Source organism: Mesorhizobium sp. STM 4661, from assembly GCF_000359125.1.
Classification (GTDB): Bacteria; Pseudomonadota; Alphaproteobacteria; order Rhizobiales; family Rhizobiaceae; genus Mesorhizobium.
Genome location: NZ_CAAF010000082.1, coordinates 282068 through 339738 on the forward strand (window position 1 = coordinate 282068; position 57671 = coordinate 339738).

A 57671-nucleotide genomic window follows, 5' to 3' on the forward strand; every position below is an offset into this window, starting at 1 on the left:
TTGCCTTGCTGATGCCCGCCGGGTCTGCTTTTGCCGACGCCGGTTTCCGCCAATGGGTCGCCAGCTTCCGCGCCACCGCGGTGCAGAATGGCGTTTCTGGCGCTGTCTACGACCAGGCATTCAGGGGCATCAAGGATGCCGACCCGGAGGTGCTGGAGAAAGCGCGCTTTCAGCCCGAGTTCACGGCGCCTGCCTGGGACTATTTCGACAATCGCGTCCATGATCAGTCGATCGCCGTCGGCCAGCAGATGGCCAGGAAGTGGAAGCCGTGGCTGGACAGGATCGAGGCAAAATACGGCGTTGACCGCAACATCCTGCTGGCCATCTGGTCGATGGAATCGAACTATGGCGAAACCCTCAAGCGCGACGACATCATCCGCAGTGTCGTGCGTTCGCTGGCAACGCTTGGCTATGCCGATCCCCGACGTTCGAAATTTGCCCGCACCCAGTTGATCGCGGCCCTGAAGATCCTGCAGAGGGGCGACATCGACGAAAGTCACCTGGTCGGCTCATGGGCGGGCGCCATGGGCCATACCCAGTTCATCCCGACCAGCTACCAGGCCTACGCGGTCGACATGGACGGCAACGGCAAGCGCGACATCTGGAATTCGATCCCCGACGCACTGGCGACGGCCGCCAATCTGCTCAAGAAGAACGGCTGGCAGGCCGGCAAGACCTGGGGTTATGAAGTGATCCTTCCCGAGGGAAAGAAGTTCCCCGGCGGATCGAAATCGCTGTCGCAATGGCAAGCGCTGGGCGTCACGCGTGCCAACGGCAAGCCGTTCAGGAATGGTGCGGACAAGGCCACACTGAAGCTTCCGGGCGGTCGCGGCGGACCGGCTTTCCTGATGATCAAGAATTTCTCGGTCATCAAGCGCTACAACAATGCCGACAAATACGCGATTGCCGTCGGCCTGCTTGCCGATGATATCGCCGGCTACGGCGGGCTTGTTCAGGATTGGAAGCGGCCTTTCACCAAGCTTTCCTTCGAAGAAAGGCAGGAGCTTCAGCAACGGCTTTCCGAGCACGGCTACTATTCGGGCAAGTTCGACGGCAAGATCGGCGACGGATCGAAAGCCGCCATCATGGCCTTCCAGGCGAAGGCCGGCTTGACCCAGGACGGACATCCGAGCATGGAAGTGCTCAAATGGCTCAGACAGAACTAGAGCCGTCTACAGCGCGCGTCCTTCCGGACGCCCAGAGGACACTGTAGCACGTCAATTCGCGCGCATGGCCCCTTCCGAAATCCGATTTCGGGCCATGCGCCCAGGGATGGAGAGGGTGATTGGTTTCGGCTGCGCGCATCCGGGTGATCCTTCGTCGCGTGCCGATCCTCGCTCTGGCCATTGCCGTCCTGGCGGTCACCATCGCCGGCACCTTTCACACGCCGGCCATGGCGCAGGAAGAAAGTCGTGGCTGGTCGCTGCGCGACCTGTTGTTTCCACGCCGATACGACCGGGTGGAGCCGCCGCAGCGGGTCCAACCGCCCCGGCAAATTCAGAGAGCCAGGCCACCCAAGCCAAAAGCAAGAAAGCCTCGTGCGGCTCCCCGGCCGCCGGCCGAGCCGACAACCCCTGTGGTCCAGAAGGCGCCGGACGCCCGCACCGTCCTGGTGGTCGGCGATTTCATTGCCTCCGGCCTTGCCGAAGGCCTGGATGCCGCTTTTGCGGAAAACGCTGGCGTCAGGATCGTCGTTCGCGGCAATGGTTCGTCCGGCCTCGTGCGTGACGACGTCTACAACTGGCCCGAACAGATCAAATCGCTGATCGAGACTGAAAAGCCAGCGGCCGTGATCGTCATGCTGGGTTCCAACGACCGGCAGCAAATGCGCGTCGACGATGTGCGCGAACAGCCGCGATCGGAGAACTGGACCAAGGAGTATGAGCGCCGGACCGACGCGCTCGGCAAGGCCATCGCGTCGACCAAGGTTCCCTATCTGTGGGTGGGCATGCCGGCATTCCGGGTGGCGAAGATGACCTCCGACATGCTGGCTTTCAACGACATCTACCGGTCGGCGGCCGAAGGTCACGGCGGCGAATTCGTCGACGTCTGGGACGGTTTCGTCGACGAGAACGGCGCCTTCGTCATCAGCGGGCCCGACATCAACGGCCAGGCGGTGCGGTTGCGCACCGATGACGGCATCAACGTATCGCGGGCCGGCAAACGCAAGCTCGCCTTCTATGCCGAAAAACCGCTGCTGAAGATCCTGGGGCTGAGCACGCCGGGAGGCGTCACGACCGCCGCCGCGCCGGCCGGCGCTCCCGTCGAGGCACCGGCGCCGGCAGCGGCGCCCATAGCCGTCGATCGAACCGTACCGATGCTGCTCAGCGATCCGGCGCTCGATGGCGGCTCCGAACTTCTCGGCGCAGCCCTTCCGAAAAAGGCTGACAGGCCCGGCGAAAGGCTGGTCGTCGAGGGCAAGGCGCCAGCTGCATCGCCCGGCCGCGCCGACGATTTTTCCTGGCCGCCCAAGGTCCGGCCCGCGACGGCAGCCGCTGGAAACGACACGACAACGGCAATCAATCCTTGATCCGGCGAAAACGCCCTCGGATGGCCGCGGGAGTAGAGTTTCCAAACGGTCTCAACGTGGCAGGACGGTCGATCCCATCAGCGCCTCGTCGATCGCACGCGCCGCCTGGCGGCCCTCACGGATTGCCCAGACGACCAGCGACTGGCCACGGCGCACGTCGCCCGCCGCATAGAGCCTTTCGACGCTGGTCCTGTAATCGCGGTCGTTGGCCTCGACATTCCTGGAACGGCGGCTGTCGGTGGCGATCTTCATCTGCCCGTCCAGTTCCTGCGCCACGCCGGCCGCGGCAGGCCCGGCAAAGCCGATGGCGATGAAGGCCAGATCCGCGCGGATGACGAATTCGGTGCCGGTGATCGGCTTGCGCTTTTCATCGACCTCGCAGCATTTGACGCCGGTCAGCTGGCCGTCCTCGCCGATGAATTCCAGCGTCGCCACCTGGAATTCGCGTTCCGCGCCCTCGGCCTGCGAGGACGAAGTGCGCATCTTCGTCGCCCAATAGGGCCAGACCGCGAGCTTGTCTTCCTTCTCCGGCGGCTGCGGGCGGATGTCGAGCTGGGTGACGCGCACGGCGCCCTGGCGGAAGGCGGTGCCGACGCAGTCGGAGGCGGTGTCGCCGCCGCCGACGACGACGACATGCTGGCCGCCGGCGATGATCGGATGCGACGGCCACGCCACCGACTGGATCGCTTCGCCGCCGACACGCTTGTTCTGCTGCACCAGATAGGGCATCGCGTCATGCACGCCGCCGAGATCGTCGCCGGGAATGCCGGCCGCACGCGGCGTTTCCGAACCGCCGCAATAGAGCACCGCATCATATTCGGCGAGCAATTCCTCCACCTTCTTGTCGACGCCGACATTGACGCCGCAATAAAAGGTCACGCCCTCGCCCTGCATCTGCTCGATGCGCCGGTCGATATAGTGCTTCTCGATCTTGAAGTCGGGGATGCCGTAGCGCATCAGCCCGCCGGGCCGGCTCTCGCGCTCATAGACATGCACGTCATGGCCGGCGCGGCCGAGCTGCTGGGCGCCCGCCATGCCGGCTGGACCGGAGCCGATGACCGCGACGCGTTTTCCCGTCTTCCTCTCCGGCGGGTAGGGCCGGATATGGCCGGTCTCATAGGCCTTGTCGGCGATCGCCTGCTCGACAGTCTTGATGGCGACCGGAATGTCCTCGAGATTCAGCGTGCAGGCTTCCTCGCACGGTGCCGGGCAGATGCGGCCGGTGAATTCCGGGAAATTGTTGGTCGAATGCAGGTTGCGGATCGCATTGTCCCAGTCGCCATTGTAGACGAGGTCGTTCCAGTCCGGGATCTGATTGTGGATCGGACAGCCGGTTGGCCCGTGGCAGAAGGGAATGCCGCAATCCATGCAGCGCGCGGCCTGTTTCTCGACCTCCTTGTCCGACATCGGCAGCGTGAATTCGCGGAAATGCCGGATGCGGTCGGAGGCCGGCTGGTACTTGTGTACCTGCCGGTCGATCTCGAGAAAGCCTGTTACCTTGCCCATGGTCCAGTTCCTGCTGTCCAGATGGTGCGGGTTTCGCCGCACCCGTTAACCTCTTGAGGCAGCCATGGCAACCTTCAGCACGAGGTCAGGATTATTGATGAGACCCGTGCCGGGAAGCCAGGCTTCCCGGCAGTCGCAAAAATCTATTCCGCCGCCACGCCCATGCGCATGCGTTCCATTTCGATCAGCGCGCGGCGGTATTCGACCGGCATGATCTTGCGGAATCTCGGCCGGAAAATCGTCCAGTCGTCGAGGATCTCGCGGCCGCGCACCGAACCCGTGTAGTGCACATGGTTCGAGATCAGCTGGTAGAGCCGTTCCTCGTCATGGCTGGTCATGTCGCCTGACACATCGACGCGACCCTTGTGATCGAGGTCGCCGCCATGATGGAGCAGCCTTTCCATCAGGTCGTCTTCTTCCGGAACCGGCTCCAGCTCGACCATCGCCATGTTGCAGCGCTCGGCGAAATCGCCCGCCTCGTCGAGCACATAAGCGACGCCACCCGACATGCCGGCAGCGAAGTTGCGGCCGGTCTGGCCGATGACGACGACGATGCCGCCGGTCATGTACTCGCAGCCATGGTCGCCGACGCCTTCGACGACGGCGGCCACGCCAGAGTTGCGCACCGCGAACCGCTCACCGGCGACGCCGGCGAAATAGGCCTCGCCCTCGGTCGCTCCATAGAGCACCGTATTGCCGACGATGATGGATTCCGCCGCGACGATCTTGGCCTCTTCCGGAGGACGGATGACGATGCGCCCGCCTGACAGGCCCTTGCCGACATAGTCGTTTGCGGCACCGACAAGTTCAAACGAGATGCCGCGTGCCAGGAAGGCGCCAAAGGACTGCCCGGCCGTGCCGGTGAGCTTGACCGAGATCGTGTCCTCGCGCAGCCCCTTGTGCTTGAAGCGCTTGGCCACTTCGCCCGACAGCATGGCGCCCGTCGAACGGTCGACATTGCGGATGTCGACCTCGATGCTGACGGGTTGCTTGCTTTCGAGCGCCGGCTTGGCCAGTTCGATCAGCTTGCGGTCGAGCACATCGTCGATTGGATGCTTCTGCCGCTCGGTCCAGTGCACCGCGTGATGGGGCGCATCCGGCTTGAAGAACATCTTGCCGAAGTCGAGCCCACGCGCCTTCCAGTGCTGGATCACGTCGCGCTTCTCCAGAAGATCGGTGTCGCCGATGATCTGGTCGAGATGGGTGAAGCCCATTTCGGCGAGCAGCTCGCGCACCTCTTCCGCCACATAGAAGAAGAAGTTGATGACGTGCTCGGGCGAGCCCTTGAAGCGCTTGCGCAGCACCGGGTCCTGCGTCGCGACGCCCACCGGACAGGTGTTGAGGTGGCACTTGCGCATCATGATGCAGCCGGCCGAAATCAGCGGCGCGGTCGAGAAGCCGAACTCGTCGGCGCCAAGCAGGGCGCCGATGATGACGTCGCGGCCGGTGCGCAGGCCGCCATCGACCTGCAGCGCCACGCGCGATCTGAGGCCGTTGAGCACCAGTGTCTGGTGCGTCTCGGCAAGGCCCATTTCCCACGGGCTGCCGGCATGCTTGAGCGAGGTCAGCGGCGAGGCACCGGTGCCGCCATCATAGCCTGATATGGTGATGTGGTCGGCGCGCGCCTTGGCGACGCCGGCCGCGACGGTGCCGACGCCAACTTCGGACACCAGCTTGACCGAGACATCCGCCGCCGGATTGACGTTCTTCAAATCGTAGATGAGCTGCGCCAGATCCTCGATCGAATAGATGTCGTGATGCGGCGGCGGCGAGATCAGGCCGACGCCCGGCGTCGAGTGCCTGACCTTGGCGATGGTGGCATCGACCTTGTGGCCGGGCAGCTGGCCGCCCTCGCCGGGCTTTGCGCCTTGCGCGACCTTGATCTGCATCACGTCTGAGTTGACCAGATATTCCGCCGTCACGCCGAACCGGCCGGAGGCGACCTGCTTGATCGCCGAGCGCTCGGGGTTCTTGCCGCCGCCAGGCAGCGGCAGATAACGGTCGGCCTCTTCGCCGCCCTCGCCGGTGTTCGACTTGCCGCCGATGGCGTTCATGGCGCGCGCCAGTGTCGTGTGCGCCTCCCTGGAGATCGAACCGAACGACATCGCTCCAGTCGAAAACCGCTTGACGATGTCGGTGGCCGGCATGACCTCGTCGAGCGCGACCTTCTTGCGGCCGGTCTCTTCCGCGAGCCTGATCTTGAACAGGCCGCGAATGGTCTGGGCGCGGGCCGTCACGCTGTCGATCTGAGTGGAATACTCCTTGAATGTTTCCCACGAGCCCTGGCGCACGGCGTGCTGCAAGGTGGCGACCGCATCGGGCGACCAGATATGCGCCTCGCCGCGCATGCGAAACATGTATTCGCCGCCGACTTCGAGGCTGTTGCGCAGCACCGGGTCGTTGCCGAAGCCGTCGGAGTGGCGGCTGACCGTCTCTTCCGCGATCTCGTCCAGCCCGACGCCTTCGATCAGCGTCGCGGTGCCGGTGAAATACTGCTGCACGAAATCCGACTTCAGTCCGATGGCGTCGAATATCTGCGCACCGCAATAGGACTGGTAGGTCGAGATGCCCATCTTGGACATCACCTTGAGGATGCCCTTGCCGATCGACTTGATGTAGCGGGAGACGACTTCATAGGCGTCGACCTCTTTCGGCAGTTCGCCGCGCTTGTGCATGTCGAGCAGCGTGTCGAAGGCGAGGTAGGGGTTGATCGCCTCGGCGCCGTAGCCGGCGAGGCAGCAGAAATGATGCACCTCGCGCGGCTCGCCGGATTCCACGACGAGCCCTACCGAGGTGCGCAGCCCCTTGCGTATCAGGTGGTGGTGCACCGCGGCCGTGGCCAGCAGCGCCGGTATGGCAATGCGGTCCGGTCCGAGCTGGCGGTCTGAAAGGATGATGATGTTGTAACCGCCGGCGACCGCCGCCTCGGCGCGCTCGCACAGGCGATCGATGGCGCCTTGCATGCCGGCCGCGCCCTCGTTCGAGCCATAGGTGATGTCGATCGTCTTGGTGTCGAAGCGGTCCTCGGTGTGGCCGATGGAGCGGATCTTCTCGAGATCGCCATTGGTCAGGATCGGCTGGCGCACTTCGAGCCGCTTGCGGCGCGAATTGCCGACGAGGTCGAAGATGTTCGGCCGCGGCCCGATGAAGGAGACCAGGCTCATCACCAATTCCTCGCGGATCGGATCGATCGGCGGGTTGGTGACCTGGGCGAAATTCTGCTTGAAATAGGTGTAGAGCAGCTTCGACTTGTCCGACATCGCCGAAATCGGCGTATCGGTGCCCATCGATCCCACGGCTTCCTGGCCCGTCGTCGCCATCGGCGACATCAAAAGCTTGGTGTCTTCCTGGCTGTAGCCGAAGGCCTGCTGGCGATCGAGCAGCGAGGCATCCTTGCGCAGCGCGCGCGGCTCGACCGGCTTCAAATCTTCCAGGATAAGCTGCGTGTTGGCGAGCCAGCTCTTATAGGGGTGCTTGGTCGCGATCTCCGACTTGATCTCCTCGTCGGAGATGATGCGGCCCTTTTCAAGGTCGATCAAAAGCATGCGGCCGGGCTGCAGCCGCCACTTCTTGACGATCCGCTCCTCCGGCACCGGCAGCACACCGGCCTCGGAAGCCATGATGACGCGGTCGTCGTCGGTGACGATGTAGCGCGCCGGACGAAGCCCGTTACGATCCAGCGTGGCGCCGATCTGGCGGCCATCGGTGAAGACGACCGCCGCCGGCCCGTCCCAGGGCTCCATCAGCGCCGCATGATATTCATAGAAAGCCTTGCGATCGGCGTCCATGAGCTTGTTGCCGGCCCAGGCTTCCGGGATCAGCATCATCATGGCGTGGCTGAGACTGTAGCCGCCCTGGAACAGGAATTCGAGCGCATTGTCGAAGCATGCGGTGTCGGATTGGCCGTCATAGGAGATCGGCCAAAGCTTCGAGATATTGTTGCCGAACAGTTCGGAATCGACGGACGCCTGTCGCGCCGCCATCCAGTTGTTGTTGCCGCGCACGGTATTGATCTCGCCATTGTGGGCGACCATGCGATAGGGATGCGCCAGCTTCCATGACGGGAAAGTGTTGGTCGAGAAGCGCTGGTGGACGAGGATCAGCGCCGTTTCGAAGCGCGGATCGGTGAGGTCCTTGTAGTAGGCCCCGACCTGATAGGCCAGGAACATGCCCTTGTAGACGATGGTGCGCGCCGATAGCGACACGCAGTAGGAACCGATGTCCTTGTTGTCGTTCTCGGCGTAGATGCGGCCTGATATGACCTTGCGCAGCAAATAGAGCCTGGCCTCGTACTCCTCGTCGTCGGTAATGTCTGCAGTGCGGCCGATGAAGACCTGCCGATGAAACGGCTCGGATGCCACGATGCCCGGAGCCTTCGACAGCGACGAATTGTCGACGGGTACGTCACGGAAACCGATCAGCGGAAGCCCCTCGGACTGAGCCGATTCGGCGATGATGTCCTCGATATGGGCGCGAAGTGTTGCGTCCTGCGGCATGAACCAGTGGCCGACGCCGTACTGACCCGCCGGCGGCAGTTCGATGCCCTGGGCTGCCATTTCCTCGCGGAAGACACGGTCGGGAAGCTGCACCAGAACGCCGGCGCCATCGCCGACGAGCGGATCGGCGCCGACGGCGCCGCGATGCGTCAGGTTTTCGAGCACGGCAAGCCCGTCCTTGACGATCTGATGCGACTTGACGCCCTTCATGTTGACGATGAAGCCGACGCCGCAGGCATCATGCTCGTTGCGCGGATGATAAAGGCCCTGGGCAGCGAAACCGGTATCGGTTCGCAGCAGATTTTTGACGGCTGCCGCTTTCGTCTGCGCGGCCTGGCCGTTGATCGCAGATGGCGTCATGTCCGTCATCATCCTGTCCTCCATTCCGCGCCATCAGGGCGCTGGTTTGCGTCGGGAAGCACGTGGCTTCCCCTTCATCCCTGCGGCACGTCTTGCGAAATCCTTGCCGAACCATGCGGCTTTCCGCATGCTTCGCATATGGTATTCGTACTGGCCAGAGCCGGGCCGTCTACCTGTCGCTCGCGGCAATAGCCGGAGAGGCCCAAATGATACGCCAATCCAGCCTGATTTGTGCGACAAAATAAGACAGCACTACTGTCCTAAATTTTTATGACAGAAATCTCATGTGCGCACAAGACCGATTCACAAAAATCTTGGCCGCGTTGCGACACAAAATTTCGTGAGAAGGTTTAGAAACGTAAGCTTCGGTCGCAACCGCTTTTTTTGCTGCCGACTGGCTTTACCGCTTTTTCGACACGTGGCCCTTGCGCGCCGGAGCTCAAAGCGGTCAAGGTCGCGCCCGTTTTGCAACCGATTTACAGGCTTCCCGATGTTCTTTGCATCCGACAACTGGGCGGGCGTCCATCCCGACATCTCGGCCAATTTATCCCGGCATGCCGCGGGCATCGCGACCGCCTATGGCGACGGCGAGCTCGACCGTGCCATCTACCGGCGCTTCAGCGAGATTTTCGAGCGCGAGGTTGCGGTGTTCTTCGTCGCGACCGGCACGGCGGCCAACGCGCTCTCGATGGCCACGTGCAATCGCATTGGCGGCGTCGCCTTCTGCCATTCCGAAGCGCACATGAACGTCGATGAATTCGGGGCGGCGGGCTTCTACACTAGCGGAGCGCGCATGTCGCCCGTAGCAGGGCCATTGGGACGCATCAATCCGCAGGCTCTCGACCGGGCCATCACGCGCTATTCGCAAGACCTCGCCCCTGCCGGCCAGCCGATGGCGGTGACGATCACCCAGGCGACCGAGGTCGGCACCGTCTACACGGTCGATGATGTCAAGGCGATCGCCGAGGTCAGCCGCCGCCATGGCTTGCCTTTGCACATGGACGGCGCGCGCTTCGCCAATGCGATCGCTGCAACGGACATCAGCCCGGCGGAAATGACCTGGAAGAGCGGCGTCGACATCATTTCCTTTGGCGGCACCAAGAACGGCTGCTGGATGGCCGACGCGGTTGTGGTCCTGAACCCCGAGGTCGGGCATGAATTGCGCCTGCTTCGCCAGCGCGCCGGGCAGACCTTCTCCAAGGCGCGCTTCATCTCGGCTCAGTTCGAAGCCTATTTCACCGACGAGCTGTGGCTGAAAATGGCCCGCCACGCCAACGGAATGGCGGCACGGCTGGCCGAGACGATCGAAGATGCGCCGGCAGGCAGGCTGGCCTGGCTGCCGCAGGCCAATGAAGTGTTCGCGATCCTCGACCGTGCCAAGGCCGAAAAGCTGCAAACGGCCGGGGCCAAATTCTACGAATGGGGCGTGCCGGACGGCTTCGATGGTCACCTCGGCGACAATGAAGCGATCCACCGTTTCGTCGCCAGCTTCGCGACCACGACGGAGGAGGTCGACCAAATTGGCCATTTGCTCGCCGGGTAACGAAATTGGCTAGGCCAGGGCTCAGCCCCAGCGCCTGGATATAGGGCACGGCAGGAACCACGAAGACCCCCGTGCCGCCGGTGACAAGGCCGGTGAGGAACCCGATGGCGGGCGACGGACGCCTTGACGATGCCGGCCAGCAGGAAGGTGATGGCGACGGTGTCCGTCAGCGCCAGGGAGAAATCAGACATCGCCCTTCATGATAAGGCAAGGCCTGCCGCGAAAGGGCCAATAACATTGGTTGGGGGTGGCACAAGCACCACGACAAACAAAAAGCGGCGCCTTCCGGCGCCGCTTCTCGGAGACTTTACGCTCAACCGCGATTACGCAGCGGTCTTGGCCTCGATCTGCTTGGCCTTCGCCGAAGACGCGGTGATCGCGATCTTGCGGGGCTTCAGCTCCTCGGGGATGTTGCGCTTGAGATCGACGAAGAGCAGGCCGTTCTTCAGCGTGGCGCCGACGACATCGACGTGGTCGGCAAGCTGGAAGCGGCGCTCGAACGCGCGCGAAGCGATACCGCGATAGAGCAGTTCGGAACCTTCGCCAGTGCCCTCTTCCTTGCGCTCGCCCTTGACGGTCAGCACATTGCGGTGGGCCTCGATCGAGATTTCCTCGTCCGAGAAACCGGCGACAGCCATCGAGATGCGGTAGGAATCCTCACCGGTACGCTCGATGTTATAGGGCGGATAGGTCTGCGCGCCGTCGGGCTGCGCAAGCGAATCGAGCATCGTAAACAGCCGGTCGAAACCGACGGTCGAACGATAAAGCGGGGAAAAATCAACGTGACGCATGGTGTGTTCTCCTGTTGAGCAACATGGTTTGCGTATGGCCGGTGCGAAACCCTTGAGCGGCGTTCCGGATGAGCCAGCGACCCCGACATTGGCGGCCGCATTCGACATTTGGGGAGCAGGCGGAGCCATTTCAAGATTTTGCTTGGCGGTGATGATCCGGCGATCTCAGCCGCCATCTGGATGAACGGCAGATGAACCAGCGCTTCGGCCGGCGTTCAGACATGCGGCGCTAGACTACTTCCAACATCAAGGACAGGCGGCGCCGGATGAGGCGTCGCGACGAGGCCGAACCGGGTGTAACGTCCCTTCCTCCCGGATCGACAGAGGCCGGAAGCCCGCCGCAGGCTGCTTCCGGCCTCATTTCGTTACTCTTCCATCTCCCGCAACGCCTTTGCTTTTGGCGCATGGCCGTCTATCACCATGCCGACGTCTCGGCAGGATCGGGCGAGACAGCAAACAACGAAGCGCCGAATGACGGACCTCTTCCACGAAATTCCGGGCAATCCGATACCGGAAAATGCGGCCGGCGGCTTCTTCGCCGCGCGCGACGGCAAGAAAATCCGCTACGGGCTCTTTGCCGCCACCACCCGCCCGATGAAGGGCACCGTGGTGGTGCTGACCGGGCGCAACGAGTGCATCGAGAAATACTTCGAGACCATCAGCGATCTTACCGGGCGCGGCCTCGGCGTCGCGACCCTCGACTGGCGCGGCCAGGGCGATTCCGACCGGCTGATCGGCGACCGCCAGCGCGGCTATGTCAGGAGCTTCTTCGACTACACCGGCGATCTGGAACAGTTCTTCGAGGAGATCGTGCTGCCCGACTGCCGCGGGCCATACTATATATTGGCCCATTCGGCCGGCGCGGTGATCGCGCTGCTTGCCGCGCCCTCGATGGTGAACCGCGTGCGGCGCATGATGCTGATCGCGCCGTTCCTGACCGTACCCGACCTGCCGGTATCGATAACGACGGTTCGCCGCGTCTGCACGCTGTTCTGTTACCTCGGCCTTGGCCGGCTCTATGCCGCCTGGGGACCGCGACCGAAGGAAACCGCGCCGTTTGCCGCCAACAAGGTGACATCGGATCCCGGGCGGTATCGGCGCAACACCTTTCTCTACGAAGCCTATCCGCAGCTGGCGCTCGGCGGCCCGACGATCCGCTGGCTGAAAGCGGCGGCGGAGGCCTCCGAAATCATCAGCGATCCGGATTTCATGGCCAGGATCCAGGTTCCCTTGCTGGTGATCGCCGCCGGTGCCGACCAGGTCGTCTCGACCAGGGCCGTGGAAGCCTACACAAGACGACTGCGTCTCGGCTCGCTGCTGATGATCGATGGCGCGCGCCATGAAATCCTGCAGGAAGCCGACCTCTACCGCGAGCAGTTCCTTGCCGCCCTCGATGCCTTCATCCCCGGGACCGACGACGCGACTTGATCAGCCCGTATTCAGCGTCCGTCTACGCTTGCCGGGAAAAATCCATGATCCAGTTTGTCTCCCAGGTCTTGCCGCCATCCGGTGAAAAAGCCTGCTCCCAGCGCGCCGATTTTTCGGTGATCCGCGACCAGAGGAAACGAACCCTGATCTTGCGGCCGTCGAAGACGTCGTCGCACAGGAACGTGCCGACACCTGCCTCGAAGGTGCCGCGCATCGGAACGTCGATGGTCAGCGGGTTGCGGCCGTCGATCCACCAGATCGACCATTGCCTGGTAGCCGGATCGAAGGTCCGGACGGTAGCGGCAAGATAGGAGCCGCCTGGCAATTCAATGACATTGTCGTCGACATTGCCGAGACCGCCCAGGATCGGGCGCACATCGCATGTCCCGCCAAACTCGTCCCAGTTGGTGTCGCCCACGAGCCGCGTTTGCAGTCTTCGATGGCTGACGTCCCAGCGGTCGAAGAAGAAATCGAAATCGGCCCGGCCATCGCCGGAACGGCTGGCTACTGATTGCGTCGGCATGTGTGGTCCTCCCTCTGGTGACATCCTTCCATAGCAGAAGGCTACTGACATCCTCCTGTCAGGAAGGGGCTTCCTGGCATTGCGCCCTAGCCGCGCAGCGCCGCCATAGCCGCGGCATGCAGCTCCGGCGTCGCCGCGGCCACGATGTCGCCGCCCTTCTCGGCCGGTCCGCCGTCGAAGGTGGTGACGACGCCGCCGGCCTTTTCGATGATCGGGATCAGCGCGACGATGTCATAGGGTTTCAATCCGGGGTCGGCGACGATGTCGACGCTGCCCGCCGCGACCATGGCGAAAGCGTAGCAGTCGGTGCCGTAGCGGGCGAGCCGAACCTTTGTCTCGAACCGGTCGTAACGCTGGCGCGCCTCGCCCTTGAACAGAGCCGGCGTCGTGGTGAACAGCGTCGCCTCGGCGAGATCAGTCGTCTTACGGGTTTTGAGTTCTCGCGGTCCGCCCGGACCTTCGTAGCGCGAGCCGGAAGCGTTGGCATAGAAAAGCTCGCCGGTGAAGGGTTGCGACATCAGGCCGGCAACGGCATCTCCGTCGACCGTCAGCCCGACCAGTGTTCCCCAGACAGGCAGGCCGGAAATGAAGGCGCGCGTGCCGTCGATCGGATCGATCACCCAGACATGCCTGCTGGATATGTTCTCGCTGCCATGCTCCTCGCCGAGGATGCCGTGGTCGGGATATTCCGCTGATATCAGCGCCCGGATGACCCGCTCGGCCTCGCGGTCGGCCTCGGTGACCGGATCGAAGCCGCCTGCCTCCTTGTTGACGATCGCGCCCTGGCTGCGGAAGCGCGGCAAGGTCTCGGCGGCGGCGGCATGTGCAATGCGACGCATGAAATCGATGCTGATGTCCAACTGATTCTCCCGCGTTGCAGCATGCTGGAACTGTCATTTGCCTGCGGTTCTTCGCCAAGACAAGGGCGTGCGGAGACATTTGCGCGTCGACAACTGTTGCCTCAATGTCACGCAGCCGTCACCGAAATGCAATTTCCACATCAGAGTGATTTAAAACCCTGGGAGATAGCTTGACATTTGTGCAGCGCACAATAGATTTGTACTCGGACAGGTTTTCCTGTCCATGCCCTCCTTGGGCGTTTCCTCCCTAGACTTCGACCGTGTCGTGCGAACGATGCGGTCTTTTTTTCAGGGCGGCATCCAACGGACTGAGCGTCTTTCCCGACCGGCACTCCGGCACTTTTATTTGGTCATTCGGCGGCAAGCGGCAGATCGACGAAATGGTGATCGGGTATCGCCATCAGATCGGCCGAGAACCGCGCCAGATCGTCGGCGAGCGCGTCGAAGCCGGCGGATTTCTGGAACGTCCGCTCGTTCATGTACAGCCCGCGATTGACCTCGATCTGCAGCGCATGGAGATGGCGCGCGGGGCGGCCATAATGCTCGGTGATGAAGCCTCCGGCATAGGGCTTGTTGTGGGCGACGGTATAACCCATGCCGATGAGCAGGCCGATCGCCGTCTCGGTCAACGCCGCCGAGGCGGAGATGCCGAAACGATCGCCGACGATGAAATCCGGCCGCAGCCCGCTGTCGCCGACCCGGATGCTCGCCGGCATCGAGTGGCAATCTATCAGTACGGCATAGCCGAACCGCGCATGGGTCCTGGTCAACAGCCGTTTCAGCGTCTCGTGATAGGGCTTGTAGACAGCCTCGATGCGCGCGATCGCCTCCGCCAGCGGCAAGCGGCCGGCATAGATGTCGAGCCCCTCTCCCACCAGTTTGGGCACGGTGCCGAGCCCGCCGGCCACCCGCGCCGAGCGGATGTTGCAGAAGGACGGCACCGGTTCGGCGAACATGCGCGGATCGAGTTCCCACGGCTCGCGGTTGACGTCGAGATAGGCGCGCGGGAAGTTTGCCGCCAGCATCGGCGCGCCGAGCGCGACGGCGCCGCCGAACAATTCCTCGACATAGCAATCCTCAGACCGGCGGATGGCGTTTCGGTCCAGCCTTGCCATGGCCATGAACCGGTCCGGATAGTAGCGGCCGCTATGTGGCGAGTTGAAGAGGAAGGGAACGCGCTGCTCGGCGCCCAATCGGATTTCGAAGGGTGGAACGACCGAAAAATCCTCGGCTGCCGTTTTCAATTTGAACGAACCCGGAAACACCAATGCATCATCATTGGAAAGTGCCATCTCGCTGGGCGCATGTCCAGCATTTCGGCAGCCGGACCGCCTTGTTAAATGCGGATCGCATCTGTCTTCGTTCACTTGATGTTTACCGTCACATCCTCATATACAGGATGGTTAACGGGCTTGCCCCACGGCAGTCTCGGGCGGGTGATTCGGACGGGTTACAATGGCACGCATTCTTCTGGCGGAAGACGACGACGATATGCGCCGGTTCCTCGTCAAGGCTTTGGAGCGCGCCGGCTATCAGGTCAGCGATTTCGACAATGGTGCCAGCGCCTATGAGCGGCTGCGCGAAGAGCCTTTCTCGCTGCTCCTGACCGATATCGTCATGCCGGAGATGGACGGCATAGAACTCGCCCGCCGCGCCACCGAGATCGATCCCGACCTCAAGGTGATGTTCATCACCGGCTTCGCGGCTGTTGCGCTCAATCCCGATTCCAAGGCGCCGAAAGACGCCAAGGTGCTGTCGAAGCCGTTCCACCTGCGCGACCTCGTCAACGAGGTCGAAAAGATGCTGCAGGCAGCCTGACGCGCCTTCCGCAGGCTTTCGATGCGACCTAACCGATGCGACGAAGCCAGCCTTTGTTTCCCTTTTCCCGCTATTGACGCGATGAACCAAAAATGGTGTATGCGCGGCTTCGGATGGGCGTGTAGCTCAGCGGGAGAGCACTGCATTGACATTGCAGGGGTCACAGGTTCAATCCCTGTCACGCCCACCATCCAGCCTTCATTGCACCGTCTGTTGCGGTTGCCTTTCGGCTTGGACGAGGCTGCCGGTCTATCTTCTCCAGAACCTCCATCCGGTTTTTTTGCGCGCCCGGTTTCCCATCGGATTGAGCGCTGCCGGAAAGCTGTTCCGGTCGCCGGCCTCGGCGAGAAACCGCCGCCGCCAATCATCGTTTTGCGCGTTGCGCTGTTGCTGCATGTCAACCTGTGCCGTCGCAGGCACGGGAGCTTCAAGACCCAGAAGTCTGCCCATGCGCTGGCAGGCGCTGTCGAAATCATCGTGGATGTCTTCGTAGAAGATATGCAGCGGTTCGATGCCGCTTCTGGCGAAATAGGCTGACCAGCGCCCGTTGCCGGCAATGATCTTGGCAAGCGCGGCCTCTATCCCCTCCACCGTGTATTCGGCGTCCTTCACGGCATGCTCGCCGCTGGTCCACGCCCCGTCCTGCATGGCCTTGGCCAGCGAGATGGCCTGGCCGAGCAGGTCGCGTCTTTCAAGAAGCACCCATACCGGATCGGGAAACCATTCCGTGAGACGGATATCCTTTTGCAGCCTGTCGAAATGTTCGGGAAACAGCTTGAAGGCGACGACGCCATTTTCGCTTTTGCCCTTGCTGGCCGCCAGCAGACAGCGATCCACCGTCGTCACCTCGGGGGCATCCCAATGATGGAAATACTCGCCCGGATTGCCCAGCACGCCGGTGCTGCAAACCTTGTTGCAAAGAAGATTGCTGCCACTTCGCGGCGTGCTCGCAATGATAAGCGTCTTGCTAGGTCGTTCCCAGCTTTCAGGCGGGCTGATCGGCATGTCTGGCAGATAATCCCGGGAGAATGGCGGAGTCCATCCAGCGCGGGCCGGTCCCGAAGCACAAACCTCCCCGGCGAACTGGGCACCCGAGGGGCCTAGATCCTGATCCCGGCCTTCCACAGCCCCGACCGTGCTTTCGGCAGCAGGCCGGACTTGGGCGAGGTGATTGGCCGTATGGATCTTCTGATTTTCTTGAACAATGTATTTGTCGGTTCCGTCTTCAACGATTGTGCGATCATCTGCAGCGCGGGTTTCAACTCCCCAAAAGCACGGTGCAAGATATGCGCCGAACACGCGGCAGCATGTGGATAGCCCGCCCTCGCCGCCGCAAAGAAAGGTTCAAAATCTTTTGCCAGAACGTGGCCGCGCCACAACCGGACGGTCAGAACCCGCATGGCTCTTAGCGGCATGTCAGAAGAGACGAGAAATTCCCTGGTCATAAGCGACTTCAGAATTGCCTCGCCGGAACGATAGTCATTGTCGCGAAAATAGGACGCAGCCATCTTCAGGGCGTAGACATCGTTTTCCGGATCAAGCGCATAGGCTTTCCCGAGAATTTCTCTCGCCCGCGCGGAACTGATCCGGTCTTCCAGATCGAGGAAAGCAGCTTGATAGCCGAAGGCAGCCTCCAGCGGATGGTAGTCCGACTGATGAGCCTCCAATTCGCCCAGGATGATTTCCGCAGCCCGGGAACTGTCGAACAATGTCGTTGTCTTGGTAGAGGGAATGTCACCCATCACTGACGCTATCGTGGCAAAGACACTGCTTCCGGCATAGATTTTCTGGCATCGCGCCATGAGCCCCATCTCAAAAAATGCCTTGAGTGTCTGATCCTCGAATTCCCTCGCCCCGAAATCATCGGTCAGCAAGGCTCCGGTTTCGGATCTCAGATATTCGAGCGTAGCGCGATCCTCGCCGATCAGCAGGGTTGAGAGACCCTTCGACGAAAGTTCCGACACGATCGACTTGGCCAAGGTGGAAGGGACCACCTTGTTCGCAAAATCCAGACTTGAACGGTACTTGCCGCGGACGATGTCGCCACTGCGAAGATGCAGTGCGGCCATCGGACTGGGAAAGCGGCACTTGTCGGCGGCGTCGAGCGCCTGTTTCACGTTCCCGGAGAAGCCAAAACCCCGCAAGGTTTCGGATCTTCGGATTGTTTCAGCGCCCTCGTCTCGAAATGCTTCCAGAATGCGAAATTCATTGCAGATCCAGCCCCGGAAATTCCCTTTTGCTGCAACGGCGTCCAGGCTGGACCGTGTGAAAGCCGCTTTTTCGAGAATGGCGAAATCGGATCTCTTGATTTTCTCGCCCAGCCAGTATTTCTCGATGAAATCGGCTGAAAAGATCTTCTCGACCCCGTCGACGACATGAAATTCCTTGTCTCCGATGGCCTTCCAGGTGAACCCGAAGCCATATCCAAGCGTGTCGGTGAGCGACTTTGCATTGGCCATGGCCAGAAGCCGGCCGCCCAAGCCGTCATCCCTGGTGGCGGCGATCAGCGTTGTTTGAGGATCACGCCGCGCCGAGGCGGAGATCGCCTGTCTCAATATGCTGGAGAAACCACGCATAAGTCTGTTCCAAGCCGCTGCGAAGCGAATATTGCGGGCGCCAGCCGGTGGCAAACAGGCGCGACACGTCCATCAGCTTGCGCGGCGTGCCGTCCGGCTTCGTCGAATCGAATGTGAGTACGGCATTGGCGCCGACGACGGAGAGCATGGTGCGGGCCAGCTCGGCAATGGTGATGTCTTCGCCCGAGCCGACATTGACATGGCTGTCGCCGCTATAATTCTTCAGGAGCCAGACCAGCGCGCCGGCGGCATCGTCGACATGCAGGAACTCGCGCATCGGCGTGCCCGATCCCCAGACCTCCAGGGTCTTGTCGCCGGCGCGCCTGGCCTTGTGCGCCTTGCGCATCAGGGCCGGCACGACATGGCTGGTAGAGAGGTCGAAATTGTCGCCCGGACCGTAAAGATTGGTCGGCATCGCGGAAATGTAATCGACGCCATACTGGCGCCGATAGGCCTGGCACAGTTTCAGCCCGGCGATCTTGGCGATCGCATACCATTCGTTGGTGGGTTCGAGCGGACCGGTCAGCAGCGCGTCCTCGGAGATCGGCTGTGCCGCGAACTTCGGGTAGATGCAGGAGGAACCGAGAAACAGCAATTTCTGCACCTCGTTGCGGAAGGCGCTCTCGATGACATTGGTCTGCATGACCAGATTGTCCTGCAGGAAATCGACCGGCAGCCGGTTGTTTGCCAGGATGCCGCCGACCTTGGCCGCCGCCATCACCACCGCATCCGGTCTGCGGTCGGCCATCCAGCGCCGCACGCCGGCCTGATCCTGAAGATCGAGTTCATCGCGGGACGCGGTCAGAACCTCGCAATCCTCGCCAGCCAGCCTGCGCAGGACGGCGGAGCCGACCATGCCGCGATGCCCGGCCACGAAAACACGCTTGCCTTGAAGTTCGAAATTCATTGGCGTATCCCTATGCAGAACGGCAGCCAAGCCCTCGGCGCCGGTGCTCCGGATGGACCTTGCGTCGGACGCATAGCGCATACGGATTTGCCCAGACAAGGCAAATCGCCAAACAAGGCAAAATCAGCGGCTCAGACGCCTGCCACGGCGCACAGGCTCTTCATTCTCGCAATGGCCAGCTCCGGGTCGGCCAGCAGTCCCGCCTGATCCGCAAGGCGGAAGACATCGGCATAGTGGCGGATGCCGCGCGCCGACTGCATGCCGCCGACCATCGAGAAATGCGACTGGTGGCCGTTCAGCCAGGCCATGAAGACGATGCCGGCCTTGTAATATTCAGTCGGCGCCTCGAAGATCTTGCGCGACAGCGGCACTGTCGGTGCCATCAGCGCGTCATAGCCGGCGCGGTCGCCATCGGCGAGCTTCGCCAGTGCTGCATTGGCGACCGGCGCGATGGCGTCGAAAATCCCAAGCAGCGCGTGCGAGTGTCTTTCGCCATCGCCGGCGATCAATTCGGGATAGTTGAAGTCGTCGCCGGTGAACATGACCACCCCTTCCGGCAGCCGGTTCCTGAGCGCGATTTCCTTGTCGGCGTCGAGCAGCGATATCTTGATGCCCTCGACCTTATCGGCATGGCGTTCGATAATCGCGACCACGGTGTCGAGCGCCGTCTCGAAATCGCTGCTGCCCCAATAGCCCCTGAGCGCCGGATCGAACATGTCGCCCAGCCAGTGCAGGATGACCTTGCCGGAGGCCTGGCGAAGGATGCGGTCGTAGACGTCGGCATAGTCTTCGGGACCCTTGGCCACGGCCGCCAGCGCGCGGCTGGCCATCATGATCGCCTTGCCGCCCAGGCCCTCGATGAAACCGAACTGTTCCTCATAGGCCGCGATGACATCATCGAGACCCCTGGCGGCGCCCGGCGCCAGATGGTCGGTGCCGGCGCCCGAGGCCAGATCGGCGCCCGCGACGGTGCGTGCCTCGGCGATCGAGCGCCGGATCAGTTCCCTGGCGTTTGCCCAATCAAAACCCATGCCGCGCTGCGAGGTGTCCATCGCCTCAGCGACGCGAAAGCCGAGCCGCCACAGATGATGGCGGAACGCCATCGTGCGCTCCCAGTCGACCGCCGGATGAGACCACGGATCGGTCATATCAAGCGGATCGGCAACGACATGGGCGGCGGCGTAGGCGATGCGCGAAAACCTGGCGCCGATCACCGGCGGCACCGGCTGGCCGACAAGGCGGTAGCGGATGTGGCGGCCACCCTCCCCAGGCAAGGTAATGTCCATCGATCTCTCCCTTGATCGCGCCTATAAATGGAACGTTCCAATAAATCAAGAACCTTTACGATCTCCGTCTCAACTCCGGTCAATTGTTGCACCGCAATACAAAAACCCTTAAACTACACCGTGTCCGGTCCAAAAATTGCCAATATCTCAGGCTCGGAGAAAACCCCATTGACTCACATCCAGCGTAGCGATTAGAACGTTCCAATTATTCGATCAAAAAAATACCGGGAGGACGCATCTGAATGGCCAGCCGGGCCAAGGCGACGATACTCGACATTGCCCGCGAGGCGGGGGTGTCCAAATCGACGGTGTCGCTCGTGCTGCAGGGCAGCGGGCTGATCCGGCCTGAGACCGCGGTCAAGGTTCGCAAGGCGATCGAGGATGTCGGCTATGTCTACAACCGCGGCGCCGCCAATCTGCGCAAGGCCCATTCCAATGTCATCGGCATGGTCATCAACGACCTCACCAACCCCTTCTTTGCCGAAATGGCTGTCGGCATGGAACGCGTCTTCCAGTCGGCCGGCATAGTTCCCTTCATCGCCAACACGGCCGAGAATCCCGTGCGCCAGGAAGAAGTGCTGAAATCGCTGATGGAACAGGGCGTCGCCGGGCTCATCGTCTCACCGGCGCGCGGCACGACGTCTGGCGCCTTCCGGCGGCTGGAGATGGTGGGCCTTCCGGTCGTCTTTGCCATGCGCCGTCTTCCCGAAAGCCGCATCCCCGTGATCGCGCCGGACAATCATCGCGGCGCCTATCTCGCCACCGCCCATCTGATCGGCAAGGGCCATCGCCGGCTGGCTTTCTTCGGCGGTTCGTCCGATCTGGTGGTCTATCACGAGCGTCTCGGCGGTTTTCGCGAAGCGTGCGAGGCGCTCGGCATCGCCAAACGCGATACGATCGTCGTCGAGGGCGAGACCAGCCGCAAGGGCGGCATTGCCTGCCTGGACACGGCACTTGCGGCGGCCGAGCCGCCGACGGCGGCACTGTGCTTCAACGATGCGGTCGCCTTCGGCGTCATGCTGGCGCTGCGCAAGCGCGGACTGGAACCCGGAGCGGATTTCGCCGTCGTCGGCTTCGACGACGTCGTCGAGGCCCAGCATTACATGCCGGCGCTGACCAGCGTCGCGGTGGATTCAGCAGGCCTTGGCGAGCGCGCCGCCCATGTCATGCTGAAGATGATCCAGTCGCGCACGACACGCGCCGAGGACCATATCGGCGCGGTCAACCTCGTGGTCAGGGAAAGCTGTGGTCCCGATCGGCATAAGGGAATGGGAGACGCGGCATGAGCAAGCTCGTCTCCGCAGCGCAGGCTGCCGGCATGATCAAGGACGGCATGGTGGTGTCCGTGTCGTCGTCGAGCGGTCTCGGCTGCCCGGACGCGGTGCTTGCCGCGATCGGTGAACGCTTCGATGCGGAAGGCCATCCGAAAGGTATCACGACGCTGCACCCGATCGCCGCCGGCGACATGTACGGCATCAAGGGGATCGATCATCTGGCCAAGCCCGGCCTGTTGAAGCGCACGCTGTGTGGATCCTATCCCTCCGGCCCGTCATCCTCGGAGCCGCCGCTGATCTGGCGGATGATCGGCGACAATTCGGTCGCCGCCTACAACGTACCATCCGGCATCTTGTTCGACATGCATCGCGAGGCCGCCGCCAAGCGGCCCGGCGTCTTGACCAAGGTCGGCCTCGACACCTTCGCCGACCCGCGTCATCAGGGCTGCGCCATGAACGACGCCGCCAGCGAACCGATCGTGTCCGTGCAGCAGTTCGACGGCGAGGAATGGCTCTATTTCCGCTCGATCGTGCCGCAGGTTTCGATCATCCGCGCCACGACGGCCGACGAGCGCGGCAACCTCACCTATGAGCATGAAGGCGCCTATCTCGGCGGGCTGGAACAGGCGCTTGCCGCCCGCAACAATGGCGGCATCGTCATCGCGCAGGTCAAGCGCGTCGTCGAGAACGGCACGCTGAAACCGCATGACGTGCGCGTGCCCGGCGTGCTGGTCGACCACATCGTGGTGGCGCCCGACCAGTTGCAGACGACGCTGACCCCTTACGACCCGGCGATATCAGGCGAGATCTTCCGGCCGCTGTCGAGCTTCCGCAATGCCGAGATGAACGTGCAGAAGGTGATCGCCCGCCGCGTCGCCATGGAGCTCAGCGACGGCATGGCGGTCAACATCGGCTTCGGCATCTCGGCCAACGTGCCGCGCATCCTTCTCGAGGAAGGTCAGCACGGCAAGGTCACCTGGCTGATCGAACAGGGTGCGGTCGGCGGCGTGCCCTTGCTCGACTTCAAGTTCGGTTGCTCTTCGAATGCCGATGCCTTCATGCCCTCGCCGCACCAGTTCATCTATTTCCAGGCCGGCGGCTTCGACGCCTCGCTGCTGTCCTTCCTGCAGATCGACCGCCACGGCTCGGTCAATGTGTCGAAGCTTTCGGCCCGTCCGCATGTCACCGCCGGCGCCGGCGGCTTCGTCGACATCACCGCGCGGGCGAAGAAGATCGTCTTCTCCGGCTTCTTCAATGCCGGCGCCAAGCTCTCACTGGCCGATGGCGCGATCCGCATCGACCAGGAAGGCAAGGTCAAGAAGGTGGTCGGCGAGGTCGAGCACATTTCCTTCTCGGGCAAGCGCGCGGTCGCGCAAGGACAGGACATCACCTACGTCACCGAACGCTGCGTGATGAAGCTGACGCCGGATGGGCTGATGGTGACGGAACTCGCGCCCGGCATCGACCTCGAGCGCGATATAATGGCGCAGGCCGAGATTCCGCTCGGCGTTGCCAACGACCTGAAAGTGACGCCGGACGCACTCTATCGGGACCGGCCGATCGGCCTGTCGCTGAATGGCGGCGCCTCGCTTGGAGGCGCGCATGTCTGAGCGTCTCGTCACCTTTGAAACCGACGGCGCCATCGGCATCGTCACCTTGCGCCGGCCGGAGAAATTCAACGCGCTCGACATCCCCATGCTGCGGGCGCTGGAGGCCGCGCTCGACGAGGCGGAGGCGACGCACGGTGTGCGCGTCGTTCTGATCTGCGGCGAGGGCAAGGGCTTTTGCGCCGGCGGCGATGTCGAGGCCTGGGCTGCCATGAGCGCCGCCGATTTCCAGGTGCGATGGGTGCGCTATGGACACCGTGTCTTCGACCGGCTGGCACGGCTCAGGCAGCCGACCATCGCCGTTCTGTCCGGCCATGCGCTCGGCGGCGGGCTGGAACTGGCGGCCGCCTGCGACTTCCGCGTCGCCGAAGCGCAGGTCAGACTTGGCTTCCCCGAAACCTCGATCGGCGTCGTCCCTGGCTGGTCCGGCACGCAGCGTGCGGTGCGCCGCTTCGGCGCCCAGACAGTTCGCCGCATGGCGCTCGGCGGCGAGGTCTTTCCCGCTTCCGAGGCGCTCGCCCTGGGCATCGTCGACCGCGTGGTGGAGGCCGGCAAGGCACGCGCCGAAGCCAAGGCGTGGGGAGAAAAAATCGCCGAGCGCGGGCCACTGGCGATTGAGGCTGCCAAGCTGATGATCGCCGTTGCCGAAGGCGAGGAAAGCGCCGCCGCGACAGAGGCGCTGGCCAGCGGCTTCATCGCGCTGACCGGCGACCTCAAGGCAGGTGTCGGCGCTTTCAAGACCAAGCAGAAGCCAGCGTTTTCAAGATCTTAGAGTCACAAGCGGAATCTAGAAATCACATGAACTTGCCCCTCAAGATCGCCATGCCCACCGAGGCATCCGCAGCACCGAAGAGCTACCGGCTGCTGATCGACGGTAAGCATGTCGACGCCCGCGACGGCCGCACTTTGGAACGCAACAGCCCCGGCCATGGCTTCACGGTTTCGCGCTATGCGCAGGCCGGCCAGGCGGACGTCGAGGCAGCGGTGACCGCCGCCCACAAGGCTTTCGAGACCGGTCCGTGGCCGCGCATGAAGGCCAGCGAGCGCGCTGCGATCCTGCTCAAGGCGGCGGACTTGATCGAGGCGCGGCTGGAGGAGATCGCCCGGCTCGATGCGCTGGAGTCCGGCAAGCCGATCGCCCAGGCGCGCGGCGAGATCGGCGGCGCCGTCGACATCTGGCGCTATGCCGCATCACTCGCCCGCACGCTGTCCGGCGACTCCTACGCAAACCTCGGCGACGCCATGCTGGGCGTCGTGCTGCGCGAACCGATCGGCGTCGTCTCGATCATCACGCCCTGGAATTTCCCGTTCCTGATCGTCAGCCAGAAACTGCCCTTCGCACTCGCCGCCGGCTGCACGGCCGTCGTCAAGCCGAGCGAAATGACTTCCGCCTCGACCTTCGTGCTTGGCGACATCCTGATGCAGACCGGCTTGCCCAATGGCGTCGTCAACATCCTCGCCGGCCTGGGCAGCGATGTCGGCGCGCCGATGGTCAGTCATCCGCTGGTCGAGATGGTGTCGTTCACCGGCTCCACCCGCGTCGGCAAGATGACCATGGCCTCGGCCGCGCAATCGCTGAAGAAAGTTTCGATGGAGCTCGGCGGCAAGAACGGCCAGATCGTCTTTCCCGATGCCGATCTCGAAGCCGCAGCCGACGCCGCGGTGTTCGGCGGCTTCTTCAACGCCGGCGAATGCTGCAACGCCGGCAGCCGGCTGATCGTGCATGAGGCGATCGCCGACGACTTCCTCAGCGCGGTCAAGGCGCTCACCGCCAAGGTGACCGTGGGTGATCCTCTGGACGACCGCACCAAGGTCGGCGCGATGATTTCGCCGGACCATTTGGACAAGGTAGCCGGCTATGTAACGGCGGCGGCAGGCGACGGCAGCGATATCTACAGCGGCGGCAAGCAGCTGACCTCCAATGCCGGCCAGTACCTCGACCCGACCATTATTCGCGGCGTGACCGAAGACATGGCCATCGCACGCGAGGAAGTGTTCGGTCCGGTGCTCTCGGTGCTCACCTTTGAATCGATTGAAAAGGCGTTGCACATCGCCAACAACACGCCCTATGGTTTGTCGGCGGGCGTGTGGAGCGCCAGCATCGACACCTGCATGTCGGTGGCGCGGAGTGTGCGTTCGGGAACCGTTTGGGTGAACACGTTCATGGAAGGTTATCCCGAACTGCCTTTCGGGGGCTACAAACAGTCCGGTCTCGGACGCGAACTCGGCAAACGCGCCGTCGAGGATTATACCGAGGAAAAGACGATCCAGTTTCATCGCGGCCAGCGCACCGGATGGTGGCTCGGCTGAGTTGGGAAGTACCCGGCGGGCATCCGCCGGTCGTGTAATGCAACAAGGGAGGAAGTACATGTTGCGCAAACTGCTTATCGGAACAGCTCTTGCATCGGGCCTTGCCTTCGCGGCCCATGCCGAGGACGTCAAGGAAGTGCAGATGCTTCACTGGTGGACGTCGGGCGGCGAAGCGGCTGCCCTCAACGTGCTCAAACAGGATCTGTCCAAGGAAGGCTATGCCTGGAAGGACGTGCCGGTGGCCGGCGGTGGCGGCGACGCCGCCATGACCGCGCTGAAGGCGATGGTCGCGGCCGGCAACTACCCGACGGCATCGCAGATGCTCGGCTATACCGTGCTCGATTATGCGGCCGCCGGCGTGATGGGCGACCTGACCGAGACAGCGAAGAAGGAAGGCTGGGACAAGTCCGTCCCGGTGGCCCTGCAGAAATTCTCCGTCTATGACGGCAAATGGGTCGCGGCTCCGGTCAACGTCCACTCGGTCAACTGGCTGTGGATCAACAAGGCGGTGATGGACAAGATCGGCGGCACCGAGCCGAAGACTTTCGACGACTTCATCGCCCTGCTCGACAAGGCCAAGGCGGCTGGCGTCATCCCGCTCGCCCTCGGCGGCCAGAACTGGCAGGAAGCCACCATGTTCGACTCGGTCGTGCTGTCGACTGGCGGACCTGAGTTCTACAAGAAGGCGATGAACGACCTCGATGATGAGCAGCTCAAATCCGACACGATGAAGAAGTCGTTCGACAATCTCGCCAAGCTGGTCACCTATGTCGACCCGAACTTCTCGGGCCGCGACTGGAACCTCGCCACCGCCATGGTCATCAAGGGCGATGCGCTGGTGCAGGTCATGGGCGACTGGGCCAAGGGCGAATTCAACGCCGCCAAGAAGGCCCCAGGCACCGACTTCCTGTGCTATCGCTTCCCCGGCACCGATGGCAGCGTGATTTACAACTCCGACATGTTCGGCATGTTCAACGTCCCGGACGACCGCAAGGCCGCCCAGGTCGCACTCGCCACCGCCACTTTGTCGAAGAGCTTCCAGTCGGCCTTCAACGTCGTCAAGGGTTCGGTTCCGGCCCGCACCGACGTGCCTGACACCGACTTCGACGCTTGCGGCAAGAAGGGCATGGCCGACCTGAAGGCCGCCAATGAAGGTGGCACGCTGTTCGGCTCGCTGGCCCAGGGCTATGGCGCGCCTCCGGCGGTTGCCAATGCCTACAAGGACGTCGTCTCGAAGTTCGTCCATGGCCAGATCAAGACCTCGGACGAAGCCGTGACCGAACTGGTCAAGGCGATCGACGACGCCAAGTAAGGCACTCGCCACGTCACCGGCCTTCCCCGCCAGCGGGGAAGGCCTTCCTAGGGGCATAGGGCGGCTGTCCTGGTCCGCTTGCGTGCCGGCCAATCCGCGATCCCAGGGCTCCGCTTGCGCTATCCTGTCCCTAGCCTCGCCGGGACAGGCGCACGATACGGGATGAACCGATGAGCACTGTTGCTGAAACCAGTATGACGCTGACGCCGGAGCATGACACCCGCCCGAGCGCCTCGGTGCGCTCGCGCCTGCAGGATGCGTTGCCGAAGATCGTGCTGGCGCCGAGCTTCGCCGCCACCGTCGTCTTCGTCTACGGCTTCATCCTGTGGACGATCTATCTGTCCTTCACCAACTCCAAGACCTTCCCGTCCTATGCCATCACCGGGCCGCGCGCCTATCAAAGGCTGTGGCGCTGGACCTTCGAGAGCGACCCGCCGTCAAGCTGGTACACCTCGATCACCAATATGGGCATCTTCGGCTTTCTCTATATTTTCATCTGCCTGGCGCTCGGCCTGTTCCTGGCGATCCTGCTCGACCAGAAGATCCGCGGCGAAGGCGTGCTGAGGCCGATCTATCTCTACCCGATGGCGCTGTCCTTCATCGTCACTGGCGTCGCCTGGAAGTGGTTCCTCGATCCCGGCCTCGGCCTCGAGCAGACGCTGCATCAATGGGGCTGGACGAGCTTCCATTTCGACTGGATCAAGAACAAGGATTTCGTCATCTACACGGTGGTCATCGCCGGCGTCTGGCAGGCCTCCGGCTTCATCATGGCGATGTTCCTGGCCGGCCTGCGCGGCATCGACGGCGAGATCATGAAGGCGGCGCAGATCGATGGCGCCACCACCTTCCAGCTCTACCGCCGCATCGTCATCCCGCTTCTGCGGCCAGTGTTCCTCTCGGCCTTCATTGTTCTCGCGCACCTTGCCATCAAGTCCTACGATCTGGTCGTCGCGCTGACCAGCGGCGGCCCGGGCGGCTCGGCCTGGCTGCCGTCGAATTTCATGTATGAGTACACTTTCAAGCGAAACGAGATGGCCGTCGGCTCGGCCAGCGCCGTGATCATGCTGATGACCATCACCGCGATCATCGTCCCCTATCTCTATTCCGAGCTCAGGGAGAAGCCGCGATGAGCGCCGTCACCACGCCGGCGCGCCAGGACACTGGCGGCACCAGCGCCAAGACCCTAAACCGCATCGTCATCTATGGAATGCTGGCGCTGTTCGCGCTGTTCTACCTGATGCCGCTCTTCGTCATGCTGGTGACTTCGTTCAAGACCATGGACGAGATCCAGAACGGCAACATGCTGGCCCTGCCCAGGGCGCCGACCTTCGAGCCATGGCTGAAAGCGTGGGGCGAGACCTGCGTCGGCCTGACCTGCGCCGGCATCAAGGGCTATTTCTGGAACTCCATCAAGATGGTGGTTCCGGCGGTGCTGATCTCGACGCTGCTCGGCGCGCTCAATGGCTATGTCCTGACCAAATGGCGCTTCCGCGGCCACACGCTGGTGTTCGGGCTGATGCTGTTTGCCTGCTTCATCCCGTTCCAGTCGGTGCTGTTGCCGATGGCGACGATCCTCGGCAGTCTCGGCCGTTTCGGCGTAACACTACAGAACGCGACGGGCCTGACGTTCGGGTTGGGCAATCCAACGGTCAACCTCGTCTTCGTCCACGTCGTCTACGGCCTTGGCTTCACCACTCTGTTCTTCCGCAACTATTACGAGGCCTTCCCGACCGAACTGATCAAGGCGGCGCAGGTCGACGGCGCCTCCTTCTTCCAGATCTTCCGGCGCATCATGCTGCCGAACTCGATGCCGATCTTTGTCGTCACCGTCATCTACCAGTTCACCAACATCTGGAACGACTTCCTGTTCGCCTCCGCCTATGCCGGCACCGGCGACTCTATGCCGATGACGGTGGCGCTGAACAACGTCGTCAACACCTCGACCGGCGTCGTCGAATACAACGTCAACATGGCGGCCGCGATGATTGCCGCATTGCCGACCCTCCTCGTCTACGTGCTCGCTGGCCGCTACTTCGTGCGCGGCCTGATGGCCGGCGCCGTCAAGGGATAATCCGATGGGGATAATCTGATGGCTTTTCTGGAAATTGATGGGCTGAAGAAGCGCTTCGGATCGGTCGAGATCCTGAAAGGCATCGACGTCGATCTCGAAAAGGGCGGTTTCCTCGTGCTGGTCGGCCCGTCCGGCTGCGGCAAGTCGACCTTGCTCAACACCATCGCCGGCCTGGAAACCATCACCGAAGGTGAGATCCGCGTCGATGGCCGCACGATCAACGATCTCCATCCGTCGAAGCGCGACATCGCCATGGTGTTCCAGAGCTATGCGCTCTATCCGAACATGACGGTGGCCGGAAACATCGCCTTCGGCATGGAGATGCGCGGCGTGCCGGCCGCCGAGCGCCAGAAAGCGATCGACAAGGTGGCAAAGGTGCTGCAGATCGGCCACCTGTTGCAGCGCAAGCCGAGCCAGCTTTCCGGCGGCCAGCGCCAGCGCGTCGCCATGGGCCGAGCGCTGGTGCGCGATCCCAAGCTCTTTCTCTTCGACGAGCCGCTGTCCAATCTCGACGCCAAGCTGCGCGTCGACATGCGCATCGAGATCAAGCGCCTGCACGCCACCACCGGCACCACGATCGTCTATGTCACCCATGACCAGATCGAGGCGATGACACTGGCCACCAAGATCGCGGTGATGCGCGACGGCGAGGTGCAGCAGTTCGGCACGCCGGCCGAGATCTACAACAATCCGACCAACATCTTCGTTGCCGATTTCATGGGTTCGCCGGCGATGAACCTGGTGCCGGCGACGATCGGCGGCAATGGCAGCGGGCTGTCGGTGGTGCTGCAGCGCGACGGGCGCGAGCCGATCTCGCTGCCGCTCGCCAATCCACCGGCAGGCCTCTCGGCGTTTCAGGGCAAGCCGATCATCTTCGGCGTCCGCCCCGAAGCCCTGACCGATCCGGAAGGAGCCGAGCGCAACGCCTCGAACATCGCCACCGCCGATTGCCATATCGAGGTGATCGAGCCGGCCGGCTCCGACACCTTTGCCGTCACCAATCTCGGCGGCAAGGCCGTGGTGGCGCGGCTGCGCGCCGACGCCAATATCCAGCCGGGAACGGTGACGCCGCTCGCCTTCAACCTGACCAAGGCGTTGTTCTTCGATCCGACGACCGAGAACCGTATCCTCTGACGGCTATGGCAAACCCCGACATCGTCATCATAGGCTCCGGCATCGGCGGCGCCACGGTCGCCTCCGGTCTTGCCGGCAGTGGTGCCTCGATCCTGATGCTGGAGCGAGGCGAGAAATTGCCGGCGACGCCGCACACGCGTGACACGCGCGCCATCTTCGTCGACGGCTATTATCGGCCGAAGGAGATGTGGCGCGAGGCCGGGGGTGCTGCGTTCAATCCCGGCAATTATTACTATGTCGGCGGCAATTCGAAATTCTATGGCGCTGTGCTGATCCGCTACCGCAGCCAAGACTTTTCCGCCATGGAGCACTATGGCGGCATCTCGCCGGCCTGGCCGTTTTCCTATGACGAATTCGAGCCCTGGTATTCGAAGGCGGAGCAGTTGTTTCGTGTACGCGGTGCTCTCGGCGAAGACCTGACCGAGCCATTCCACTCGATTCCTTACGCCTTCAAACCGGTGCCGGACGAGCCACCGATCACCCGCGCACGCGCCGAACTCAAGGGCCTCGGCCTGCATCCGGCCTCGCTGCCGCTCGGCGTCGACATCGATGCCTGGCTGAAGGATGGCAAGACGGGCTGGGATGCTTTCCCCAACACCGGAATGGGCAAGATCGATGCACAGTCAGGGCCGCTGACGTCGGCACTTGCGGACACCAACATCCAGCTCGAGACCGGCGCCTATGTCGAACATCTCGAAGCCTCGGCCGATGGCAAAACTATTGCCGCTGTCCACTACCACCAGAACGGGACGCTGAAGAAAGTATCGCCGAAGCTGGTCATCCTCTCCGCCGGCGCCGTCAATTCCGCCGTCATCCTGCTGCGCTCACCCTCGCCCAGTAATAGCAAGGGAGACGGCAAAGGCCTCGCCAACCGCTCCGACCAGGTCGGGCGCAATTTCATGAACCACAATTCGAGCGCCATGCTGGCGATCGATCCGCGCCGCCGGAACGATGCCGTCTACCAGAAGACGCTGATGCTGAACGACTATTATCTGTCCGACGGCAAGGGCGGCAAGCCGCTCGGCAACGTCCAGCTTCTGGGCAAGATCGACGGCAACATGCTGAAGGCCAACGTCAAGTTCGCGCCGAAATTCGCGCTCGATTTCATGGCCGGCCACGCGATCGACTGGTACCTGATGTGCGAGGACCTGCCCGACCCGGAAAGCCGCATCATGGTCGACGGCAAGGACATCGTCATGCACTGGCGACGCTCCAACATGCAGTCGCTCGATGGGCTGACCAAGGTGATGCGGGAGAATTTTCGCGCTTGCGGTTACCCGATCGTGCTCTCACGCGCTTTCGACAAGCGCACCCCGTCGCACCAGTGCGGCACGGTGAAGATGGGCAACGATCCGGCGACCTCGCCGCTCGATCCGCTCTGCCGCTCGTTCGACCACCGGAATCTCTTCGTCGTCGATGGTGGCTTCCTGCCGAATTCGGCGGCGGTTAATCCGGCACTGTCGATCGCTGCGCAGGCGCTGCGGGTGGCTGACCACATCCGCAAGACGGAGCTTGCTGCATGATAGGTCAGCGCCGCCCCTCATCCGCCTGCCGGCACCTTCTCCCCGTAAACGGGGAGAAGAAAGCTGGCCGCAACCTCGGCGCTATTTCTGCAACGCTAGTGATTGGCGAAGCCGGCGGCGAAGGCGTCCTTCTCCCCGTCACTATACGGGGAGAAGTGCCCGGCAGGGCGATGAGGGGCGGCACTGACGTTCGAAGGGACATCTTCACATGACCCGCTCGGCCGCGATCATCACCGGCGGCGCACGCGGCATCGGCTTGGCCTGCGCCGGAGCACTCGCCGATGCCGGCTTCGACATCCTCGTTGCCGACCTGGCTGAAAAAGCCACCGACGGGCTCGCCGCCGACATCACCGCGCGCGGCGCGGCGTTCGCATACCATCGCTGCGACATCGCCGATCTCGGCGACCATGCGGCACTTGTCGATGCCGCATTGAATGCCTTCGGCCGCATTGACTGCCTGGTCAACAATGCCGGCGTCGGCGCGGTCTTACGCGGCGACCTTCTGGAGTTGAAGCCGGAAAATTTCGACCGCACGCTCGGCGTCAATCTGCGTGGCACCGTTTTCCTCAGCCAGGCCGCCGCCAAGGCGATGCTTGCAGCGCCAAGCGATCACCCAAAATCGATCATCACCATCACCTCGGTCAGCGCCGAAATGGCCTCGCCGGAACGGCCGGATTACTGCATCTCCAAGGCCGGGCTTTCGATGTGGTTGAAGAACCTGGCGCTCAGGCTCGCACCCGAAAACATCGGCGTATTCGAAGTGCGGCCAGGCATCATCCGCACCGACATGACGGCAGGCGTCACCGCCAAATATGACGCGCTGATCGATGACGGGCTGGTGCCGGCCAGGCGCTGGGGCGAGGCTTTCGATGTCGGCGCCGTGGTCGCGGCACTCGCCAGCGGGACATTCGGCTTTTCGACAGGCTCGATCATCAATGTCGACGGCGCACTGTCCGTGCCGAGGCTGTGAACAGGTGACGCCATGACCGACTACATCATCGTTGGCGCCGGCCCGGCCGGTTGCGTTCTCGCCAACCGGCTGAGCGAGGAGCCGTCGAACTCGGTGCTGCTGCTCGAAGCCGGCGGCAAGGACTGGCATCCGCTGATCCACATGCCGGCGGGCTTCGCCAAGATGACCAAGGGCATCGCCTCCTGGGGCTGGTCGACCGTGCCGCAAAAGCACATGAAGGATCGCGTCTTCTGGTACACGCAGGCCAAGGTGATCGGCGGCGGCTCCTCCATCAACGCCCAGATCTACACACGCGGCAACGCCCGCGATTACGACGCCTGGGAGAAGGAAGAAGGCCTTGCCGGCTGGGGCTATCGCGACGTGCTGCCCTACTTCAAGCGGGCCGAGAACAACCAGCGCTACGCCAACGATTTCCACGGCGACCAGGGGCCGCTCGGCGTCTCCAACCCGATTTCGCCGCTGCCGATCTGCGAGGCCTATTTCCGCGCCGGACAGGAGATGGGCATCCCCTTCAATCCGGACTTCAACGGCGCCAGCCAGGAGGGCGTCGGCTACTATCAATTGACGCAGAAGGACGCGAAGCGCTCATCTGCTTCGGTCGCCTACCTCAAGCCGATCCGCGAGCGCAGGAACCTGACGGTCAGGACCGATGTGCTGGTCATCCGCATCGTCATCGAGAAAGGCCGTGCCATCGGCGTCGAAATCGTCGACAGGCCGGGCGGCGAGAAGAAAATCCTGCGCGCCGCGCGCGAGGTGATCGTCTCGTCTGGCGCCATCGGTTCGCCGAAGCTTCTGATGCAGTCGGGCATCGGCCCGGCCGACCATCTGAAATCGGTTGGCGTCACGCCGCTGCACGACCTGCCCGGCGTCGGCTCCAACATGCAGGACCATCTCGACCTGTTTGTCATCGCCGAATGCACCGGTGACCACACCTATGACAACTACGCCAAGCTGCACCGGACCGCCTGGGCCGGCCTGCAATATCTGCTGCTGAAGAAGGGGCCGGTGGCGTCCAGCCTGTTCGAGACCGGCGGCTTCTGGTACGCCGACCCGACCGCCGCCTCGCCCGACATCCAGTTCCATCTTGGCCTCGGCTCCGGCATCGAGGCCGGCGTCGAGAAACTGAGGAACCCGGGCGTGACGCTGAACTCGGCCTTCCTGCGCCCGCGCTCGCGCGGCACGGTGCGGCTGAAGAGCGCCGATCCGGCCGACCATCCGCTGATCGACCCGAACTACTGGTCGGACCCTTACGACCGTGACATGTCGATCAAGGGCCTCAGGCTGGCGCGCGAGATCATGCGGCAGAAGGCGCTTGCCCCTTATGTCCTGCGCGAAGTGCTGCCCGGCCCTGCCCTGCGGAGCGGCGACGAGCTGTTCGACTATGCCTGCCGCAGTTCCAAGACCGACCACCATCCTGTCGGCACCTGCCGCATGGGCCATGACGATATGGCGGTCGTGACGCCCGACCTCAGGCTGCGCGGTATCGAGGGCCTGCGGGTCTGCGACGCCTCGGTGATGCCGCGCATCCCCTCCTCCAACACCAATGCCCCAACGATCATGGTCGGCGAAAAGGGCGCCGATCTGATCCTCGGCCGCGAGCCGCTGCCACCGGCGGTCTTCTCAGGCAACCGCGCAGCGTAGGGAGTAGAAGAATGATCAGGCATTGTGTTTTCGTCAGATTCCGCAACGACGTTCCCGACGTCGAGCGCGCCGCGATCCATGCCGACCTCGAAGCGCTGCGCTCGGTGATCTCAGGCATGGCCAAGGTCGAGTTCAGCGCCAATGTCAGCCCCGAACCATTCGCGCGGGGTTTCACCCACGGCTTCACCATCGACTTCCGCGATGCCGCCGCTCGCGACGCCTATCTGGTGCATGAAGCCCATCAGCGCGCCGGTGCCCGGCTGATCGCCGCACTTGAAGGCGGCACCGACGGGCTGATGGTGTTCGACCTGGAAATCTAGAACCAATCCTCAAGCCGCGTGTCGAGCCAGTCGACCGATGACACCCAGCCACCGTTGCGTCTCGTCGCACGTCCTGTCATTCCAGGCGTCGTTTGGATCACATGAGCCACGCTGGCGCTGTTCGCTAGTGTGGTCGCCGTCTGCATCATCGTCGTCATCCGCTTCAGTCCGGTAAGGCGCGGCCAGGTGATGACGGTGCTGGGCTGAAGTATCGGCGGCTAACCCAGCCTGAGCGCCACGACGCCGGCAACGATGCTGAGCACGGCGGCACCGCGCCATGCCGTCATCTTCTCGCCAAGCGCGAACACCGAGATCATCATGGCGAACAGGATCGATGTCTCGCGCAACGAGGCCACCGAGGCGATCGGCGCCTTGGTCATCGCCCACATGACGATCCAGTAGGCAGCACCGCTGAGCACGCCGGTATACGCGCCGGCCCTCCAGTCGCGCGCCAGCACCGGCAGCGCCTGCGGTCCGCGGAACATCACGCACAGCACCAGCGCCCACAGCGCATCGCAGACGAACAGCCATGCCGCATAGCTCGACGCGGTGGCTGCCAGCCGCGCGCCGCTGCCGTCGGACAGCGTATAGCTGGCGATGAAGATCGATGTGCCGAGCGCAAAGCCGACGGCACGCAGGTTCAGGCGCTCCAGATGCGCGCCGCCGCGAAACGACAGCACCAGCGTGCCGGCCGACAGAAGAACGATGCCGATGATGGCCAGCGGCGCCGGAAGCTCGGCAACCACCACAATGCCACCCAGAGCCGTCAGCAGCGGCGCGGTACCGCGCGCCAGCGGATAGGTCTGCGCGAAATCGCCGGCCTTGTAGGCGCCTATCAGGAACGTCCTGTAGCCCATATGGAAGATCACCGAGGCGATGATATATGGCCACACTTCCGCCTTCGGTACCTCGACAAAGGGCAGCGCCACCAGTGCCGCCGCGCCCATGCCGAGCGTCATCAGCGTGATCGACAGGAAGCGGTCGAGATGGACCTTGACCAGCGCGTTCCAGATCGCGTGCATGGCGGCGGCTGCAAGCACAGCGAAGAAGACGAAAAGCGTCATGCCCGAGGCATCGCGAGCGGCGTTTCCAGGTCGATGTCGACCCGCAGCGGAAAATGGTCCGAAGCGATTTCACCGATATCGGCGCTGACCGAGCGCACGCGATCCGCGAACATGCCGCCGACGAGACAATGGTCGAGGCGGCGCTTTGCCAGCCTGCCGTCGATGACCTTCTCATGGGTATGGAAGTCCACCGTCGGCTCCTGAGTGACGGCGGCGGCGTCGACGAAACCGTCGAGATAGGCCGCGCCCCGGTGATAGGGCGTGCTGCCGACGATACGCCGGTATTCGGCACTGTCGGGCTCCATGTTGAAATCACCCATCCAGATCGCCGCCAGCGGGTTCTCCGGCTCCGGCTCGCCATTGCTCCAGTTGCGCGCGGGCTCGTCGTCGAGGCCGCTCCACGGTCCACCTTCGAGCGACGCCCTGCGATGCTCGGCAAGCAGATAGTCGATCTGCTCCAGCCGCTCCTCGGCGGCGATATGGGCGAGGTGCAGCGAGAAGAAACGCACCGGCCCGGCAGGCGTGCGGATCATGCATTCGAGCGCGGCGTTGCGGGTGTTGAGCGGACGCACGGTGCGTCGCAGCGGCAGCGTATGCAGCCGCGACCAGACGATCGGCAGCTTCGACAGGATCATCGTGCCGAATTGCCGCCGCCGGTTGAGGATGCGGCCTTCATGCGGCGTGCTGACATCCATGTCGAAGGCCGGGCCATAGACCCAGTAGTAACCGGGTAGCAGTCGCGACAGGAGTTCCGGCTGGTCGTCCTCGTTGGTGCGCTGCCAGTGCCGCTCCACTTCCTGCAGAGCGATGATGTCGGCCCCGGCAACCACCTTGGCGCAGCGCGCAAGATCATAGCGGCCGTCGCCGCCGAACCCGTACTGGATGTTGTAGCTGACCAGCTTCATTGCTTATCCGGCTCAGTTTCGGTGTGGCAGTAGCGGTTCGTCGGATTGCTGGCAATGTGCAGAGGCATGCGTGGAGCTTGGGCCAGATCGCGTCCTGCCTGTCATGTCGTCAGCGGCTGGAACCGCCCGGCCGGCGACGCCGCCAGTTCCGACCAGTCGATCTCTTCCTCCAGGCGATGATAGGCTTCGTCGCCAATCGTGCCGTTGCGGCGCAGTTCCTCCAGCGCATCGCGCTGGCTGCTGATGGCGTAGAGACGCAGCCGGTCATACTCCGTCGCCGCCTGCGCGTTTTCCGGGTTCTCGGCGATCGCGCGCTGGGCCGTATATTGCTCGCGCACCGCTACAGCCGCATTCGATGTCTTGCCCCTCAATACATTCAGTGCGGCTTCCATGATGGCGACACGTGCTCGCGCCACTTCGCGGTCGACCGTCCTGTCCGGGTCGAGGCGCAGCGCCTGCAGCAATGGCTTCAGGGTCATGCCTTGCAGCACCAGCGTGCCGAGAACGACAGCGAAGGCGGCGAGCACGATCGGATCGCGGCCGGGAAAGTCGGCCGGCAAGGCAAACGCCGCCACCAGCGTCACCAGCCCGCGCATGCCACACCAGCCGATGAGCACGCCGCCGCGAAACGTTGGCGCGTCTCGCCTTTGGTCCTCGCTGCCGAAGCGGGCAAACCATCGCATGACAACGCCATAACCCAGCACCCAGACGAGGCGCGACACGATGACGACGGCCAGCACCGTTGCGGCGAAGATGAACGCTTCGGCTTGTCCCTCCCCCGCAAGCCGGCCGACAATAGACCGGGCCTGCAGGCCCATCAGCACGAAGGCAAGCACGTTGAGCACGAAGACCGCCGACTCCCAGACCGAATAGGTGCTGACGCGCCTCCTCGCCGACATCAGGCGCGGCGCCCTGCGCGCTATGGTCATGGCATAGACGACAATGGTGATGATGGCCGAAAGGCCCAGCCTGTCGGCGAGGATCCAGACCGCGAACGTTCCGGCGAATTGCACAACCGTGCTGCTCGCCGCATCTTCGATCCGGGAAAGCGTCAGGAGTGAAAGACGACCCAATATGTAGCCGGCGACAACACTTCCGACCGTTGACAACAGGATCGTCGGAATGGCGTTGCTCAGCATGATAGAGCCGAGCGTCGCCGAAACCGCCAGCCGGTAGATCAGGAGCGCGGTGGCATCGTTGAGCAGGCTCTCGCCCCGCAGGATGGCGGTGATGCGATGCGGCACCTTGAATTGCCCGAGTACGGCACTCGCCGCCACCGCATCCGGCGGCGCGACAATGGCGCCGAGCGCTATTGCCGCGGCGATCGGCAGTCCGGCCATTTTCCAGCCGACGAACGCAACGATCGCCGTGGTGAAGATGACGGCGCCGAGCGCCAGAGCCACCAGCGGCAGCCGATAGCGGTTAAGGTCCCGCAACGATGTGTCGTAGGCGGCATCCAGAAGCACCGGCGCGATGAACAGCGCCAGCGCCAGCTCCGGGTCGATCTCGATCGTCGGCGCGCCAGGCACGAAAGCGAGACCGGCGCCGGCCAGAGCCAGCAGCGAAGGATAGGGTATCTCCAAACGCCGCGACAGCCCCGTCAGCGCGACGGCGATCAACAGCAGAACGAGGGTCAGTTCGAAAAGCGCCATGCCTCATCGTAGCGGCGAAGCGAGATCGTTGGCAGTGGCAAAACCGCAAGATGCTGTTGATTGTCCAGCCGGCCGACCTTGTCTGGCAGTATGCACCGGACATGTCCTCGGCATATAGATAGTCATGATCCTCATCGGCCAGTATGACTCGCCTTTCGTTCGCCGCGTCGGCATCGCGCTGACGCTCTACGGCCTGCCCTTCGAGCATCGGCCATGGTCGGCCTTCGGCGATGCCGACAAGATTCGCTCCTACAACCCACTGACGCGGGTGCCGACACTGGTGCTGGACGACGGCGAGGTGCTGACGGAAAGCCACCAGATGCTCGATTATCTGGACAGCCTGATTGCGGTCGAGCGAAGGATGTTTCCGACAGGCGAGCCTGCCCGCCATCAGGCGCTGAGGATTGCGGCCCTGGCCACCGGGCTCGGCGACAAGAGCGTCAGCCTGTTTTACGAAAAGCGCTTGCACGAGAAGGTCTCCGACCTTTGGGTCGGCCGCTGCCGGACGCAGATAGAGAGCGTCCTGGCTGCATTGGAAGCGGACCGCGCCGCGAGGCCTGGGGCCTACTGGTTCGCTGACCGCATCGGCCATGCCGATGTCGCGGTTGCCGCCGTGCTGCGTTTCCTTGGCGAAGCGCATCCGGGCATGGTTCCGCTGGCCGGCTTTCCGGCGTTAGCGGCTCATGCCGCGCGGATGGAGGCACTGCCCGTCTTTCAGGCGATCTCGCAGCCTTTCATCCCGCCGGCCTGAACGCGCTTCGACCCTGTCGGTTTCTCACGGGATCAGTGCAGCACCAGCATGTCGCCTGATGAGAACGAGATCTCGGCCTTTTCGCCGACGGCCGGCGGCGGGGTGGCCGGGCTGTTGAACGTGTCGAGCGAGACCGTGCTGCCGCCGATGCCGACGCGCACCCGGATCACAGAGCCGAGGAAATGCACCTCGGAGATTTCGCCGGAAAGGCTGGAATCGCGGCCGGGCTGACGGCCGAGCGAAATTGCTTCCGGCCGCAGCGCCAGCGACAGCGTGTCGCCGGATTTCGAACCGTTGAGCTTGCCCTTGAGCGAGACTTCTTGCGTGTTGACGCGCACCTTGCCCGAAGCGGCATCGGTGACCGTGCCTTCGAGCACATTCAGCGTGCCGACGAAATTGGCGACGAACTTGGTTGCCGGCCGGTTGTAGATCTCGAACGGCGTGCCGACCTGCTCGGCCTTGCCGCCATACATGACGGCAATGCGATCGGAGATCGATAGCGCCTCTTCCTGATCGTGCGTGACGAAGATCGTGGTGATGCCGAGCTTCTTCTGGATCGAACGGATTTCCTCGCGCAGCGACACGCGCACCTTGGCGTCGAGCGCCGACAGCGGCTCGTCGAGCAGCAGCAGCTTCGGCTTTGGAGCGATCGCACGCGCCAGCGCGATGCGCTGCTGCTGGCCGCCGGAGAGCTGGTAGGGATAGCGGTCGCCCATCTGCGGCAGCTTGATGATGTCGAGCATCTCGGCGACACGTCTGTCGGCATCGGCCTTTGGCATGCCCGCCACCTTCAGGCCGAAGGCGATGTTCTGCGCCACGGTCAGGTTCGGAAACAGCGCATAGGCCTGGAACACCATGCCGACATTGCGCTGGTTGGGCTTCAGCCGGGTGATGTCCTTGCCGGACACGACGATCTTGCCGGCGCTCGGCTCCTCGAAACCGGCGACCATGCGCAGCACGGTCGTCTTGCCGCATCCCGATGGGCCGAGGAAGGAGACGAATTCGCCCGGCTCCACGTCGAGGCTGAAATCCTGGACCACGGTGTTGGTGCCGAAGGATTTTCGGACATGCTGGATGGAGAGGAATGGCTCGGCCATGGCTTTTTCTTTCGATCAGTACTTTTCGATCAGTTTGGGCGGTTCGCCGATCTCGGCGCGAAGCGGGACAGGATCTGGATCAGCGACATGCAGCCCCAGGTGATGGCGAAGGCGATGATGGCAAGTGCCGCCGGCTCATAGGCGCGATTGGCGCCAATGTTCTGCAGATACGGGCCGAAGGCCGGCCGGTTGAGCAGGCTGGCCATGGTGAATTCGCCAATGACGATGGCGAAGGTGAGGAACGCGCCCGACAGCACCGCGATCAGCACATTGGGCAGGATAACGCGGGTGATGATCGTGCCCCAGCCGGCGCCAAGGATCTGCGCTGCTTCGGTCAGTGTCCGCACATCAATGGTGCGCAGCCCGGTGTCGACGGCGCGATACATGTAGGGCAGCGCCAGCGTGGCATAGCCGATGACCAGCAACAGGTCGGTGCCGCGGTCGCTCGCCAGGAACGGTAGCGGCGAATTCGAACCGTACATTCTGATGTAGCCGAAGACGATGACGATGGCCGGGATGACCAGCGGTAGCAGCGTGATGAACTCGACGATCGGCCGCAACTGCGGCAGGCGCAGCCGGATCCAGTAGGCAGCCGGCACGACGATCAGCACACCTATGATGATGGTGAAGATGGCAGCGAGCACCGAATAGCCGAACGTCGCCTGGAAGCGGGCATCGCCGAGCACGATCTGGTAGGCGTCGAATGAGTAGGTGCCGCGCCGCATGCGCATCGAGAATTCCACCGTCGCGATCAGCGGAATGAAGAAATAGGCCGCGCCCAGCGCAAAGACGACCCAGGCCCAGAAACGTCCGGTCTTCATTTCAGCCACCTCTCCGAGCGTGTCCGGAACCAGATGTAGAAGACGTTGGCGAGGCCGGTGATGACGATCATGCCGAAGGCGATGGCATAGCCGAGATGGGGGTTATGCAGCACGTCGCCGCGGATCTGCGCGTAGAGCAGGATCGGCACGATGTTGAGCGAGGAGCCGGTCAGCGCGTAAGCGGTGGCGATGGCGCCGAAGGCATTGGCGAACAAGAGGATGACGGTGCCGAGGAAGCTCGGCCAGATCACCGGGATGACCACCATGCGCCAGAACTGGGTCTGCGTCGCGCCAAGCGTCGCGGCGGCTTCACCCCATTCCTTCTTCAGCCCGTCGATCGCCGGCACGATGATCACCACCATAAGCGGAATCTGGAAATAGACATAGGTCAGCGTCAGGCCCCAGAAGGACAGGATGTTGAAGCCATGGGCGTAGATGTTGAGGCCGAACACGGTGTTCAAGATCACAGTGGCGAGGCCGAGCCGGCCGAGCGTGGCGAGGAAGGCGAAGGCCAGCGGCACGCCGGCGAAATTCGAAGCCACGCCGGAGAAGGTCAGCGTCGCCGAGCGTATCCATTCCGGCAGGCCGCCGCGCACGATGGCGATGGCGATGGCGAGCCCCGCGAAAGCGCCGATCAGCGACGAAGCAAGACTGATCTTGATCGAGATCCAGTATGCGGCAACGATCGTTGGTTGCGAAAGCGCGATGATATTCTCTAACGTGAATTCACCCGCACCGTTCTGGAATGCGCCCAGCATCAAATAGAGCGTGGGCAGGATCAGGAACATGATGGCGAAGATGAAGAATGGCGCCACGCCGAGCCACTGCGTCGGCAGCCGCAACGCACGCGCCTCGCTGGGCGGCGCGGTCTTCCCCGCGATTGTCTGATCGGAAAGCGAGAGATCGGTCATGCGCCGGCTACCGTCTTCGAGGGACACCGGGCGGCCATCAGGCCGCCCGGTGGCTTTCAACCTTACTGAACGTTGGCGCCGACGACGGCGTCCCAGTTCTTGGTGATGGCTTCCTTGGACTTGGCCTGCTCGTCGAGCGTCGGGAACACCGCGACCGCGTAGGACTCGGCCGGAGGCATCTTGGCCATCATGTCCGCCGGAATCTTGCCGTTCTTGGCAAGATCGTTGAAGCGGATCGGGTGGCAATAGCCCTTCAGCCAGCCGAGTTGGCCTTCGTCGGAATAGAGATATTCCAGCCACAGCTTGGCGGCATTCGGGTGCGGCGCGTAGGCGCTGATCGCCTGCACATAGACGCCAGCGACGACACCGGTCTTCGGCACGATCACGTCGACCGGCGGGTTGCCTTTCAGCGTGTCGCGGCCGGCAAGCGCATTGTAGTCCCAGGTGATCAGGATCGGGGTCTGGCCCTGGGCGAGCGTCGCGGCCTTGCCGATGACCGGCACGAAATTGCCGGCGGCGGCGAGCTTCTTGAAGAAGTCGAGACCAGCGGTGCCGGCGGCTTCGCCAGCCGCGGCGCCCGTCGACAAGCCAGCGGCGTAGACGCCCTGGATGGCCTGGTTCGAAGCGCGCGGATCACCAGCGAGAGCGACCGAGTTGGCAAATTCCGGCTTCAGCAGGTCGGCCCAATCGGCAGGCGCTTCCTTTACCAGATCCTTGTTCACTTCGAACGAAAGCACGCCATAATAGTCGCCGGTCCAATAGCCTTCGGCATCCTTGGCGCTGTCGGGGATCGAGTCCCAGGTCGACACCTTGTAGGGCATCAACAGCCCATCGGCCTTGGCGGAGGGGCCGAAGGACAGGCCGACATCGATAACGTCGGGCGCCTGCGGGCCTTTGTTGTCCTTGTTGGCCTTGATCGCCTCGATCTCGTCGCCGGAGCCGGCATCGGGGTTGAGCTCGTTGATGGTGATTTCCGGATATTTCGCCTTGAAGCCGGCGATGACGTCGCCGTAGCCGCACCAGTCATGCGGCAGCGCGATGGTGGTGAGCTGGCCTTCCGCCTTGGCGGCGGCGACCAGTTCATCCATGGACTGGGCCGACGAGATGGCAGAGGTCGCCATCAGGGCGACGGCCGAAAGGGAAAGCACTTTCCCTGTGAATTTGAACATGTGTTCTCTCCGTTGAACTGACGCCGTTGGACGCCTGCGATGCGGTATCGTTTTCGTGTGACAGCCAGATGAAAGCTTTGTGAAAGCGGTGCCCGCAGTGCGAAAAGTAAACTCTTTTTAACCGGTTGTAGCAATCACTCCGCGATTCTTTTTCCGGCTAACTACTTTCTGCTTTACCTTTCATCCTTCCCCCTTTCTTTGCCCTTTCACTTTCTGGATCAAATTCTGGCGCGAAAAACGCCTCACACGGTGCCCGCGATAGCGTTCTTGAGCAGCGTCAGCGCCGCCTTCCTGGTCAGCTTGACCGGGTTGCCGCCGGCGGTCGGATCGACCACCGCCATGTCGGCGATCAGCCCCTTGCGCTTCTTGTCCATGTCGAGCCCCTTGATCAGGCCCGGCAGCGCATGCGGCACCTTCAGCTCCTTGCGCAGCTTGATGATCGCCTTGGCGAAACCGTCGAAACCGCCCTTGATGCCGCAATAGGCGGCGAGCCTGGCGATACGCACCTCGATGGCGTCGCGGTTGAAGGCCAGCACATAAGGCATGAACACGGCATTGGTCATGCCGTGATGGGTATCGTAGAGCGCGCCGATCGGATGCGACAGCGAGTGTATGGCGCCCAGCCCCTTCTGGAAGGCGGCGGCACCCATGGCGGCCGCGCTCATCATATGGGCGCGGGCGACCAGATCCTTGCCGTTGGCGTAGGCCTTCGGCAGGTTTTCGAAGACCAGCCGCACGCCTTCCACCGCGATGCCGTCGGCCATCGGATGATAGCCCGGCGCGCAATAGGCCTCGAGGCAATGCGCGAGCGCGTCCATGCCGGTGCCTGCGGTGATGAAGCCCGGCATGCCGACCGACAGTTCCGGGTCGGCAATGACGATTGCCGGCAAAAGTTTCGGATGGAAGATGACCTTCTTGGTGTGCGTCGCCTCATTGGTGATGACGCCGGCGCGGCCGACCTCCGAACCGGTGCCGGCCGTCGTCGGCACGGCGATGATCGGCGCGATCGCATCGGAGTTGGCGCGCGTCCACCAGTCGCCGACATCCTCGAAATCCCAGACCGGCCTGGTCTGCCCGGCCTGGAAGGCGATCAGCTTGCCAAGATCGAGCGCCGAGCCGCCGCCAAAGGCGATGACACCGTCATGCCTGCCCTGCTTGAACACGGCAATGCCGGCGGTCAGGTTGGAATCCACCGGGTTCGGCTTGACCTCGGAAAACACGCCATAGGGCACCTTGGCGTCGTCGAGGATCTTCAGCGTCGAGGCGACGACCGGCAGCTTGGCCAGCCCCGGATCGGTGACGAAGAGCGGGCGCCTGATGCCGGCGGCATCAAGCACGTCCGGCAATTCCTTGATGCGTCCCGCGCCGAAGCGGACGGTGGTCGGGTAGTTCCATTTGGAGATGAGCTTGGACATTTTTGTCTTTCAAAATCAGATGGCTTCGCGCAGGTGATATGATTTCGGCCGGGTCAGGTTGTCGTAGCCGATGGCCGAAAGGGCCGCGCCCTTGCCGGTGTCCTTGACCCCGGTCCAGACCAACGCCGGGTCGAGATAGTCGCAACGGTTCATGAACACCGTGCCGGTCTCGACGCGGTCACCGATCGCCATCGCGTGCTCGGTATCGCGGGTCCAGATCGAAGCGGTCAGCCCGTAGGGACTGTCGTTCATCAGCGCGATCGCCTCCTCGTCATTGCGCACCTTCATGATGCCGACGATCGGCCCGAAACTTTCCTCGCGCATGACGCTCATCTGGTGGTCGACCCCGGTCAGCACTTCAGGCGCCAGATAGGGCGAGCCGGCCATGTCGTTGGCCACCTTCATGTTGATGTGTGCCTTGGCGCCCTTACGCAACGCTTCGGCCTTCTGCTCGCGGATCAGGTCGGCGAAGCGCGCCTGCGCCATCGGCCCCATCGTCGTCGCCTGGTCGAGCGGACTGCCGACGAGGTAATTCCTGGTCTCGGCAATGAAGCCTTCAACGAACTCATCATAGACCTTCTCGTGCACGTAGACGCGCTCGATGCCGCAACAGCATTGGCCGGAATTGAAGAAGGCGCCGTCGACCAGATTGGCCACCGCATGGTCCATCTTGGCGTCGGGCAGCACATAGGCCGGGTCCTTGCCGCCGAGTTCGAGGCCGAGCGTCATGAAGGTGCCGGCGGCAGCCTTTTCGATGGCGCGGCCACCGCCGACCGAGCCGGTGAAGTTGACATGGTCGATCTTGCCCGAACCGAGCAGCTTCTCGGTCTGGGCGTGGTTCATGACAAGGTTCTGGAACAGGCCCTTGGGCAGGCCGGCCTTGTCGAAGGCCTGTTGGAAGCGTTCGCCGACCAGCAGCGTCTGCGCAGCATGCTTCAGGATGACCGCACTTCCGGCCATCAGCGCCGGCACGATGGTGTTGACGGCGGTCAGATAGGGATAGTTCCACGGCGCGATCACCATGACGACGCCGAGCGGCACCTTCTTCACATAGCGGCGGAACCCATCCTTCGGATTGGAGGCTAAGACCGGCTTCAGCGCCGCCTCGGCGATCTCGACCATGTAGTTGACGCGTTCCTTGACGCCGCCGAACTCGCCGCCATAGCGCACCGGGCGGCCCATCTGCCAGGCGATCTCCGGCACGATCTCGTCGGTCATCGCGACCAGCGCTTCGAGCATGGCGAGCATATACTTGCCGCGCTCGACGACCGGCACCTCAGCCCATTTCTCCTGCGCCGCCCTGGCGCGCTCGACCGCGGCGTTGATCGCCTGATCGGTTGCGATCGGCCGCTCGACATAGATCGAACCATCGATGGGGGATTTGAGTTTTACGGTTTCCAAGTGGGCGTCTCCATATATCGAAAGGCAAAGCGTCAGCAGGCAAGGGCGCGAACATGCCCGGCTCTTGCATAATCCAGTATTGACTGATCGCGCGTCACGAGCGTCAAATCGAACGCCCGCGCTGTCGCGATCAATATCCTATCCGCCGGATCGCCGTGGAGCGATCCAGGCAAGAAAGACGATTCAATCAACAATTCCGGCGAAAGAGCCTCGACCTTGATGCCTGGCGTGGCGATCACTTCCCCAAAAATGCTTGCTGGCGACTTTGCTGCCGCCAACCGGCCCTTAGCGCTCAGCAGGCCCAATTCCCAGGCCGAAATGGGGGAAACCCGGACCTTCTCGTCAACAGCCGCGGCGTTGTTGATGGCAATCTTGGCTTCCGGCCTGATTGGCTCGTTCAGCGCTATCCATATGATCGCGCAAGTGTCGAGCAGCAGCCTGTGCGTCACGGCAGCACGTCAGGCTCAAAGGCCGGCCTCGTGTAATCATGTCCTTGGAGAAGCGTGACCTTGCCTGTCCATATGCCGAAAAGAGGATGGTCGGTATTTCCCTGCGGAAGTTCGTAGCTAGCCTGCGCTGGTTCCGCCATTCCCGAACGAGTCTTGTCTGTGGTAGCCATATTCGGCTTTCGATAACCTTCGGGCCATCCCTCCAGTTTGAAATCCACCCGCTCGTTCGCAAGATCGACACGAGACGCCCGGTAGTTTGCGCGCAACCAGGCGCGCGCCTGGCTGTGCCCGCTCGGGCTGTTCGCCCACCATTCCTCCCGCTGTCGTGCCGACGGCGGCAAGCGGCCACCGATAACTTGCTCGATCTCTGCGAAGCTCATCGACATCTGGCCCTGGCCCGAGAATAGGAGATGCTCGAAAAGCGGATGGTATTTGGTTCCTTCGGTCATCGCACAAGCCTAGTTCAACCAGCGTTTTCGGTCAAGGTATAGATAGTATCTTACTATCTTTCTAATACCGCTCGAATCCCCTGTGCAGTTCCCAATCCGTGATCCGGCGGTCGTATTCGAACTGCTCCCAGCGCGCCGTGTGCACATAGTGTTCGAGCACGTCCTCGCTAAACGCCTGCTTCAGCATCTTCGATTTCGCCAGCGTCTCGGTCGCGTCGCGTAGCGTCTTCGGAATCTCCGGCAGGCGCGACGCCTGATAGGCATCGCCGACGAAGGGTTTTTGCAGTTCCAGCTTCTCGTCGATGCCGGCTAGGCCGGCGGCGATCAGTGCTGCGAAGGCGAGATAGGGGTTGAGGTCGGCGCCGCCGATACGGCACTCCATGCGGATGCCCTTGGTGCCCTCGCCGCACAGGCGGAAGCCGGCGGTGCGGTTGTCCTCGCTCCACATGATCTTGGTCGGCGCGAAGGTGCCGGCCTGGAAGCGCTTGTAGGAGTTGATGTAGGGCGCCAGGAACCAGGTGAATTCCTTGGCGTATTTGAGCTGGCCCGCCGCCCATTGCTGGCCGAGCGTCGACAGCGTCCAGTCGGCCTTTTTGTCGTAGAACAAGGGCGTCTTGCCGTCGGCGCTCCACAGCGAATTGTGGATGTGGCTGGAATTGCCGGCGAGTGCATAATTGTACTTGGCCATGAAGGAAATCGCCTTGCCTTCGGACTCGGCGATCTCCTTGGCGCCGTTCTTCAGGATGACGTGGCGGTCGGCCATGTCGAGCGCCTCGGCGTAGCGCACATTGATCTCTTCCTGGCCGGGACCCCATTCGCCCTTGGAGTTCTCGATCGGAATGCCGGCCGCTTCCATCTCGTTGCGCAGCCGTCGCATGACGCCTTCTTCCTTGGTGGTGATGCCGATCTGGTAGTCGCCGATATAGGGGGAAGCGGTGTCGAGACTTTGCCAATGCTTCTTGCGGGCCGAATCGTAGGTCTCGCTGAACAGATAGAATTCGAGTTCGGAGGCGAAATAGCCGATATAGCCGCGCTCGGCGAGCCGCTTGATCTGCTTCTTCAGCATGGCGCGCGGCGAATGCGCGAGGTCGTCATGGTCGTGGTGGTCGAGCACGTCGCAGATCACCAGCGCGGTCCTTTCCAGCCACGGAATGCGCCGCAGTGTCGAAAGGTCCGGCTTCATGACGAAATCGCCATAACCCTTCGACCAGCTTGCCGCCTTGTAGCCCGGCACCGGTTCCATATCGATGTCGGCGGCCAGGAGATAGTTGCAGCCATGCGTCTCGTCATGCGCGGAATCGACGAAATACTGCGCCAGGAACCGCTTTCCCGCGAGCCGCCCCTGCATGTCGACGATGCAGGCCAGCACCGTGTCGACCTCGCCGCTGGAGACCGCTTTCTTCAATTGATCGAACGAGAAATTTCCGGCCATTCCTTTGGCACTCCAGCGCTTGTCGATTGAAACGGGAAACCGAAACCATGGCCGGCGCGAGGCCGGCCATGGCCGTGATGGTGGGGTCAGTGGCCGGTTTCGCCGACCGCCTGTTCCGCCGCCCTGATGGCGGCCTGGCGCTTGGCGATCTGGTCGCCGATCGGCGGGCCCTGGAAGCGGCGATTCTCGAAACCGAACCAGAGCACGGCGGTCAGCACGATAAAGCCCAGTGTAATGTAGAGCACCTTGTCGTTCGGTGGCTGAATGGCGATGTAGAAGATAATCACCATGCCGATGACCGACAGGATGCAAAACAGCTTGAACAGACCGGCGCCGAGATTCCACGGGCCGGGATTTGGCCATTTCTCGGTTCCGAAAGCCATCATGCCAAGCACGATCGGAATGATGAAGGACAGAAACAGGAACACCAGCGTCGAATTGACAACGATGGTGTAGATGTTGGTGCCGCCGATCGAGATGAACTGGGCAAGAAAGACATAGATGATTTCGAGGGCCGCAGCGGTCCAGATGGCGTTGACCGGCGTGCGCCAGGCTGGGCTGACCTTGGCGAGCGAGGCCGAGCCAACCGGCATGCCGCCGTCGCGCGAGAAGGCGAACAGCATGCGCGAGGCCGAGGTCACCGTGGCAAGGCCGCACAGAAACTGGGCGATCAGGATGGCCAGATAAAGCAGTGTCTTCAGCCATGCCGGCAGGATCGCGTCCATGGTGGCAAAGAACACGCCCCAGCCCTGCTTGGCGCCGACGGCCAGATCCGGAATTGCCAGGACGATGGCGCACAGCATCACCCAGCCGATCAGCGACGACCACAGCACGGACGAAACAATCGCCCGCGGGACCGAGTGCGCGGCCTTCAACGTCTCTTCCGAAGTGTGCGCCGATGCGTCATAGCCGGTGATGGTGTAGACCGGCAGCAGCAGGCAGAGCAGGAAGAGGTACATCATGGAATCGGTTTGCGGGAAAACGCCGCCACCCGCATCGCCCGAATAGTTGGTGAACGTCCACAGCCGCGTGATGTCGATCGCCGGTGCAAACACCAGGCAAGCCACGATCAGCACCGCCGTTGCTCCGAGAATCAGGAAGCCGGAAGCATCCGTCAGCATGGCCGTGAGCTTGATGCCGAAGTGATTGAGCAGCGCCTGAAGGACGGTTATGAAGGCGACGAACCCGACGATTTCGCCCGGCGTGCCCGTCATGCCGAACGCCGCGCCGAACGTGCCGACGAAGAAGAACGCGGTGCCGATATTGATGGCGCCGAGCACCGTGATCAGGCCGAGCAGGTTGAGCCAGGCGGTGAGCCAACCGGTGAAGCGGTTGCCGAGGATCGACGCCCAGTGATAGAGGCCCCCGGCGGTCGGGAATGCCGAGGCGATCTGCGCCATGGCAAGGGCGAAAAATCCGGAAACGGCGCAGCCGACGATCCAGCCGATGCCGGCGCCCGCGCCGCCGATCGACGACGTGGCTTGCGCGAAGGAATTGATGCCGCCTGATAGGATGCAGATGATCGAGAACGAGATGGCGAAATTCGAGAAGCGGCTCATGCTTCGCGACAGTTCCTGGGCATAGCCCATTCCGTGGAGGACCTTCAGGTCCTCCTTCTTATCGACGTCCGAATAGTCTTGCGCTGACATTTTTGTCCCCTTTTTGGTTCTTAGCTGGCCGATTGTACTGACTTTCCCACTGCGCTTGGTCGGGAGCCGCTGGCCTCGTCGGGCTCCAGATCTAGAAAAATGCCTGTGAGCAGATCCGCCCATTTCCGCTGCCCGGCCTCGCCGGAGATTTCGTCGTTGCGGATTTCGATCATCGCGCAGGGAAGCCCCCGCGAGCGCGCGTGCCGCTCCAGCGTGAAATAGACGCGGTCGGCCGGCGAATAGGGTTCGTTGACGCCGACCGTGATGCCGGCGAGGCGCTGAAGCGCGGCAATGAGTGGAGACGCGAGCCGGCGGTCCTCGTCATGGATGATGCCGATGTGCCATGGCCGGCTCTTGCCCTTGTAGACCGGGGTGAAGGAGTGGACGGACACCAGCCGAGTCTCCTGCCCCCGCGCCAGCCTTTTGTAGATGACGTGGCCGACCGCATCGTGGAAGGGCTGCCATGACAAGGCGACGCGCGCGGCGCGCTGCTTGTCCGACAGGCCGGCATTGCCGGGAATGATCGTGGTCTCGCTGACCGGCGGCACCAGGTCCGGTGCGTCGAGCGGCCGGTTGCAATCGATGACGAGACGCGAAATGCGGGTCTCGACCAGTGTTGCGTCAAGCGCCTCGGCCATGCGGCGAGCGACCGGCAGCGCTCCGGGATCCCAGGCGATATGGCGGGAAAGCTCTTCGGCAGCGAGGCCGAGCGTTCCGAATTCGGCCGGCAGGAAGTTGGAGGCGTGGTCGCAGGTGAAGACGAAGGGGCTCGAGCCGCCGGGGTTGGTCACCCTTACGGTCTCAGAGGATGCAAGGCTGGCGGGCCGTGCTGTCTCCATTGTCTGCCGTCCCCGGGGAGCGCTGTATCGTATGTTACGTATTTTGCCTCATTGCGTCCCTGTGGATGATTTCATACAGTTTGTCCGGCTTTGTCAAACGCGATTTCCGTTAGCTAGGCCAAGAGCGGGGGAAAACATGATTTCCAGCATTGCCGAACTGATCTCGGACCGCATCGGCGCGATGCCGGCCGGCGAGCGGCGCGCCGCCCAGACATTGATCGCCAACTACCCCTTGATCGGCCTGAAGACCGTCGCCGAATTCTCGGCGGCAGCTGGCGTGTCGTCGCCGACGATCCTGCGTTTTGTCGCCCGGCTCGGCTTCCAGAACTATCCTGAATTCCAGTCGGCGCTGCAGGACGAACTGGCGGCGCAATTGCAGTCGCCGGCGTCGCGCACGCTCAATCCATCGTCGCCGGGTGGTGGCGCGGTGTCGCCAATGCTGGAGGCGACGCTCGACAACATGCGCGAGACCTTCAGGCACCTGTCCGACAAGCAGCTTGCCGACATTGCCGCAAAACTCGCCGACCGGCGCGGTAAGACATTCCTCATCGGCGGCCGCTTCACCGATCCGCTGGCACGCTACATGGCCGCCCACCTCGCCATCGTCCAACCCAATGTCTTTCACCTCGCCGGACAGGAAAGCATCTGGCGCGACCGGCTGATCGACATGGGCAAGCGCGACGTGCTGATCATCTTCGACATCAGACGCTACCAGGACAGCCTGGTGCGCTTTGCCGAGACCGCGCATCAGCGCGGCGTGCAGATCGTGCTGTTCACCGACCAGTGGCTGTCGCCGATCGCCCGCTTCGCTCGCCATGTCATTGCCGGACGCACCGCGGTGCCTTCGGCCTGGGATTCCTCGGCCGCCCTTTTCGTCGTCGCCGAAACGCTGATCGGCGCCGTCACGAGGCAACTCGAGGCCGACGGCGCCAAGCGCATTCGTGAGCTGGAAAGCCTGCGGTAGGGTCCCCAATCACCCCGAACGACCGGGTTCGACGCCGTTGCGATCATCGGCAACAGACGTCGCGGCGGCTCGAAAAACGACCTCAAAATCCCCTCTCGCCTCAAAATCCCTCTTGAACGTCGTTCCGGCGACGCTACGGGGTCAAGTCCAAGACTGCTGTCCTGCTCCGCATGTCGACGGGAAGGGAAACGTGCTCGTGCGTGATCATCCATCTGTCTCCGGATCGACGAAATGCATTGCTCACGCGTACCCAGTAGTCGACATTCGCGCCTGTTTTCAGGGTGCCACGCGCTCGGATAAGCATCCATGCGGCGGCAACCGCGTCGCCGGCCGCAATATCCAGTTGGCCAAGCTCCTGGCCAATCGGACCAGACCAGCGGGGAAACCAATCTAAGAACCGCTCGCGAAGAGCGTTGGATCCCACATACCGAAGCGGCGGTACGAGGTCGAAATAGACTATGTCGTCGGAGTAAAGGGACATAAGCCACTCGATGTCCTTGGCGCCCATGGCAGCCGATCGACTCTCCAGCAGCTCCCTGATCGCGGCTTCAACGCCAGGCATCGTCTCCTCCAATCTCAGCATTTTGCCGGCTTGCCGAGGCTGTCTCTTCCCCTCCCACGTTGTCATCAAGGTAACCACCGATAGTGCTCCCCGACAAGCAGCCTTCACCACTTGAAACAATCACGGAAATCATCCTGGCGCGGCGATGGCTCAAGCGCCGAGATCTCCCGCGATCGGCTTCATCCTCTACGTGGTCATCGGCAATGAGCCCATCTCGGTCATTGGCGGCAGCCAACTGATCGAGTTTTGATTCCAAGCGTAGTTCTGCCAACGTTACATAGATTTAATGTGTGGCAGCGGCAGAATTGCCATAAAGCCATGATATCGGCGCGGCTTCGCACGTACCGGGTGCGTCGCTGCGTTTTATGCTTGGGGAAACCGGTAGACGTTTTTGCCAACCGGAGTGCCGATGGCCGCCTGGAAACAAATAGTCTTTGCGCTTGTGATCCTGGTGGCGGCGGCTGCCGCCTGGGTTCGCTTTTTTCCCGGCGCGCCGGATGTGCTGGCGCGCTGGGGCATCGACTGGGCTTATGCCGCGACGCCCCCGGCCGAGACGGGCGCGGTCACCAACGCCAGGCAGGCAGAGGGCCGCAATGGCGCCGGCCAACTGGTGACCATCGTCGCTTTGCCGGCGGCGAAGGCTGTTATCAATGATCGCTTGCAGGCGATCGGCACCGGCCGCGCCAACGCGTCGGTGACGGTCAATCCCTACAGTTCCGGCCGCATCGTCGAATTCCTGGTCAAGTCCGGCGCCCGTATCGAGAAGGGTGAGATCATCGCCACCCTCGATTCCGACACCGAGGTCATCGCCCAGAATCGCGCCAAGCTTGCCTTGCAGGATGCGCAGGCCAAGCTCAATCGGGTCAAGTCGCTCAGGGCTTCCAATGCCGCGACAGCCGTCGCCGTCGCCGATGCCGAGGTGGTGCTGGCCAATGCCAAACTGGCGCTCAGCGATGCGGAACTGGCCTTGCAGCGCCGTTCGATCGTCGCGCCGATATCGGGCACAGTGGGCATCCTGCCGATTTCGGCCGGCAATTACGTGACCGGCCAGTCGGCGATCGCCACCCTTGACGACCGCTCCAGCATACTGGTCGATTTCTGGGTGCCGGAGCGCTTCGCCGCCGCCGTCAAGGTCGGCGCGCAATTGTCGGCGACGCCGATCGCCAATCCCAACATGAGCTACACCGGTACGGTTTCCGCCATCGACAACCACATCGACGAGAACAGCCGCACCCTTCTGGTCAAGGCGACGATCGCCAATCCGGCCGATTCGCTGCGTGCCGGCATGTCCTTCCAGATCACCATGAAATTCCCCGGCGACAGCTATCCGGCGGTCAGCCCGCTGGCGATCCAGTGGGGCTCGGACGGCGCCTATGTCTGGGCGATCGAGGACGGCAAGGCCAAACGCGTTGCCGTCCGCGTCATCCAGCGCAACACGGAGACCGTGTTGATCGACGCCCCGATCGTCAGCGGCGACATGGTGGTGACCGAGGGTACCCAGAGCGTCAGCGAAGGCGGCGAGGTCCGTATCGCCGGCGAAGAACAGCGCGCCGCCGACGCCAACGGCTCATGACCGGAACCAACAACGCCGCCAGCGACACCGGCTTTACCGCGCTGTTCATCCGCAGGCCGGTGATGGCCTTCGTGCTGAACACTTTGATCGCGGTCGCCGGCCTTGCCGCCTTTTACGGCGTCGAGATCCGCGAACTGCCGGATGTCGACCGCCCCGTCATCACCGTTAATACGACCTTCGAGGGCGCCGCGTCCGAAACCGTCGACCGCGAATTGACCGACGTGATCGAGGGCGCGGTCGGCCGCGTCTCCGGCGTCAAGTCGATCTCGTCGACCTCGTCCTTCGGCACCAGCCGCGTCACCATCGAATTCAACGACGGCGTCAACCTCGACGTCGCCGCCTCCGATGTGCGCGACGCCGTCGGCCGCGTCGCCAACCAGATGCCGGAGACGGCGGACGCGCCGCGTATCGTCAAGGCCGATGCCAATTCCGAGCCGGTGATGCGGCTGGCCGTCACCTCCGATACCATGTCGGTGCAGGACATGACGGTGATTGTCCAGGACCAGATCGAGGACGAGCTTGCCGCCGTCCCCGGTGTTGCCGACGTCCAGGTCTCTGGCGACCGCGACAAGATTTTCCGCATCGACGTCGACCAGACCAAGCTGGCCAGCCAGGGCTTCACCGTCGCCGACCTCAGGGCGGCCCTTGCCTCGGTCGCCTTTGATTCGCCGGCGGGCTCGATCACCACGACCAATCAGGACCTGATCGTGCGCACCACGGCGGACGTGACCACGCCCGACGAGTTCGAGAACATCATCATCGGCGGCACAACGCGCATCCGCGACGTCGCCACCGTCACGCTCGGTCCCGATATCGGCCAGACCACATTGCGTTCCGACGGCAAGACCGGCATCGGCCTCGGCATCATCCGCCAGGCGGAGTCGAACACGCTGGATATTTCGACCGGCGTGAGGGCCGCCGTTGCCACGCTGCAGGCGAACCTGCCCGAGGGCATGTCGATCAAGGTCACCAGCGACGATGCGGTCTTCGTCAACGGCGCCGTGCATGAAGTCGAGATCGCGCTCGGCCTGTCCGTTTCCATCGTGCTGATCGTCATCTATGTCTTTCTCCTCGACTGGCGTGCGACGCTCATTCCGGGCCTCGCGATGCCGGTCGCCATGATCGGGACGATCGCCGCCATCTATCTCGCCGGCTTCTCGGTCAACATACTGACGCTGCTCGCCCTGGTGCTGGCGACGGGCCTCGTCGTCGACGACGCCATCGTCGTGCTCGAAAACATCGTGCGACGACGCAACGAAGGCATGGGACCGCGCGCCGCCGCCGTGCTCGGCACGCAGGAGGTATTCTTCGCCGTCATCGCCACGACGCTGACGCTGGTCGCGGTCTTCGTGCCGATCTCCTTCCTGCCCGGTCAGACCGGCGGCCTGTTCCGCGAATTCGGCTTCGTGCTCGCCATCTCGGTGCTTTTGTCCTGCGTGGTGGCGCTGACCCTTTGCCCGATGCTCGCCTCGCGCATGCTGTCGAGCGCGCCGGTTCACCACGAAGGCGGCAACGGTGTCGGCGTCCGCATTGGCGGCGCGCTGAATGCGCTCTATAGGCGCTGCCTGCGCATCTGCCTCGACGCGCCGTGGATCGTGCTTCTGGTGGCGGTGCTGTTTGCGGCCACGGCCTTCACGCTGTTCGGCACGATCCGCCAGGAACTGACGCCGACCGAGGACCGCGCCGTCGTGCTCCTGCGCGTCAACGCGCCGCAAGGCGTCAGCCTCGATTACACGACCGAGCAGATGCAGAAGATCGAGAACCTGATCCAGCCGCTGCGCGACTCCGGCGAAATCCGCAGCACCTTCGCCAATGCCGGCCAGAACGGCGCCTACAACAGCGGCTTCATGGTGATGACGCTGGCGCCGTGGGACGAGCGCAGCCGCAGCCAGCAGCAGATCATGGCCGAGATCAGCCAACTCACCAGGCAGGTGCCGAGCGTCCGCGTCTTCCCGGTGCAACCCAACAGCCTCGGCATCCGCGGCGCCGGCAACGGCCTGCAGTTCGCGCTGGTCGGCAACGACCGCAAGGCGCTCGGCGATGCGGCGGTCGAGATCATCGCCGAGATGCAGAAGGACCCGCGCTTCCAGTCGCCGCGGCTCTCCGTCGATCCGACCCAGCCGCAGCTTTCCGTCGCCATCGACCGCGAGCGCGCCTCCGATCTCGGCATCGACATCACCGGGCTTGCCGACACCACGCAGGCCATGCTCGACGGCAATGACGTCGTCGACGTCTATATCGCCGACCGCAGCTACGGGGTGAAGCTGGTTTCGACGACCAACCCGATCAACGATCCGACCGATCTCGAAAACGTCTTCCTGAAGACGGGCGATGGCCGCTTCGTGCCGATGTCGACCATCGCCACGCTGACCGAGCGCGCCGTGCCGCCATCGCTGACCCGCGAGCAGCAGCAGCCGTCGGTGGCCATCACCTCCAACCTCGGCGGCGATTTCGCGCTTGGCCAGGCACTCACCCGCGCCGAGGAAATCGCCACGCCGCTTCTTCCGCCGGGCAGCCGCATCCTGCCGCTGGCCGAGGCCGCGACGCTCGGCGAAACCAACAGCGCCATGGTCACCATCTTCGGCTTCGCGCTGGTCATCATCCTTCTGGTGCTCGCCGCCCAGTTCGAGAGCTTCGTCAGCGCCGTCATCATCATGGCGACGGTGCCGCTTGGCCTTGCCTGCGCGATCTTCGCTCTCTTGCTCAGCGGCACCAGCCTCAACGCCTACAGCCAGATCGGCCTGGTGCTGCTGGTCGGCGTCATGGCCAAGAACGGCATCCTGATCGTCGAGTTCGCCAATCAGCTGCGCGACCGTGGGCTCGGCGTGCGCGAGGCGATCGAGCAAGCCTCCATCATCCGGCTGCGGCCGGTGATGATGACGATGATCTGCACCGTACTCGGCGGCGTGCCGCTGGTGCTGGCAAGCGGCGCCGGCGCCGAGGCGCGCGTAGCACTCGGCTGGGTGATCGTCGGCGGGCTGGGGCTGGCCACCATCTCGACGCTGTTCCTGACGCCGGTCGCCTATTTGCTGCTGGGCCGTTTCGTCACCCCGAAGACACACGAGGAAGCGCGGCTGAAGCGCGAACTCGACGAAGCCGCCTACACCAATGTCGAGCCGGCGGAATAGACCGCCTAAGGCTTGATGAACACTTTGCCGTTAGGTTTGGCTAGCTCCGCCGGAACCTTCGCCATCGCCTCGGCCAGCGGCACGACCGCCGTCACGTCGGTCGACCAGCGCCCGTCGGAAAAACGCTTCTGCGCCTCCATGATCGCCGGTCCGCGGCGGTCGCGGAACTGGCGCATCCATTCGCTCAGCCAAAAGCCCTCGATACGCTTGTGCTGGAAGATCAACTGCCCCGGCTCGCGGATCACCGTTGTGTCCGGGTCGAGCCGCCCATAGACGATCCAGCGCGAACGCTTCGGCATGGCGTCGAAGATGGCCGAAGCCAGCGGCCCGGTGACCGCGTCGAGGAAGATGCGCGGCTGCTCGGCCTTGATCACCTCGCGCAGCGTCGCCTTGAAATCCGCTGTCTTCTCGTTAAGCACATGGGCCGCGCCCATCTCCTTCAGAAGCGGGATCTGCTCGTCGCGACGCACGGTGACGATCGGCCTATATCCTTCCTCCCTGGCCAGGCCTGCTATCAGCTTGCAGAGCTGGCTGGCGCCTGCGGTCATGATGAAGGCCTTCTCGCCTTCCTGTTTGACGATGTCGAACATGGCGAGCGCGGTGAGCGGGTTGACGATCATCGCCGCGCCATCCTCATCGCGGACCGTGTCGAGA

Annotated in this window: 47 protein-coding genes, 1 tRNA gene and 1 pseudogene (2 of these 49 running past the window's edge); 22 read left to right on the forward strand and 27 right to left on the reverse strand. The window is 63.1% G+C overall.

Annotated features, from left to right (window positions below; translation table 11 throughout):
- Positions 1-1166: the 3' portion of a lytic murein transglycosylase gene (locus tag MESS4_RS28695; RefSeq protein ID WP_006338936.1), read on the forward strand. It extends 61 nt beyond the left edge of the window; 1166 of the gene's 1227 nt are visible here — the last part of the coding sequence; the start codon falls outside the window, past its left edge; the stop codon is at positions 1164-1166.
- 119 nt (positions 1167-1285) lie between these two features.
- A complete protein-coding gene (locus MESS4_RS28700) occupies positions 1286-2530 on the forward strand; it encodes a DUF459 domain-containing protein (RefSeq protein WP_006338938.1) in 1245 nt (414 codons plus the stop codon).
- A gap of 51 nt (positions 2531-2581) precedes the next feature.
- Here the strand turns inward: MESS4_RS28700 and MESS4_RS28705 are convergent, their stop codons facing one another.
- Complete coding sequence (locus tag MESS4_RS28705; RefSeq protein ID WP_006338939.1) at positions 2582-4036, reverse strand: glutamate synthase subunit beta; 1455 nt, start codon at positions 4034-4036, stop codon at positions 2582-2584.
- Between the two features lie 143 nt (positions 4037-4179).
- On the reverse strand, positions 4180-8901 hold the full coding sequence (gltB, locus tag MESS4_RS28710) for a glutamate synthase large subunit (RefSeq protein WP_036242475.1): 4722 nt from the start codon (positions 8899-8901) through the stop codon (positions 4180-4182).
- 481 nt (positions 8902-9382) lie between these two features.
- Between gltB and MESS4_RS28715 the strand changes: the two genes are divergently transcribed.
- Positions 9383-10435 (forward strand): low specificity L-threonine aldolase, encoded by a 1053-nt coding sequence (locus MESS4_RS28715; protein ID WP_006338941.1) that lies wholly within the window; start codon positions 9383-9385, stop codon positions 10433-10435.
- Positions 10436-10454: 19 nt separating this feature from the next.
- Here the strand turns inward: MESS4_RS28715 and MESS4_RS34855 are convergent.
- Positions 10455-10556, reverse strand: a pseudogene (locus tag MESS4_RS34855) (sulfite exporter TauE/SafE family protein); the annotation flags it as partial.
- A gap of 202 nt (positions 10557-10758) precedes the next feature.
- The gene (locus MESS4_RS28720) at positions 10759-11226 is read right to left on the reverse strand and encodes an Hsp20 family protein (RefSeq protein WP_006338942.1); all 468 of its coding nucleotides are present in this window, start codon (positions 11224-11226) and stop codon (positions 10759-10761) included.
- Positions 11227-11697: 471 nt separating this feature from the next.
- Between MESS4_RS28720 and MESS4_RS28725 the strand changes: the two genes are divergently transcribed.
- Positions 11698-12654, forward strand: coding sequence for an alpha/beta hydrolase (locus MESS4_RS28725; protein WP_006338943.1), 957 nt, complete (start codon positions 11698-11700; stop codon positions 12652-12654).
- Between the two features lie 22 nt (positions 12655-12676).
- Here the strand turns inward: MESS4_RS28725 and MESS4_RS28730 are convergent, their stop codons facing one another.
- The 3 genes from MESS4_RS28730 to MESS4_RS28740 all read right to left on the reverse strand — a co-directional run bounded on the left by MESS4_RS28730 (position 12677) and on the right by MESS4_RS28740 (position 15329).
- Positions 12677-13177: a hypothetical protein gene (locus MESS4_RS28730; RefSeq protein ID WP_006338944.1), complete on the reverse strand. Its 501-nt coding sequence runs from the start codon at positions 13175-13177 to the stop codon at positions 12677-12679.
- Positions 13178-13263: 86 nt separating this feature from the next.
- Entirely contained in the window at positions 13264-14037 is a 774-nt protein-coding gene (gene hisN, locus MESS4_RS28735; RefSeq protein WP_006338945.1) for a histidinol-phosphatase, read from the reverse strand.
- A 350-nt stretch (positions 14038-14387) separates the two neighbouring features.
- Positions 14388-15329, reverse strand: coding sequence for an N-formylglutamate amidohydrolase (locus MESS4_RS28740; protein WP_006338946.1), 942 nt, complete (start codon positions 15327-15329; stop codon positions 14388-14390).
- Between the two features lie 163 nt (positions 15330-15492).
- Between MESS4_RS28740 and MESS4_RS28745 the strand changes: the two genes are divergently transcribed.
- Complete coding sequence (locus MESS4_RS28745) at positions 15493-15855, forward strand: response regulator (RefSeq protein ID WP_006199474.1); 363 nt, start codon at positions 15493-15495, stop codon at positions 15853-15855.
- A 115-nt stretch (positions 15856-15970) separates the two neighbouring features.
- A tRNA-Val gene (locus MESS4_RS28750) sits at positions 15971-16045 on the forward strand.
- A 59-nt stretch (positions 16046-16104) separates the two neighbouring features.
- On the opposite strand, the gene MESS4_RS34155 is transcribed toward MESS4_RS28750, so the two are convergent.
- The 4 genes from MESS4_RS34155 to MESS4_RS28770 form a co-directional block, all read right to left on the reverse strand.
- Entirely contained in the window at positions 16105-16860 is a 756-nt protein-coding gene (locus tag MESS4_RS34155) for a Stf0 family sulfotransferase (protein ID WP_006338947.1), read from the reverse strand.
- A 95-nt stretch (positions 16861-16955) separates the two neighbouring features.
- A complete protein-coding gene (locus MESS4_RS28760) occupies positions 16956-18431 on the reverse strand; it encodes a hypothetical protein (RefSeq protein ID WP_244441236.1) in 1476 nt (491 codons plus the stop codon).
- Positions 18376-19338 carry a GDP-L-fucose synthase gene (locus tag MESS4_RS28765; RefSeq protein WP_006338949.1) on the reverse strand — a complete coding sequence of 321 codons (963 nt, stop codon included), beginning with the start codon at positions 19336-19338 and terminating at the stop codon, positions 18376-18378. Before MESS4_RS28765 ends, MESS4_RS28760 begins: the two co-directional genes overlap by 56 nt.
- Before the next feature lie 131 nt (positions 19339-19469).
- Positions 19470-20624 (reverse strand): dihydrodipicolinate synthase family protein, encoded by a 1155-nt coding sequence (locus MESS4_RS28770; RefSeq protein WP_006338957.1) that lies wholly within the window; start codon positions 20622-20624, stop codon positions 19470-19472.
- Between the two features lie 242 nt (positions 20625-20866).
- On the opposite strand from MESS4_RS28770, the gene MESS4_RS28775 reads away from it, so the two are divergent.
- The 12 genes from MESS4_RS28775 (at position 20867) to MESS4_RS28830 (ending at position 34786) form a co-directional block, all read left to right on the forward strand.
- On the forward strand, positions 20867-21910 hold the full coding sequence (locus tag MESS4_RS28775; RefSeq protein WP_006338959.1) for a LacI family DNA-binding transcriptional regulator: 1044 nt from the start codon (positions 20867-20869) through the stop codon (positions 21908-21910).
- A complete protein-coding gene (locus MESS4_RS28780) occupies positions 21907-23508 on the forward strand; it encodes an acetyl-CoA--acetoacetyl-CoA transferase (protein ID WP_006338960.1) in 1602 nt (533 codons plus the stop codon). Before MESS4_RS28775 ends, MESS4_RS28780 begins: the two co-directional genes overlap by 4 nt.
- Positions 23501-24277, forward strand: coding sequence for an enoyl-CoA hydratase/isomerase family protein (locus MESS4_RS28785; RefSeq protein ID WP_036242478.1), 777 nt, complete (start codon positions 23501-23503; stop codon positions 24275-24277). Before MESS4_RS28780 ends, MESS4_RS28785 begins: the two co-directional genes overlap by 8 nt.
- A gap of 26 nt (positions 24278-24303) precedes the next feature.
- The gene (locus MESS4_RS28790) at positions 24304-25815 is read left to right on the forward strand and encodes an aldehyde dehydrogenase family protein (RefSeq protein WP_006338963.1); all 1512 of its coding nucleotides are present in this window, start codon (positions 24304-24306) and stop codon (positions 25813-25815) included.
- Positions 25816-25873: 58 nt separating this feature from the next.
- Positions 25874-27127, forward strand: coding sequence for an ABC transporter substrate-binding protein (locus tag MESS4_RS28795; protein WP_006338964.1), 1254 nt, complete (start codon positions 25874-25876; stop codon positions 27125-27127).
- Between the two features lie 170 nt (positions 27128-27297).
- The gene (locus MESS4_RS28800; protein WP_006338965.1) at positions 27298-28257 is read left to right on the forward strand and encodes a sugar ABC transporter permease; all 960 of its coding nucleotides are present in this window, start codon (positions 27298-27300) and stop codon (positions 28255-28257) included.
- Positions 28254-29198 carry a carbohydrate ABC transporter permease gene (locus MESS4_RS28805; protein ID WP_006338966.1) on the forward strand — a complete coding sequence of 315 codons (945 nt, stop codon included), beginning with the start codon at positions 28254-28256 and terminating at the stop codon, positions 29196-29198. The genes MESS4_RS28800 and MESS4_RS28805 overlap by 4 nt, the downstream gene beginning before the upstream one ends.
- A gap of 18 nt (positions 29199-29216) precedes the next feature.
- Positions 29217-30332 carry an ABC transporter ATP-binding protein gene (locus tag MESS4_RS28810; protein ID WP_006338974.1) on the forward strand — a complete coding sequence of 372 codons (1116 nt, stop codon included), beginning with the start codon at positions 29217-29219 and terminating at the stop codon, positions 30330-30332.
- Positions 30333-30337: 5 nt separating this feature from the next.
- On the forward strand, positions 30338-31855 hold the full coding sequence (locus MESS4_RS28815) for a GMC family oxidoreductase (RefSeq protein ID WP_006338978.1): 1518 nt from the start codon (positions 30338-30340) through the stop codon (positions 31853-31855).
- A 208-nt stretch (positions 31856-32063) separates the two neighbouring features.
- Entirely contained in the window at positions 32064-32825 is a 762-nt protein-coding gene (locus MESS4_RS28820) for a 3-ketoacyl-ACP reductase (protein WP_006338981.1), read from the forward strand.
- Between the two features lie 12 nt (positions 32826-32837).
- On the forward strand, positions 32838-34466 hold the full coding sequence (locus MESS4_RS28825) for a GMC family oxidoreductase N-terminal domain-containing protein (RefSeq protein WP_006338982.1): 1629 nt from the start codon (positions 32838-32840) through the stop codon (positions 34464-34466).
- Between the two features lie 11 nt (positions 34467-34477).
- Complete coding sequence (locus MESS4_RS28830) at positions 34478-34786, forward strand: Dabb family protein (protein ID WP_006338983.1); 309 nt, start codon at positions 34478-34480, stop codon at positions 34784-34786.
- Positions 34787-35004: 218 nt separating this feature from the next.
- Here MESS4_RS28830 and MESS4_RS28835 read toward each other — a convergent pair whose 3' ends face one another.
- The 3 genes from MESS4_RS28835 to MESS4_RS28845 form a co-directional block, all read right to left on the reverse strand.
- Positions 35005-35850 carry an EamA family transporter gene (locus tag MESS4_RS28835; protein ID WP_006338985.1) on the reverse strand — a complete coding sequence of 282 codons (846 nt, stop codon included), beginning with the start codon at positions 35848-35850 and terminating at the stop codon, positions 35005-35007.
- The gene (locus MESS4_RS28840; RefSeq protein ID WP_006338986.1) at positions 35847-36755 is read right to left on the reverse strand and encodes an endonuclease/exonuclease/phosphatase family protein; all 909 of its coding nucleotides are present in this window, start codon (positions 36753-36755) and stop codon (positions 35847-35849) included. Before MESS4_RS28840 ends, MESS4_RS28835 begins: the two co-directional genes overlap by 4 nt.
- 101 nt (positions 36756-36856) lie before the next feature.
- Positions 36857-38407, reverse strand: a complete 1551-nt coding sequence (locus MESS4_RS28845) for a sodium:proton antiporter (RefSeq protein ID WP_006338987.1) — start codon at positions 38405-38407, stop codon at positions 36857-36859.
- 124 nt (positions 38408-38531) lie between these two features.
- On the opposite strand from MESS4_RS28845, the gene MESS4_RS28850 reads away from it, so the two are divergent.
- Positions 38532-39158 (forward strand): glutathione S-transferase family protein, encoded by a 627-nt coding sequence (locus MESS4_RS28850; protein ID WP_006338988.1) that lies wholly within the window; start codon positions 38532-38534, stop codon positions 39156-39158.
- Positions 39159-39190: 32 nt separating this feature from the next.
- On the opposite strand, the gene MESS4_RS28855 is transcribed toward MESS4_RS28850, so the two are convergent.
- The 11 genes from MESS4_RS28855 to MESS4_RS28905 all read right to left on the reverse strand — a co-directional run bounded on the left by MESS4_RS28855 (position 39191) and on the right by MESS4_RS28905 (position 50790).
- Positions 39191-40255 (reverse strand): ABC transporter ATP-binding protein, encoded by a 1065-nt coding sequence (locus tag MESS4_RS28855; RefSeq protein WP_006338996.1) that lies wholly within the window; start codon positions 40253-40255, stop codon positions 39191-39193.
- A gap of 29 nt (positions 40256-40284) precedes the next feature.
- Positions 40285-41076: an ABC transporter permease gene (locus MESS4_RS28860; protein ID WP_006338997.1), complete on the reverse strand. Its 792-nt coding sequence runs from the start codon at positions 41074-41076 to the stop codon at positions 40285-40287.
- Positions 41073-41987, reverse strand: a complete 915-nt coding sequence (locus tag MESS4_RS28865; RefSeq protein ID WP_006338998.1) for an ABC transporter permease subunit — start codon at positions 41985-41987, stop codon at positions 41073-41075. The genes MESS4_RS28860 and MESS4_RS28865 overlap by 4 nt, the downstream gene beginning before the upstream one ends.
- 62 nt (positions 41988-42049) lie before the next feature.
- The gene (locus MESS4_RS28870) at positions 42050-43156 is read right to left on the reverse strand and encodes an ABC transporter substrate-binding protein (RefSeq protein ID WP_006338999.1); all 1107 of its coding nucleotides are present in this window, start codon (positions 43154-43156) and stop codon (positions 42050-42052) included.
- Positions 43157-43398: 242 nt separating this feature from the next.
- Positions 43399-44571, reverse strand: coding sequence for an iron-containing alcohol dehydrogenase (locus MESS4_RS28875; protein WP_006339000.1), 1173 nt, complete (start codon positions 44569-44571; stop codon positions 43399-43401).
- 15 nt (positions 44572-44586) lie between these two features.
- The gene (locus tag MESS4_RS28880) at positions 44587-45972 is read right to left on the reverse strand and encodes an aldehyde dehydrogenase family protein (RefSeq protein WP_006339002.1); all 1386 of its coding nucleotides are present in this window, start codon (positions 45970-45972) and stop codon (positions 44587-44589) included.
- A 32-nt stretch (positions 45973-46004) separates the two neighbouring features.
- Positions 46005-46421 carry a type II toxin-antitoxin system VapC family toxin gene (locus MESS4_RS28885; protein WP_006339004.1) on the reverse strand — a complete coding sequence of 139 codons (417 nt, stop codon included), beginning with the start codon at positions 46419-46421 and terminating at the stop codon, positions 46005-46007.
- On the reverse strand, positions 46418-46870 hold the full coding sequence (locus tag MESS4_RS31375; RefSeq protein WP_006339005.1) for a hypothetical protein: 453 nt from the start codon (positions 46868-46870) through the stop codon (positions 46418-46420). The genes MESS4_RS28885 and MESS4_RS31375 overlap by 4 nt, the downstream gene beginning before the upstream one ends.
- Before the next feature lie 61 nt (positions 46871-46931).
- Positions 46932-48302 carry a glutamine synthetase family protein gene (locus MESS4_RS28895; protein WP_006339006.1) on the reverse strand — a complete coding sequence of 457 codons (1371 nt, stop codon included), beginning with the start codon at positions 48300-48302 and terminating at the stop codon, positions 46932-46934.
- An 86-nt stretch (positions 48303-48388) separates the two neighbouring features.
- Entirely contained in the window at positions 48389-49951 is a 1563-nt protein-coding gene (locus MESS4_RS28900; RefSeq protein ID WP_006339007.1) for an amino acid permease, read from the reverse strand.
- A gap of 20 nt (positions 49952-49971) precedes the next feature.
- The gene (locus MESS4_RS28905; RefSeq protein WP_006339008.1) at positions 49972-50790 is read right to left on the reverse strand and encodes an N-formylglutamate amidohydrolase; all 819 of its coding nucleotides are present in this window, start codon (positions 50788-50790) and stop codon (positions 49972-49974) included.
- Between the two features lie 136 nt (positions 50791-50926).
- Between MESS4_RS28905 and MESS4_RS28910 the strand changes: the two genes are divergently transcribed.
- Positions 50927-51754 carry a MurR/RpiR family transcriptional regulator gene (locus tag MESS4_RS28910; RefSeq protein WP_006339009.1) on the forward strand — a complete coding sequence of 276 codons (828 nt, stop codon included), beginning with the start codon at positions 50927-50929 and terminating at the stop codon, positions 51752-51754.
- Between the two features lie 133 nt (positions 51755-51887).
- Here MESS4_RS28910 and MESS4_RS28915 read toward each other — a convergent pair whose 3' ends face one another.
- A complete protein-coding gene (locus MESS4_RS28915) occupies positions 51888-52316 on the reverse strand; it encodes a nuclear transport factor 2 family protein (protein WP_006339010.1) in 429 nt (142 codons plus the stop codon).
- A 409-nt stretch (positions 52317-52725) separates the two neighbouring features.
- Between MESS4_RS28915 and MESS4_RS28920 the strand changes: the two genes are divergently transcribed.
- Both MESS4_RS28920 and MESS4_RS28925 read left to right on the forward strand, forming a co-directional pair.
- Complete coding sequence (locus MESS4_RS28920) at positions 52726-53889, forward strand: efflux RND transporter periplasmic adaptor subunit (protein ID WP_006339011.1); 1164 nt, start codon at positions 52726-52728, stop codon at positions 53887-53889.
- The gene (locus tag MESS4_RS28925; RefSeq protein WP_006339013.1) at positions 53886-57017 is read left to right on the forward strand and encodes an efflux RND transporter permease subunit; all 3132 of its coding nucleotides are present in this window, start codon (positions 53886-53888) and stop codon (positions 57015-57017) included. Before MESS4_RS28920 ends, MESS4_RS28925 begins: the two co-directional genes overlap by 4 nt.
- A 5-nt stretch (positions 57018-57022) precedes the next feature.
- Here MESS4_RS28925 and MESS4_RS28930 read toward each other — a convergent pair whose 3' ends face one another.
- Positions 57023-57671: the 3' portion of a zinc-binding dehydrogenase gene (locus MESS4_RS28930; protein ID WP_006339015.1), read on the reverse strand. 389 nt of this gene lie beyond the right edge of the window; the window shows 649 of its 1038 coding nt (coding positions 390-1038); its start codon lies off the right edge, out of view; the stop codon is at positions 57023-57025.

Coding starts and splice junctions, on each gene's coding strand:
- MESS4_RS28705 (WP_006338939.1), bottom strand. CDS start 4,036: ATGGGCAAGGTAACAGGCTTTCTCGAGATCGACCGGCAGGTACACAAG.
- gltB (WP_036242475.1), bottom strand. CDS start 8,901: ATGACGGACATGACGCCATCTGCGATCAACGGCCAGGCCGCGCAGACG.
- MESS4_RS28715 (WP_006338941.1), top strand. CDS start 9,383: ATGTTCTTTGCATCCGACAACTGGGCGGGCGTCCATCCCGACATCTCG.
- MESS4_RS28720 (WP_006338942.1), bottom strand. CDS start 11,226: ATGCGTCACGTTGATTTTTCCCCGCTTTATCGTTCGACCGTCGGTTTC.
- MESS4_RS28725 (WP_006338943.1), top strand. CDS start 11,698: ATGACGGACCTCTTCCACGAAATTCCGGGCAATCCGATACCGGAAAAT.
- MESS4_RS28730 (WP_006338944.1), bottom strand. CDS start 13,177: ATGCCGACGCAATCAGTAGCCAGCCGTTCCGGCGATGGCCGGGCCGAT.
- MESS4_RS28740 (WP_006338946.1), bottom strand. CDS start 15,329: ATGGCACTTTCCAATGATGATGCATTGGTGTTTCCGGGTTCGTTCAAA.
- MESS4_RS28745 (WP_006199474.1), top strand. CDS start 15,493: ATGGCACGCATTCTTCTGGCGGAAGACGACGACGATATGCGCCGGTTC.
- MESS4_RS34155 (WP_006338947.1), bottom strand. CDS start 16,860: ATGCCGATCAGCCCGCCTGAAAGCTGGGAACGACCTAGCAAGACGCTT.
- MESS4_RS28760 (WP_244441236.1), bottom strand. CDS start 18,431: ATGCGTGGTTTCTCCAGCATATTGAGACAGGCGATCTCCGCCTCGGCG.
- MESS4_RS28765 (WP_006338949.1), bottom strand. CDS start 19,338: ATGAATTTCGAACTTCAAGGCAAGCGTGTTTTCGTGGCCGGGCATCGC.
- MESS4_RS28770 (WP_006338957.1), bottom strand. CDS start 20,624: ATGGACATTACCTTGCCTGGGGAGGGTGGCCGCCACATCCGCTACCGC.
- MESS4_RS28775 (WP_006338959.1), top strand. CDS start 20,867: ATGGCCAGCCGGGCCAAGGCGACGATACTCGACATTGCCCGCGAGGCG.
- MESS4_RS28780 (WP_006338960.1), top strand. CDS start 21,907: ATGAGCAAGCTCGTCTCCGCAGCGCAGGCTGCCGGCATGATCAAGGAC.
- MESS4_RS28785 (WP_036242478.1), top strand. CDS start 23,501: ATGTCTGAGCGTCTCGTCACCTTTGAAACCGACGGCGCCATCGGCATC.
- MESS4_RS28790 (WP_006338963.1), top strand. CDS start 24,304: ATGAACTTGCCCCTCAAGATCGCCATGCCCACCGAGGCATCCGCAGCA.
- MESS4_RS28795 (WP_006338964.1), top strand. CDS start 25,874: ATGTTGCGCAAACTGCTTATCGGAACAGCTCTTGCATCGGGCCTTGCC.
- MESS4_RS28800 (WP_006338965.1), top strand. CDS start 27,298: ATGAGCACTGTTGCTGAAACCAGTATGACGCTGACGCCGGAGCATGAC.
- MESS4_RS28805 (WP_006338966.1), top strand. CDS start 28,254: ATGAGCGCCGTCACCACGCCGGCGCGCCAGGACACTGGCGGCACCAGC.
- MESS4_RS28810 (WP_006338974.1), top strand. CDS start 29,217: ATGGCTTTTCTGGAAATTGATGGGCTGAAGAAGCGCTTCGGATCGGTC.
- MESS4_RS28815 (WP_006338978.1), top strand. CDS start 30,338: ATGGCAAACCCCGACATCGTCATCATAGGCTCCGGCATCGGCGGCGCC.
- MESS4_RS28820 (WP_006338981.1), top strand. CDS start 32,064: ATGACCCGCTCGGCCGCGATCATCACCGGCGGCGCACGCGGCATCGGC.
- MESS4_RS28825 (WP_006338982.1), top strand. CDS start 32,838: ATGACCGACTACATCATCGTTGGCGCCGGCCCGGCCGGTTGCGTTCTC.
- MESS4_RS28830 (WP_006338983.1), top strand. CDS start 34,478: ATGATCAGGCATTGTGTTTTCGTCAGATTCCGCAACGACGTTCCCGAC.
- MESS4_RS28835 (WP_006338985.1), bottom strand. CDS start 35,850: ATGACGCTTTTCGTCTTCTTCGCTGTGCTTGCAGCCGCCGCCATGCAC.
- MESS4_RS28840 (WP_006338986.1), bottom strand. CDS start 36,755: ATGAAGCTGGTCAGCTACAACATCCAGTACGGGTTCGGCGGCGACGGC.
- MESS4_RS28845 (WP_006338987.1), bottom strand. CDS start 38,407: ATGGCGCTTTTCGAACTGACCCTCGTTCTGCTGTTGATCGCCGTCGCG.
- MESS4_RS28850 (WP_006338988.1), top strand. CDS start 38,532: ATGATCCTCATCGGCCAGTATGACTCGCCTTTCGTTCGCCGCGTCGGC.
- MESS4_RS28855 (WP_006338996.1), bottom strand. CDS start 40,255: ATGGCCGAGCCATTCCTCTCCATCCAGCATGTCCGAAAATCCTTCGGC.
- MESS4_RS28860 (WP_006338997.1), bottom strand. CDS start 41,076: ATGAAGACCGGACGTTTCTGGGCCTGGGTCGTCTTTGCGCTGGGCGCG.
- MESS4_RS28865 (WP_006338998.1), bottom strand. CDS start 41,987: ATGACCGATCTCTCGCTTTCCGATCAGACAATCGCGGGGAAGACCGCG.
- MESS4_RS28870 (WP_006338999.1), bottom strand. CDS start 43,156: ATGTTCAAATTCACAGGGAAAGTGCTTTCCCTTTCGGCCGTCGCCCTG.
- MESS4_RS28875 (WP_006339000.1), bottom strand. CDS start 44,571: ATGTCCAAGCTCATCTCCAAATGGAACTACCCGACCACCGTCCGCTTC.
- MESS4_RS31375 (WP_006339005.1), bottom strand. CDS start 46,870: ATGACCGAAGGAACCAAATACCATCCGCTTTTCGAGCATCTCCTATTC.
- MESS4_RS28895 (WP_006339006.1), bottom strand. CDS start 48,302: ATGGCCGGAAATTTCTCGTTCGATCAATTGAAGAAAGCGGTCTCCAGC.
- MESS4_RS28900 (WP_006339007.1), bottom strand. CDS start 49,951: ATGTCAGCGCAAGACTATTCGGACGTCGATAAGAAGGAGGACCTGAAG.
- MESS4_RS28905 (WP_006339008.1), bottom strand. CDS start 50,790: ATGGAGACAGCACGGCCCGCCAGCCTTGCATCCTCTGAGACCGTAAGG.
- MESS4_RS28910 (WP_006339009.1), top strand. CDS start 50,927: ATGATTTCCAGCATTGCCGAACTGATCTCGGACCGCATCGGCGCGATG.
- MESS4_RS28915 (WP_006339010.1), bottom strand. CDS start 52,316: ATGCCTGGCGTTGAAGCCGCGATCAGGGAGCTGCTGGAGAGTCGATCG.
- MESS4_RS28920 (WP_006339011.1), top strand. CDS start 52,726: ATGGCCGCCTGGAAACAAATAGTCTTTGCGCTTGTGATCCTGGTGGCG.
- MESS4_RS28925 (WP_006339013.1), top strand. CDS start 53,886: ATGACCGGAACCAACAACGCCGCCAGCGACACCGGCTTTACCGCGCTG.